General features: G+C 48.6%; 48 protein-coding genes, 1 tRNA gene, 3 rRNA genes and 2 riboswitches (2 of these 54 cut by a window edge). Of the genes, 31 read left to right on the top strand and 21 right to left on the bottom strand.

Features of this window, described 5'->3' with window-relative positions; all coding sequences use genetic code 11:
- A protein-coding gene (locus ACHZA1_RS10505) for a prolyl-tRNA synthetase associated domain-containing protein (protein WP_320051835.1) crosses the window boundary here: on the top strand, window positions 1-241 show its 3' portion. It extends 251 nt beyond the left edge of the window; only the last 241 of its 492 coding nucleotides appear in the window; its start codon lies off the left edge, out of view; its stop codon occupies window positions 239-241.
- A 46-nt stretch (window positions 242-287) separates the two neighbouring features.
- On the opposite strand, the gene ACHZA1_RS10500 is transcribed toward ACHZA1_RS10505, so the two are convergent.
- Window positions 288-491 (bottom strand): hypothetical protein, encoded by a 204-nt coding sequence (locus tag ACHZA1_RS10500; protein ID WP_320051834.1) that lies wholly within the window; start codon window positions 489-491, stop codon window positions 288-290.
- Between the two features lie 538 nt (window positions 492-1029).
- Here ACHZA1_RS10500 and ACHZA1_RS10495 point away from each other — a divergent pair.
- Complete coding sequence (locus ACHZA1_RS10495; protein ID WP_320051833.1) at window positions 1030-1947, top strand: alpha/beta fold hydrolase; 918 nt, start codon at window positions 1030-1032, stop codon at window positions 1945-1947.
- Here ACHZA1_RS10495 and cobC read toward each other — a convergent pair.
- The 18 genes from cobC to ACHZA1_RS10405 all read right to left on the bottom strand — a co-directional run bounded on the left by cobC (window position 1906) and on the right by ACHZA1_RS10405 (window position 24061).
- Entirely contained in the window at window positions 1906-2475 is a 570-nt protein-coding gene (cobC, locus tag ACHZA1_RS10490; RefSeq protein WP_320051832.1) for an alpha-ribazole phosphatase, read from the bottom strand. The genes ACHZA1_RS10495 and cobC overlap by 42 nt on opposite strands.
- A 73-nt stretch (window positions 2476-2548) precedes the next feature.
- On the bottom strand, window positions 2549-3313 hold the full coding sequence (locus ACHZA1_RS10485) for an adenosylcobinamide-GDP ribazoletransferase (RefSeq protein WP_320051831.1): 765 nt from the start codon (window positions 3311-3313) through the stop codon (window positions 2549-2551).
- A 99-nt stretch (window positions 3314-3412) separates the two neighbouring features.
- On the bottom strand, window positions 3413-4759 hold the full coding sequence (locus tag ACHZA1_RS10480) for a cobyrinate a,c-diamide synthase (RefSeq protein WP_320051830.1): 1347 nt from the start codon (window positions 4757-4759) through the stop codon (window positions 3413-3415).
- 191 nt (window positions 4760-4950) lie between these two features.
- Window positions 4951-5991: a nicotinate-nucleotide--dimethylbenzimidazole phosphoribosyltransferase gene (cobT, locus tag ACHZA1_RS10475; protein ID WP_320051829.1), complete on the bottom strand. Its 1041-nt coding sequence runs from the start codon at window positions 5989-5991 to the stop codon at window positions 4951-4953.
- Window positions 5992-6390: 399 nt separating this feature from the next.
- Entirely contained in the window at window positions 6391-6960 is a 570-nt protein-coding gene (locus tag ACHZA1_RS10470) for a cob(I)yrinic acid a,c-diamide adenosyltransferase (protein ID WP_320051828.1), read from the bottom strand.
- A 114-nt stretch (window positions 6961-7074) separates the two neighbouring features.
- A complete protein-coding gene (locus ACHZA1_RS10465) occupies window positions 7075-7587 on the bottom strand; it encodes a bifunctional adenosylcobinamide kinase/adenosylcobinamide-phosphate guanylyltransferase (protein WP_320051827.1) in 513 nt (170 codons plus the stop codon).
- Window positions 7588-7597: 10 nt separating this feature from the next.
- The gene (locus ACHZA1_RS10460) at window positions 7598-9826 is read right to left on the bottom strand and encodes a TonB-dependent receptor (protein WP_320051826.1); all 2229 of its coding nucleotides are present in this window, start codon (window positions 9824-9826) and stop codon (window positions 7598-7600) included.
- Between the two features lie 47 nt (window positions 9827-9873).
- Window positions 9874-10051: riboswitch (cobalamin riboswitch) on the bottom strand.
- A complete protein-coding gene (locus ACHZA1_RS10455; RefSeq protein ID WP_320051825.1) occupies window positions 10051-11055 on the bottom strand; it encodes an ABC transporter ATP-binding protein in 1005 nt (334 codons plus the stop codon). Its footprint overlaps the riboswitch before it by 1 nt.
- Before the next feature lie 11 nt (window positions 11056-11066).
- Window positions 11067-12107: an iron ABC transporter permease gene (locus ACHZA1_RS10450; protein WP_320051824.1), complete on the bottom strand. Its 1041-nt coding sequence runs from the start codon at window positions 12105-12107 to the stop codon at window positions 11067-11069.
- Entirely contained in the window at window positions 12107-13237 is a 1131-nt protein-coding gene (locus ACHZA1_RS10445) for an ABC transporter substrate-binding protein (protein WP_320051823.1), read from the bottom strand. The genes ACHZA1_RS10450 and ACHZA1_RS10445 overlap by 1 nt, the downstream gene beginning before the upstream one ends.
- Before the next feature lie 195 nt (window positions 13238-13432).
- Window positions 13433-13969 carry an AAA family ATPase gene (locus tag ACHZA1_RS10440; RefSeq protein ID WP_320051822.1) on the bottom strand — a complete coding sequence of 179 codons (537 nt, stop codon included), beginning with the start codon at window positions 13967-13969 and terminating at the stop codon, window positions 13433-13435.
- Window positions 13966-14901: an adenosylcobinamide-phosphate synthase CbiB gene (gene cbiB / locus ACHZA1_RS10435; protein WP_320051821.1), complete on the bottom strand. Its 936-nt coding sequence runs from the start codon at window positions 14899-14901 to the stop codon at window positions 13966-13968. Before cbiB ends, ACHZA1_RS10440 begins: the two co-directional genes overlap by 4 nt.
- Complete coding sequence (locus tag ACHZA1_RS10430) at window positions 14889-15908, bottom strand: aminotransferase class I/II-fold pyridoxal phosphate-dependent enzyme (RefSeq protein WP_320051820.1); 1020 nt, start codon at window positions 15906-15908, stop codon at window positions 14889-14891. The genes cbiB and ACHZA1_RS10430 overlap by 13 nt, the downstream gene beginning before the upstream one ends.
- A 69-nt stretch (window positions 15909-15977) precedes the next feature.
- Window positions 15978-17465 (bottom strand): cobyric acid synthase, encoded by a 1488-nt coding sequence (locus ACHZA1_RS10425; RefSeq protein ID WP_320051819.1) that lies wholly within the window; start codon window positions 17463-17465, stop codon window positions 15978-15980.
- A 114-nt stretch (window positions 17466-17579) separates the two neighbouring features.
- Window positions 17580-17764: riboswitch (cobalamin riboswitch) on the bottom strand.
- Window positions 17765-18200: 436 nt separating this feature from the next.
- Window positions 18201-18312, bottom strand: a 5S ribosomal RNA gene (gene rrf, locus ACHZA1_RS10420).
- 163 nt (window positions 18313-18475) lie between these two features.
- Window positions 18476-21353, bottom strand: a 23S ribosomal RNA gene (locus ACHZA1_RS10415).
- 198 nt (window positions 21354-21551) lie between these two features.
- A 16S ribosomal RNA gene (locus ACHZA1_RS10410) occupies window positions 21552-23071 on the bottom strand.
- Together the 16S, 23S and 5S rRNA genes form the textbook arrangement of a ribosomal RNA operon.
- Window positions 23072-23893: 822 nt before the next feature.
- Window positions 23894-24061 (bottom strand): hypothetical protein, encoded by a 168-nt coding sequence (locus tag ACHZA1_RS10405; protein WP_320051818.1) that lies wholly within the window; start codon window positions 24059-24061, stop codon window positions 23894-23896.
- Window positions 24062-24554: 493 nt separating this feature from the next.
- On the opposite strand from ACHZA1_RS10405, the gene ACHZA1_RS10400 reads away from it, so the two are divergent.
- Window positions 24555-25127 (top strand): hypothetical protein, encoded by a 573-nt coding sequence (locus ACHZA1_RS10400; RefSeq protein WP_320051817.1) that lies wholly within the window; start codon window positions 24555-24557, stop codon window positions 25125-25127.
- Between the two features lie 97 nt (window positions 25128-25224).
- On the opposite strand, the gene ACHZA1_RS10395 is transcribed toward ACHZA1_RS10400, so the two are convergent.
- Window positions 25225-25299: transfer RNA gene (locus ACHZA1_RS10395), tRNA-Ile, on the bottom strand.
- A gap of 76 nt (window positions 25300-25375) precedes the next feature.
- Between ACHZA1_RS10395 and ACHZA1_RS10390 the strand changes: the two genes are divergently transcribed.
- The 8 genes from ACHZA1_RS10390 (at window position 25376) to ACHZA1_RS10355 (ending at window position 36519) form a co-directional block, all read left to right on the top strand.
- Window positions 25376-26035 carry an HAD family phosphatase gene (locus ACHZA1_RS10390; protein ID WP_320051816.1) on the top strand — a complete coding sequence of 220 codons (660 nt, stop codon included), beginning with the start codon at window positions 25376-25378 and terminating at the stop codon, window positions 26033-26035.
- A 213-nt stretch (window positions 26036-26248) separates the two neighbouring features.
- Entirely contained in the window at window positions 26249-28141 is a 1893-nt protein-coding gene (locus tag ACHZA1_RS10385) for a DUF4114 domain-containing protein (RefSeq protein ID WP_320051815.1), read from the top strand.
- Between the two features lie 208 nt (window positions 28142-28349).
- Window positions 28350-31712 carry an isoleucine--tRNA ligase gene (gene ileS, locus ACHZA1_RS10380; protein WP_320051814.1) on the top strand — a complete coding sequence of 1121 codons (3363 nt, stop codon included), beginning with the start codon at window positions 28350-28352 and terminating at the stop codon, window positions 31710-31712.
- Window positions 31713-31749: 37 nt separating this feature from the next.
- The gene (locus tag ACHZA1_RS10375) at window positions 31750-32127 is read left to right on the top strand and encodes a TraR/DksA C4-type zinc finger protein (RefSeq protein ID WP_320051813.1); all 378 of its coding nucleotides are present in this window, start codon (window positions 31750-31752) and stop codon (window positions 32125-32127) included.
- A gap of 163 nt (window positions 32128-32290) precedes the next feature.
- Complete coding sequence (locus ACHZA1_RS10370; RefSeq protein ID WP_320051812.1) at window positions 32291-32923, top strand: hypothetical protein; 633 nt, start codon at window positions 32291-32293, stop codon at window positions 32921-32923.
- A 672-nt stretch (window positions 32924-33595) separates the two neighbouring features.
- Entirely contained in the window at window positions 33596-35020 is a 1425-nt protein-coding gene (locus tag ACHZA1_RS10365; RefSeq protein ID WP_320051811.1) for a S41 family peptidase, read from the top strand.
- Between the two features lie 137 nt (window positions 35021-35157).
- Window positions 35158-36138 carry a tetratricopeptide repeat protein gene (locus ACHZA1_RS10360; protein ID WP_320051810.1) on the top strand — a complete coding sequence of 327 codons (981 nt, stop codon included), beginning with the start codon at window positions 35158-35160 and terminating at the stop codon, window positions 36136-36138.
- A gap of 135 nt (window positions 36139-36273) precedes the next feature.
- A complete protein-coding gene (locus tag ACHZA1_RS10355) occupies window positions 36274-36519 on the top strand; it encodes a hypothetical protein (RefSeq protein WP_320051809.1) in 246 nt (81 codons plus the stop codon).
- Between the two features lie 229 nt (window positions 36520-36748).
- On the opposite strand, the gene ACHZA1_RS10350 is transcribed toward ACHZA1_RS10355, so the two are convergent.
- On the bottom strand, window positions 36749-37225 hold the full coding sequence (locus ACHZA1_RS10350) for a hypothetical protein (protein ID WP_320051808.1): 477 nt from the start codon (window positions 37223-37225) through the stop codon (window positions 36749-36751).
- A gap of 193 nt (window positions 37226-37418) precedes the next feature.
- Here ACHZA1_RS10350 and ACHZA1_RS10345 point away from each other — a divergent pair, with 193 nt between their 5' ends.
- The 20 genes from ACHZA1_RS10345 to ACHZA1_RS10250 all read left to right on the top strand — a co-directional run.
- Window positions 37419-37649, top strand: coding sequence for a hypothetical protein (locus ACHZA1_RS10345; protein ID WP_320051807.1), 231 nt, complete (start codon window positions 37419-37421; stop codon window positions 37647-37649).
- A gap of 87 nt (window positions 37650-37736) precedes the next feature.
- A complete protein-coding gene (locus ACHZA1_RS10340) occupies window positions 37737-39305 on the top strand; it encodes a vitamin K epoxide reductase family protein (protein ID WP_320051806.1) in 1569 nt (522 codons plus the stop codon).
- A gap of 182 nt (window positions 39306-39487) precedes the next feature.
- On the top strand, window positions 39488-39694 hold the full coding sequence (locus ACHZA1_RS10335; RefSeq protein WP_320051805.1) for a hypothetical protein: 207 nt from the start codon (window positions 39488-39490) through the stop codon (window positions 39692-39694).
- Between the two features lie 82 nt (window positions 39695-39776).
- Window positions 39777-40385: a thioredoxin domain-containing protein gene (locus ACHZA1_RS10330; RefSeq protein ID WP_320051804.1), complete on the top strand. Its 609-nt coding sequence runs from the start codon at window positions 39777-39779 to the stop codon at window positions 40383-40385.
- Window positions 40386-40565: 180 nt separating this feature from the next.
- Window positions 40566-40781 (top strand): hypothetical protein, encoded by a 216-nt coding sequence (locus tag ACHZA1_RS10325; protein WP_320051803.1) that lies wholly within the window; start codon window positions 40566-40568, stop codon window positions 40779-40781.
- A gap of 109 nt (window positions 40782-40890) precedes the next feature.
- Window positions 40891-41157 (top strand): hypothetical protein, encoded by a 267-nt coding sequence (locus tag ACHZA1_RS10320; RefSeq protein ID WP_320051802.1) that lies wholly within the window; start codon window positions 40891-40893, stop codon window positions 41155-41157.
- 207 nt (window positions 41158-41364) lie between these two features.
- Window positions 41365-41607 (top strand): hypothetical protein, encoded by a 243-nt coding sequence (locus tag ACHZA1_RS10315; protein WP_320051801.1) that lies wholly within the window; start codon window positions 41365-41367, stop codon window positions 41605-41607.
- Window positions 41608-41801: 194 nt separating this feature from the next.
- Complete coding sequence (locus tag ACHZA1_RS10310) at window positions 41802-43952, top strand: peptidase domain-containing ABC transporter (protein ID WP_320051800.1); 2151 nt, start codon at window positions 41802-41804, stop codon at window positions 43950-43952.
- A 6-nt stretch (window positions 43953-43958) separates the two neighbouring features.
- The gene (locus ACHZA1_RS10305) at window positions 43959-45281 is read left to right on the top strand and encodes an HlyD family efflux transporter periplasmic adaptor subunit (RefSeq protein ID WP_320051799.1); all 1323 of its coding nucleotides are present in this window, start codon (window positions 43959-43961) and stop codon (window positions 45279-45281) included.
- A 159-nt stretch (window positions 45282-45440) separates the two neighbouring features.
- Window positions 45441-46907, top strand: coding sequence for a S41 family peptidase (locus ACHZA1_RS10300; protein WP_320051798.1), 1467 nt, complete (start codon window positions 45441-45443; stop codon window positions 46905-46907).
- 93 nt (window positions 46908-47000) lie between these two features.
- On the top strand, window positions 47001-48455 hold the full coding sequence (locus ACHZA1_RS10295; RefSeq protein WP_320051797.1) for a S41 family peptidase: 1455 nt from the start codon (window positions 47001-47003) through the stop codon (window positions 48453-48455).
- A gap of 70 nt (window positions 48456-48525) precedes the next feature.
- Complete coding sequence (locus tag ACHZA1_RS10290) at window positions 48526-49998, top strand: redoxin family protein (protein ID WP_320051796.1); 1473 nt, start codon at window positions 48526-48528, stop codon at window positions 49996-49998.
- A 467-nt stretch (window positions 49999-50465) separates the two neighbouring features.
- Window positions 50466-51125 carry a hypothetical protein gene (locus ACHZA1_RS10285; protein WP_320051795.1) on the top strand — a complete coding sequence of 220 codons (660 nt, stop codon included), beginning with the start codon at window positions 50466-50468 and terminating at the stop codon, window positions 51123-51125.
- 12 nt (window positions 51126-51137) lie between these two features.
- Complete coding sequence (locus ACHZA1_RS10280; RefSeq protein ID WP_320051794.1) at window positions 51138-51791, top strand: hypothetical protein; 654 nt, start codon at window positions 51138-51140, stop codon at window positions 51789-51791.
- A 143-nt stretch (window positions 51792-51934) separates the two neighbouring features.
- Window positions 51935-53119, top strand: coding sequence for a TlpA disulfide reductase family protein (locus ACHZA1_RS10275; RefSeq protein WP_320051793.1), 1185 nt, complete (start codon window positions 51935-51937; stop codon window positions 53117-53119).
- 258 nt (window positions 53120-53377) lie between these two features.
- Entirely contained in the window at window positions 53378-53947 is a 570-nt protein-coding gene (locus ACHZA1_RS10270; protein WP_320051792.1) for a hypothetical protein, read from the top strand.
- 402 nt (window positions 53948-54349) lie between these two features.
- Complete coding sequence (locus ACHZA1_RS10265) at window positions 54350-55699, top strand: erythromycin esterase family protein (protein WP_320051791.1); 1350 nt, start codon at window positions 54350-54352, stop codon at window positions 55697-55699.
- 306 nt (window positions 55700-56005) lie between these two features.
- Window positions 56006-56620, top strand: a complete 615-nt coding sequence (locus ACHZA1_RS10260; protein ID WP_320054906.1) for a lipoprotein signal peptidase — start codon at window positions 56006-56008, stop codon at window positions 56618-56620.
- A 211-nt stretch (window positions 56621-56831) separates the two neighbouring features.
- The gene (locus ACHZA1_RS10255; RefSeq protein WP_320051790.1) at window positions 56832-57431 is read left to right on the top strand and encodes a TetR/AcrR family transcriptional regulator; all 600 of its coding nucleotides are present in this window, start codon (window positions 56832-56834) and stop codon (window positions 57429-57431) included.
- A gap of 10 nt (window positions 57432-57441) precedes the next feature.
- Window positions 57442-57671, top strand: partial view of a TolC family protein gene (locus ACHZA1_RS10250; protein WP_320051789.1) — the beginning only. It continues 1297 nt past the right edge of the window; the window shows 230 of its 1527 coding nt (coding positions 1-230); the start codon lies at window positions 57442-57444; its stop codon lies off the right edge, out of view.

The raw sequence follows: 57671 nt of genomic DNA, 5'->3' as shown, positions 1-57671 counted from the left end.
TGCCTCGCCCGAGCGGATGGAGAAGTACCTGGGCGTTAAGCCCGGCTCAGTGACGCCTTTTGCGCTGATCAACGACCTCCAGCGGCATGTCCATGTTTTTATCGACAAGAACCTGCAAGAGGCCTCGCGCCTAAGCTTCCACCCGCTTGTGAATACGGCCTCGCTAATCATCAAACAGGAAGACCTGATCCGGTTCCTCGACCATCAGGGCAACAGCTACGAGTTCATCGAGCTGTACTAGCGCCACTTTTTGGGGAGGTGCGCAGGGATTTCGCCGTTACCCCATTCTACGACAGCCCCGTTGTTGCGAGGTATTGGGCAGACCCTCGAAATCTCTGCCGCATGCCCGTACAAAGCGCCGATGGCGGTTCTCCCGCCATCGCCATTGATACAAATTCAATGGCCATTGGTGTAAATTCCTCACCGAGCTGAGCAAATTGCTCATCTCGGTGAGGAATTTGCTCACTTTCCTGACTAAATTGCTCACTCATCTGATTAAATTACTCACCTAACTGTGCAATTTGCTCACTCATCTGACGAATTTGCACAGCTTAATGAGGAATTTGCTCACTTAGCTGTGCAAATTCCTCAGCTAAGGATGCAAATTGCAGGGTCATCGACCAAATTTCGATGGTCATCGCCAAGCCCATCAGCCCAAGCCGTACGCTAAGGATGGCTGATGCGCTGCTTCGAAAGGGCGAGGATGGGCTCGGTATCGGTACATGGGTGAAGCGGGTTCTCCTTCCGCTTAGGCGGGGAAACAGGGGATTGGGCCTTTTCAGCTTTCGCCGATGAGCAGAACGATAATTGAGGGAGAATGTCGATCCTGCGCTTTTGTTCCAAATGCTTGCCAACAAACCAATAATCAACGCTCGAGAAATCCTAAATGCAAAATTACTGGCGGAGGCGCACAATAACGGCGGCATTTCGGAGTTACTATAAGGCGCAAGGATCTTTGATTATGGTATAATTCGCTTTGCAGAGAAGGCGTTGTTTAATACCTTGTCCCCGATTTTTGATTCTTTTACCATGGAACAAATCGTACGAAATCTTTCTACGCTAGCCATCATCCTAGGATTGGGATGTACCGCCGTTTTCGGCATCAAGCCCGGCGGCCGCTACGATACCCGCAGCATCACCCAGAAATACCCCAACGTTACCTTTACCCGGGTGACAACCCCCGATAGGTACCACCTGCAGCTGGCCGACATCGCCCCTACGGGCAAGGATAAGCACGTGACGGTGCTCATCTGCTACCCCGACTCGGGCAACGTTAAGGAGTGGCTCGGCTACGGAATGCTCCTAGCCGAGAGGGGCTACCGCGCCATCATGTTCGACTACCGCGGCTTTGGCGGCAGCGACAGGTTCCGCATCGAAAGGGATACGCTCTACTGCGACGAGTTCTGCACCGACGCCAGCACCGCCTACACCTACATCAAAAAGAATTACCCCAGCAGCAAGGTGGGGCTGTTCGGCCTGTCGATGGGCAGCATCATGACCACCGCGCTGGCCCTAAAACATAAGGGCGACTTCATCATCGGCGACTCGTACGTTGCCGACCTGGACAGCGCCATCGCCAAAATTGAACATATCTACGGTAAGAAGATGACCGTACCCGCCAGCTCGTACGACTACAACGGCGATCTGGCCTACGTCCGCCAGCCCATGCTGCTGCTCAACGGAAGGTACGACACCATCTGTGAGCCCAACTCAGCAGCCTTTGGCGGAAGCAAGCATGTGGAGGCTATTGTTTACAACGGGGGGCATCTGGAAGGCCCTCGGGCGCTAAAGGAAGGGTACTTTGGCAGGATTGACCGGTTTATCGGCGGCCTCGATAAGGACGATATGGATGAACGCTCATCAATCCACCCCTACGCCATTCTTTTATCAGTTATTTCGATTGGATTAATCTTCCAGGCTATTCGCCGGAGAAGATCTTTCATCTAGCACCACTTTAACAACAGCACCGTAGTTCACCTGCTGGGCAAAGGCTTCCTCGGGCGAGCGCATGCCCAGCGCCACCCACAGCGCGCGAATGAAACCAGCATGGGTAAAGAGAAGCATCCGAACATCCTCACCATCCCAACTCTGCGAATTGATAAAATCGGAAGCGCGATGGCAGACGTCGGCAAACGACTCGCCGTTGGTGGCCCGCTCGGTAGCCCAAGCATCGAACCAGCGCTGAAGGTGCGGGTCGCCGATGTCGCTCCACCGCCTATTCTCCCAATCGCCGAAGTGCATCTCCATCAGGCGAGCATCGGTGGGGCAATCGGCAAAGCCGCAGCGCTCGGCCAGCTTGGTGCAGCGGCTCAGCGGGCTGGAGTACACGGCATCGAAGGGAATTCCCTTAATCGTGTTTCGTACAACCTCGGCTTCGGCGGAAAAGGTCACGGCAAGGGCAACGTCGGTTTGCCCGTAGCAGGTTCCGGCAGGTGCGGCAACCGAGGTGTGGCGGACGAGGTAGAGATGAATCATGTTTCTGTTTAGTATCAAGATTTTGGGCTGCAAAATATCATGCGTCTTGTGTTTTGTGTCTAACATCTAAAGTCTACAATCTAATATCTTGCAGTATAATCACCGCAACGTACCAGGCAACCTCGGCGGAGGTAATCAGCATGCCGCAGCAGTCGCCGGTGTAGCCGCCAATTTTGCGCTTTAGGTAGATAACCGTAGCGGGCAGCGTGCAGGCTGCAAGGACAAGGGCCATCAGCCCCATCCATCCGAAGAAGTAGTAGCCCGTGGAGGCTGCCACCACCAGCGAAAGGATAAGCTGAATGGGCGTCATTGGAATTAAGCCAACTTGGATTTTGCTGGCTTCGATGGTACGGGCGTAGGGCAGAAAGTTGGGTAGCAGCACGCCTATAAAGCGCCCCACAACGGCTCCAGAGATCAGCAGTGCCGTTACTTTATCCGATGAAATGCTTGTGAGAGCACCAAACCGAACGATAAAAAGCAGTATCAGGCTGATAACACCGTAGGTTCCGATGTGCGAATCCTTCATGATGGCAAGGATGCGCTCCTTGTTAAGGCCGCCGCCAAAGCCATCGGCGAAATCGGCGAAGCCATCCTCGTGCAGCGCCCCGGTGAAGAGCACCATCGCTGCCATGGTGAGGATAACCGCAAAGTGGAACGGAAGCACCTTGGCAAAAGCTATCCAGCAGGCTGCCCCGAAGAGCCCCACCACCCAGCCAGCCACCACGGCGTAGGGCAGCACCCGCGAGTAGCACTCCTTGGGCGGCATCATCAGCCGGTATAGGGGCAAACGGGTGAAGAAGCTGATGGCGGCGATTAGGTTTTGTAATGTTCTTTTCATTGCTTTCGATTTAAGGTAGGATGAGTGTTTGAAAAGTTCTTAACCCACCCTGCCTCCCGTCCGAACGGGAGGATAATCTACATCTATTATAAGGCATGCTTATTCCTTTTTCTTTCCCATAGAATCAAACGCCCCGCTTCGGTAAATTTTATCAATTACCTCTAACATCGAGAATCCGCCATCTCCCCAGAAGAAGTGAAAGTAGGAGGCCAGCGTTCGCTTCTTTAGGTAGATGCCCGTGCTGCAGGGATTGTTGGTGGCGCTTAGCACCTCGGCAACCGAAGCCGGCAGTTCGCCCTCCGAGCGGCTGTAGTGGAACTCGTGACCGCGAACCTCAACGCCGCCCAGCATCGCCTTTCGGTAGCCCAGCGTGCATTTGGCATCCCTAAAGGTAGTGCCAAAATCGAAGATGCCAACCATAGGGTAGCAGGTGCCATCCTTAAGGGTAAGGTGGCTGCCGAGGTAGATCATTCCGCCACACTCGGCAAGCATGGCGCCACCGCTACTGCAGTAGCTTCGGATAGATTCCATCATCGCATGGTTGGCCGACAGCTGCTCGGCATACAGCTCGGGATATCCCCCAGGAAGGTAAACGAAGTCGGCATCGGGTAAGCGTTCATCATTTAAAGGCGAGAAGTAGGTGATAGCCCCCTGCGGCTCCAACGCCTCGATGTTTGCCGGATAGCTGAAGCTGAATGCAGCATCCCGAGCTACAGCAATCCTTATCTTTTCAGATGATGGTGCAGGCTGCTCAACAAAAGTAGGTTTAGCCGATGCTGTAACCTCCAGCAGCCGGTCGATGTTTACGCTTGTAAAGATGGAGTGGGCAGCCTTGTCGCATATCTCGTCTACCATTTTGGTATCCTCGGTTTGCAGCCCAAGGTGGCGCGACTCCAGACGGAACTCATCGTTCTTGGCAATCCATCCCAAAGGCTCTACCCCAACCTCTTCGGCTGCCATCTTCAGCAGTTGGTAGTGCGAGGCGCTTCCCACAAAGTTGAAGATAACGCCAGCCACCCGAACCTCGGGATCGTAGGTGGCGAATCCCTTTAGCAGCGGAGCCACCGAGTGCGCCATGGCCTTGGCGTTTACCACCAGCACCACAGGGATGCCGAGCGTCTTGGTCACCTCAGCGCTGCTTCCCAGCTGGCGGTCGTACCCGTCGAACATCCCCATTACCCCCTCAACAACGGCTACATCTGCCAGAGAAGCCTGACGGGCGTAACGCCCCCGTACGCCATCGGCATCGGCCATAAAGAGGTCGAGGTTGTAGCAGCGGCATCCGGCCGCCACCTCGTGCAGCTTGGTGTCGAGGTAGTCGGGCCCGCACTTGAAGGGTTGCACCTTCAACCCGCGATCTTTCAGCAGGCGAAGCAGCGCCAGCGTTACCAGCGTCTTGCCCGAGCCGCTGTGGGGCGCGGCTATGAGGAATTGGGGGATATTCATTGTTTTTCGAATGTTTGGGTAGAGACAACGCATGCCTTGTCTCTACCTCTTTGCAACTTTTTAAAATTTCGATCTTCTTTGCAACTCCGAACCCACCCCTACCCCTCCCATGGAGGGGATAAAGTGCATCTATTTACTTCCTATATTGTTAATAACGATCGGCGCAAATCTGTACAATCAGCGTACCCTCACTAGTTAAAGCTACGGGTAACCTTGGCGGCGCTGAACGAGCTCATGTTGTTGATCATGCAGACAGCCGACTCGATGATGGGGTAGGCCACCAATGCTCCTGTTCCTTCGCCCAACCTAAGTTCGAGCTGTAGCAGCGGCGTGCCGCCAAGGATGTCGAGCATCAGCTTATGCGCCCCCTCGTTGCTCTTGTGCGCGTAGATGCAGAAGTCGAGCACCTCGGGATGAAGGGCTGCGGCGGCCATCAGCGAGGCGGTAATGTTGAAGCCATCGACAACGATAACCATGCCCAGCTCAGCTGCCCGAAGCATCCCTCCGGTAATCATGGCCATCTCGTAGCCGCTGAAATGCGCGATGATGTCGAAGGCCGATCTGTCGCCCTTGTAGCTAGCCTTGGCACGGGTAAGGACATCGAACTTATGGCGAACACCCTTATCGTCGAGGCCGCTACCGGCACCTACGGTCTTATCGAGAGGAACGTTGTGCAGCATCGTCATCAGCATCGACGAGCAGGAGGTGTTGCCAATGCCCATCTCGCCAAAGCTTACCACGTTCGACCCCTCGCGGTGGATATCGTCCACCACCTCGGCGCCACGCTCTAGGGCAAGGTGCAGCTCGTCGTGGGTCATGGCTGGCTCGTGCAGGAAGTTGCGCGTGCCGAAGGCAATCTTCTTATGGACAACTTCGGGCATGCCGCCGAAGTCGTGGTCTACTCCCGCATCGACAACCTTTAGCCCAATGCCGTGCTGGCGGGCAAAGACGCTAACGCCCGCACCACCGCCGATGAAGTTGTACACCATCTGGCGGGTTACCTCCTTCTTTGTAGCGCTCACCCCCTCGTCGGCAATGCCGTGGTCGCCCGCAAACACGAGGTTGTAGGGCTTGCTAAGGGTTGGGGTTAGCGTTTGCTGGATAACGCCAATCTTTAGCGCAGTCTCCTCGAGCAGCCCAAGCGATCCCTTTGGCTTGGTGAGGTCGTCGATCTTATCCTGCAGCTGGGCTGCAATGGCCCTATCGGGTCGTTTGATGGAAAATGTCTTCATTGTCTTCTCTATTTTGTATCACGATATGCGTATCACGTATCTCGAGCGGTCGGTTACCAGGTTTACCCCGTCGGTTACCACTTTTTTGTGCCCGGTTACCAAGGTTTACCCATCGGTTACCAAGTTTTGGGCGTCGGTTACTAAGGTTTACCCGCCAGTTACCTATTTTTTGCCGTCGGTTACTAGGTTTTACCCGCCGGTTACGGTAACTGGGCACCAAATACTAGTAACCGACCGCATCAAAATGGCAACCAGAATGCCGCATAGAGCGCTTCCTCCTCTTTGAGCAACAGCAGATGCGGCAAAATTCCGCCCAGCCCTTACAGGCTTGGCTTTACGATTACGCCCTTTCAGGGCTTGTGTATCTTCCTTTAACTTCGTCTAATTTCTGAAATGACTTCATCTAGTTTCTTTACTAAATCTAAACGGCCTCACCTTCTCCTCTGGCAGGTTGGCCTTAAAGCCGTCGTAGCGAGCTAGGGTGAAGAAGAGGTCTGACAGGCGGTTAATGTAGGCGGCTATCCAAGCCTCTACACCGCCCTCTTCAACAGCAGAACAAAGCGCGCGCTCTGACCGTCGGATGGTAGCACGTACGATGTGGCAAAGGGAGCTCACCTCAGTCTGACCGGGCAGGATGAACTCCGTGCTTTCGCCCATCTCCTGGGTCATCTCCACCATCCACGCTTCGCAGAAGGCAGCACCATCCTCCACTCTAGGAGCATTCGATGGTCTTGGCGACTCGGGCAGGGTGGCAATATGCGACATGGTATGCATCAACCCCATTTGTACGGTGTACAGCCGCTCCTGCCAGGGATGATCGTCGCCCAGCTTAGTGCGTAACAAGCCGATGAACGAGTTGGCCTCGTCGATGGCGCCGTTGGCCTCTATGCGGCAGTGGTTCTTCGGTACGCGGATGCCGCCTGCCAGCGATGTGCGGCCCTTATCGCCGCCACGGGTGTATATTGGCATGTTTGTTTGCTTTAATTAGCACAGAGGCTCAGAGGTACAGAGGTACACAGAACACTACTTTCCTCTTTTCTATGAAACTCTGTGTTCTTCGTGCCTCTGTGCTGAAATCTTAAACTATTTCACCTTTACAGGAATACCCGAAACCATCAGCACCACCTCATCGGCTATTGATGCGATGTGCTGGTTGAGCCAGCCCTGCATGTCGGTAAACCTTCGCTGGATGGCATTCTCGGCATGACCTCCCATCCCGATCTCGTTGGAGATAAAGATGAAGGTAGCCGGCTGCTCCACGAGCCGCGCCAGCTCCGCCTTAAGCTCCCCAAGAGACTTCTCGATGTCCGAATCGTTATCGAAGAAGAAGTTGGTAGCCCAAAGGGTCACGCAGTCGACCACCACCACGCGGTTGGCAAGGTTGTGCCGACTAAGGGACTTCTCCTCCTCGATGTTGGTCCACATCGGACCACGATCGGCCTGGTGGCGCTCCACCCGAAGGCGAAAATCGTCGTCCCAGATGCGCGAGGTGGCGAGGTAAACGGGGTTGTCGGCTAACTCGAGCGCCAACCGCTGAGCGTAGCTGCTCTTACCCGAGCGCTGACCACCAGTAATGAGAGTAATTTTAGATGCCATCCAACAAGTATTAGAAGTTTATAGTAGCCTTCATCGAATACATTCGTCCGGGAAGGTTGTAGCCGCGCTTCTCGTAGTAGTTCTCGTCGGTCACGTTGCTCACGTAGCCCATCAGGCTTATCTTTTTGGTTACATCGTAACCAAGATATAGATCCAAAGTCATCATCTGAGGGTAGCGTACCTCCACGTACTGATCGTAAAAGCTCCAGTTGCGATCGTAGCGGTAGCCAACGTATCGTCCCTTAAAGCCTGCCGATAGCTTATGATTCTTGTAGTCGGTTCCATAGACAATATTATTATCGGCTACATTAAGCATACGGTGGCTCATCTTGCCCAAGCCGTACTCGTCGAGTTCCTCGTTAGCATTTAGGATAGAGGTCAACTTGATGTACGAGGTTAGGTCAAAACGATTCTCTGCAAGGTAGCCAAAGTTGTAGGCAACGCTAACCTCGAGACCGTCAATAGTACCGTTGCTGGCATTCTGGAAGGTGTTAAGTCCCTTAATGACGCTGCCATCGGAGTAGATGAACTTTCCATCAGCGTTGGTGGTGTACTTCACCCCAAGGTTGTTAAGGTTATCGGCAGTTACATCCACAAAAACCTGTACACCGTTATTCTTCGACTCCGTTCTAAAGTAGCCTAGTTCGGTGTTCCATCCATTCTTATCGTACGACACCCCAAGATCGAACGATTTCGACTCCAAGTTCTTCAAATCCTTATTTCCTACGGTGATGGCTACCGTCTTATTCTTGGTATCGAACACCTCGGAGTAGCCTGCCAGCTGGTAAACATCGGCATAAGAGAAACCGCTTCCAGCATTTGCCTTAATTGCAAGACCAGGAAGGACCTTGTAGGTTATACCTAAGCTAGGGCTGAATATTGTATTGTTCTCCGTATTGGCAGGATTGGTCATCTTTTCGGTTTGCTTTAGCTCATACTTATTGAAGTCGTAACGACCACCAAGACTAGCGAGCAGCTTACCCTTAAAGAATTCAAGATTACCCTGTACGTAAAGTCCAAGGTTTCCAAGGGCAAAATCTTGATTGTAGGGTTTGATTCTCTCTCCAGCATTGCTGTATCGTTCGCTGAGCGATTGCGAGCAAGCATAATCCACACCGATGGTTACATAATGCTGGTTAAAATGAACGATGCTCTGCGCTTGAACACCTTTCCACTCCAGCTCTTGCGATATGGACAGGTAAGGCTTCACAAAAGCATTCTTCTCGAAGATCACCTCGTTGTCCGACACATCTCGTCCAAAATACCCCTTAACCATGGCGGAAATATTTCTACAGATCGATCCGTTGAGCGAGATATCGCCAGAGGTGTAGGTTAAATCTTTGCGGGTTGGAGATGTTCCAACGGCAATGTCGCCGGGCGACTCCACATCGTTGGCAATAGAACGGTTTACGTAGGCATTCAGCCTCCAATCTCGGCAGATATCGTAGCCCAAGCGTAGATCCATGTTGGTTTTGGTATACTTGGTAAACGGACGGGTATCGCCATCGCCACGCTTGTCGGGATCGGTAGTTTCAGCCCCGGTCTTCTTGTAGAAGTTGGTAACCTCACCGCCATCGAGCCATCCCCTAAAGATGTTGCCCTTGCCCATCTTGTAGTCTTTGGGGTTATTCGAAATGGAAAATCCAGCATCGAAATCGAACTTCGGAGCGATAGAACCACCAACCGACACCGACGAGTTTACCTTGTCGCACGAACCGTAGCTGAATGATGCTGTGCCACCAACAGCACCCTTGCTGTTTTTGGTGATGATGTTTACAACGCCTCCCATTGCCGTTGGACCGTAAAGCGCCGATGCAGGACCTTTGAGCACTTCAACCCTTTCAACGTTCGATAGATCTATCATGCTTAGGTTAGCACTTCCCGCAGGGCGACCGTTTATTAGTATTAGCGTTTTGGAGTTCAACTTCCCATTTTCGGGGCGAAAACCACGGATGCTCACCCCCGAAAGAATTCCAGGATATTGCACCACATCGAGCCCCGCATTTTCCTTAAGAATAGAGGTCAAATCTTTTTGTGGAGCCCTTTCTATAAGAGCTGGATGAATCATCTCTATACGTTGAGAGACGTTCTCCTTCTTTACTGCCATCCGCTGTCCAACAACGACTACCTCATCTACCTTGAGGTTCATCTTTACGCTGTCCGATTCGTAGGCACTTGCAGCACCTGCTGTTCGAATTAATCCGGCAACAAGTAGTGCCGCAACTAAAACCTTTTTCATTTAATGGTTATAAAAATTAAACAATAGCCCTACTCCCACGAGGGCATCATCGTTTGCACCTACAAGGCAGGTTTCCTGGCTTCCGTCGCATCGCTGTGCCTTCCCACCGTTAGGCAGTGACCATTTATCAGGATGTTGTTGACGGTTACAGTAGCGGGTCTGCTCAGGACTTGCACCTGATTCCCTTTTAAAGGCGTCCCTTTCACCTTGCGGTAAGGAGTATATCAATTTTTCAGTTCTACTAGTAACTCATTTATTGTTTCAAATTCCATTTCCTTACAGCCAACCGAAGCCAGTTTGTACGGTCTCGTGGCATTTCTATCTACCCAAAGACGACTATCGGTTGCAGCATCTTTCTTTGCTACGGCAATTCCGTTACGATGAAGTGCTTTTTCGATCCAGAAGTGGCTTCCGGCATCGGCATCAAGTGATATTATCTTCTCGTGCTTCTCATTTAGGCGAAAGCGTCCGATGCTTCTATCGAAGATGATGCTATCGCGCTCGAAGTAGGAGTTGAACATTCCCGAAAGTACCAAGTCTTCTGGAGCTCCACAGGCAACCTCTCGCTCCTTACCCATTAGCCAAAGCTTATCGGAAAGATCGAGCGCTAGGTCCAAATCGTGGGTTGAGAGAAGTATCGCCTTCTCCATTTTATCGGTGAGCTTGCGCAGCAGCATGGTAATCTCTATACGGCTTGGAAGATCGAGGAAAGCCGTTGGTTCATCTAGGATGATTATAGGCGTTTGTTGTGCAAGAGCCTTTGCAATCATCACCTTTTGCCGCTCGCCATCGCTCAGCGAGCTGATGCGCCGGTGGGTTAACTCCTCTATTCCGACACTACGAACAACCTCCTCGATAATTGCATGGTCTGACGAAGTAAGCCTTCCAAAGAAACCCAAGTAAGGATGACGACCTAGGGCAATAACCTCGTAAACGAACAGATCGCCCATCGCCACCTGATCTGTTAGCACCACGCTTACCATCTTAGCCCTCTCGTGCTGCGAGAAGCTGTCAATAGACCTTCCATCAAGCAATATCCCTCCCGATAGCTTAGGCTGAAAGCCCGCTAAAGTTCTCAGAAGAGTTGATTTCCCAACCCCATTAACACCAAGCAGCGATGTTAGCTCGCCTTTTGCCAAGCTAAGGTTCATCTTCTGGTGCACCACCTTTTGCTCTCCACGTAGTTGGTAGCCTATATTAAGATCGTTCGTTTTAAGTAGGTCTCTCATGGCACACTTTTTTAGTTCAAACCTTGACTCTTGCTCCTGTTAAGGATTACGTAAAGCATCACAGGACCTCCAAGCATTGACGTTATCGCATTTATAGGAAGTATTGCACCCGAAGAAGGCAGCGTGGTTAGCAGGTTGCATAGAAGAGCCAGAAGCGCTCCAAGTATCAGCGTAAATGGCAGCAACGAACGATGATCAACAGAACCGAGCAGCATCCGAGCAATATGGGGAACCGCTAAGCCTAGAAAGGCAACCGGTCCACAGAATGCGGTGGTTACAGCAATCAGCAATCCGGCACTAAGAAGAATAAACAGGCGAGTCTTTGAGAGTGCTACTCCCAGATTCTCGGCATATCGTTGTCCCAACAACAGCGCATTTAGCGATTTGATAAGTAAAAGCGCAATGAGTAGCCCAACGCTTACAGCAGCCACAAAGAAAGGGATCTGCTTAAGCGATACGCTGGAGAAATCGCCCATGCCCCACATCACAAAGGCGTGTGCATTCTCGTGCGAGGCGTAAAAATTCAGTATTGATATTGCCGCCGAGGCGATATAGCCAATCATGATGCCTGCAATAAGCAATACCAAGTTGCTTTTTATGTAATTTGATAGCACTAGTATCAATCCAAGAATAGCCGATGCACCAACAAATGCCGAAACGATGATCAACAGGTGCCCACCAATCCCCAGCGAACCGTACTGCCCCATGGTTCCACCCAAAAAGAGCATAACGATAGCCACACCAAGGTTAGCCCCTGCGCTAATCCCCAAAAGTGATGGTCCTGCAAGCGGATTCTGAAACATGGTTTGCAGCATTAGCCCGCTAACGGCAAGAGCCGCACCTGCAAAAAGCGCTGTAATGGCTTGCGGTAAGCGCGTAACCAGCACTATGTTGGTCCACGAAGTGCGCTCGCCCTCTCCTCCTAGAAGAATTCGGGTTACAGCATCAATTGGGATATGGATAGAGCCGTAGGCAAGGTTTGCCACAAAGAGAATGGCAATCAGCACCACGCAGGCAACCACAACCGTCGTATTTATGGCAGGTCTTCTCATTACTTCATAACCTGTAAGTAAACCTGCTTATGCTCGGGTAGAAGCTCCGGATGAAGAATCTTTACCAAGTCTGCAAGAATAACATCAGGCTCCATAATCCCCTTCTCGTAGTACGAAATTCGATTGGTATTGCAATGAATAACCCTGTGATTCTTGTAAGCCTTAAACATCTTGTAACCATCGTACTCCTTACCAAGATCGTCGTAGGTCATATCCTGAGGCTTGTTGTACTTTACCAGCCAGTAGTCGGCATTTTCGGCACGCTGGTAAACGGCTTCGAAGGAAAGCGGAATTGCCTCGCTCTGCTTTACATCATCCCAAAGGTAGCGAGCTCCGGCATCCTTAAAGAAGCAAGCCATGTAGCTGTCACCCCCCGGCATATTCCACACCTGCCCCATCTTCTTATCGGCAAAAATGGTAGGCTTAACCTTTACATCTTTGGCAACCTCACGGATCTTATCGTATCGAGCCCTTATTGCAGAGTATATTGAATCAGCCAACTTCTCTTTTCCATAGAATGCCGCAAAAAATTTAATCCACTCGGCACGTGCCAGCGGGCTACTCTCCATGTACGAGGCAACCTCGACAATAGGAATACCAGCCTTCTCCATCTTTCCGTAACCCATGCCCTTAAAGGGCGATACTAAAACAATGTCAGGATTAGAGTCGATAAGCCCCTCCACATTTACCGCCGATGCCTCGCCAAGCAGCTTAATCTTTCCGCTGGCAATTCCTTGCTTTACCGCTTCGTTGTCGATATAGCGCTCCTCGGCAACGCTGGTTATGGTCGATACCTCGCCGAGCATATCTAGCGAGCCAACAAATACCGAGTAAAGGCATGATGTTTTTGATACAGGAACACGAACAACATCGCCTTCAGGCAGATTGTCGGGCATGGAAGCATCTCTATCTACTAAAATGTAGCGATGCAGCAGCACCGAATCCTTCCAAGGATTTACCACCTCGATAACCTTATACCCATCAAACTCAGTAATGGTAAACCCTTTTGCATCCTGCAATACTACATTCTTACCATCCTTCATTCCAGCCTTTTTGCTTCCACCGCTACTGCATGAAACCCCAACAAGGCTTACAACCAGAAGAAAGAATGCTACTAGATTCCTATTCATTGTATGTTCTTATTACTTATTTCTCAACTTTCCCCGCCTTAGGGACTTCGCTTTTAAGAGTTGTACTCCACTTCTACTAGCTGTGGGAGCTAAAATGCAACTACATTTTCCTTCCTACTGCCCGTGGAAACATAAATGCTGCTACATTCCGCTCCACTTCCGATTAACATCTTCCTAGATACAGCACATTTCCTCCTATACACGGAATTCGCACACCTCGCTAATTACAAAGTCTACGCGTTGCTCTACCGACACCTTTGGCAGCATCACTACCCGATAACCCAACTCTGTATACGCCTCCAGCAGGAGGTTATGAAGCCTCTGGCATTCCTCAAAGGATTGAGGTCGCTCGCTGTCGTTTACAAATATCTCCTTCCAAGGTGGAGCCACAAGCACCAGCTTGGCGTAGCGTTTTCCATCATTATATAGATATTGAGGAACAGGTTTACCACCATTACGCAGGTAGGCGATGATGTCCGGAATACCTCTGTCGTAAAAGCAGAGCCCCTCCACCTCCTTTTCGAGTAGCTGGGCTTTCATCCGACGGTGACACTCGGCGGCAAAAGCCTCTAGGTTGCTCCATGGCAGCAGGTCGGTTCCGTTTTGGTTCGATTCTACAATTATTTGGCGCGAAACCTCGTCAAAGCAGGGCATTCCCGCCTCGCGTAGCGCTGCAATCAGCGTCGATTTGCCCGTTCCCGGACCTCCGCTTATCACAAAATGTCCGTTCATGGCAGCAGCGTGAGGGTAATTGATATTATTATGATCGCAACCAATGTTACGGCATGGTTTACACGAGTTGCCCGCTGCATGTCTACCAAGGTTAGCACTCTGTCGGAATAGCCAATTGCAGGCTTGCGGTGAAATACACCTCCGTAAAAGCTTCCCCCACCAAATTGGCAGTTAAGAATACCTGCCAGCGCCGCCTCAGGGTAGCCCGAGTTGGGACTGGTGTGCTTAGAACCGAACCTTACTACGTACGAAAACGAGCGCCCGCTGAACGAAACTATTGTCATTAAGAGTGCAGTTAAGCGGGCCGGTATAAAGTTGGCAACGTCATCCAAACGAGCTGCGGCACGACCGAAAAAGATGAATCGATCGCTCTTGTAGCCCCACATGGAGTCGAGCGTATTAACCATCTTGTAGGTCATCATCCCCGGAATACCAAGCAGCGCATAGTAGAAGAGCGGAGCAACCACACCATCGCTCAGGTTTTCGGACAAAGTCTCCAATGCAGCCTTACGGATCTGCGCATCGGTGAGCGCAGCAGTATCTCTACCAACAATACGCCCAACGGCTGCTCTGCCGCTATCAATATTTTTCTCTAACTCCCTAAAAACATTTCGCACCTCCCAGATAAGCGTGTGATTCGCTAATCCGTAAAAGACGAAAAGAGCCATTATGGCTACCTGTGCGCCAAACGGAAGCATCGTTGCCCAATGCATCAATCCGAAGAACAGCGCAAAGGTGATGCCCACTAGCAGGAATACTCCGAAAGCACCCTTTACGATAAGAAATCCTCCACGACGCAGCAGCTTCTCGCAACGGGTAATCATCCTACCAAATAAAATGATGGGATGCGGAAACCAAGCTGGATCGCCAAGCAGCAAATCGAGGATGTACCCCAGAACTAGCCCTACTACAGCAGCGTTTACGGTTTCCATTGCTTCAGCGCGTTTACAAGTTTATGGTTGGTGGCATCGTCCTGTGGAGAGATACGAACGTAAGAGGCGTTTAGCCCACGGAAGTTGGAGGCGTTGCGGATGAGTAGCCCATGCTCCTTAATCAGGTAATGCTTTAGCTGGGCAGCATTCCCATCCTTTAGCCTTAAAAGGAAGAACGGGGTTTGCGAGGGTAGCACCTCTATCGCTTCAATTGAAGCCAGCTGCTCGCATAGCTGCTGCTTTTGGGTAAACCATCGCTCCAGTGGCAGCTGATACCTATCTCCATTTATGATAAAATGCTTGGCTACGGCAACCGCAATGGTGTTAACCGACCACGGGATGCGTACCTGAAGCAGCTGCGCCACATTTTCGTCAGCAGATATCACATAACCCACCCTAATACCTGGAATGGCGTAGCACTTGGTAAGCGAACCTATAATTATCAGGTTGCTATAGTCGAAAACATCCGTAGGATGAAGAAGTTCTTCTGTGCAAAACGTGGCATACGACTGGTCCACCACAAAAAGTTTATCGGGATTAGCTTCGAGCAGCTGCAGCAGCTGGCTCCTACCCCATACTCTCCCGGTTGGATTATTTGGATTGCATATCCAAACCAAATCGGCAACATCGGGGATGGCTCCAACAAAGTCTTCCTCGTTTAGGAATAGCAGCTCGTGATTGTGAATCCTGCAGGCATCCTCGTACTCGCTGAAGGTTGGAACAACCACCAACGATCGGCTCTTGCTCCAAGCCTGCGCTATCAGGTAGATAGCCTCTATGGCTCCGTTGCTCACCAGCACGTTCGATAATCCTACGCCGTTAACCTCAGCCAAAAGCGTACGCAAGCTGCGCGCATCAGGCTCTGGATAGCTGGTAATACCGGTTAATGCCTCCGATACCACACCCTGCAAGTCGGCAACGTACCCATCGTACCAAACGTTGGAGCTAAAGTTCCCTACAATAGGAACTCCACAAGCCTGTACATCATCTCCGTGACCAAAAAGCATAATCTCTTTTATTTAGTATCAAGACACAAGTATCAAGATATCTTTTGTCTTGCGTCTTGCGTCTAATATCTAATATCTATTTTCTAGTATCTCATAAACCTTCTTCATATCAACATGTCTTCTGATATGGTCGGCAAGCAGGTTGTACTGCTCCTCCTTAAACTCCTTGTAGTTGAAGGTTCTTGTTATGAGTTTCGATTGGAAAGGGGCTAGTAGATGATCTATCACAACGGCATTGTCGAGAATGCCGTGGATGTACGTCCCAAAGCAGCGGTTATCTACATGAACGCCATCGGCATTGCCGCCGCTAAGCGCATTTAGCGCCGATGCATTGCCCGAGAGCAGCTCCGTTTCGCCCATGTGTATCTCGTACCCCTCGCAGGTTGCAGGATTATCCAGAAAATTAAACTGTACCTGACGGGTAATTTTCTCGCCCAGCATGGTGGTTCGCACAGGTAACAAGCCCAATCCGGGCAGGGCGTCAATCGGACCCTCCACATGCTGCGGATCGCACACCTCCATGCCCAGCATTTGGTACCCACCGCAGATGCCCATCACCGTTTTGCCATCCCTATATGCCTTAACTATAGCCGTAGCAGCACCATTTTTGCGCAGCTCGTACAGATCGGCAATGGTAGATTTTGTTCCGGGGATGATGATGATATCCGCCTTCGAAATCTCATCGACGTTGTTGGAGTAGAAAAGATGCACGCGCTCGTCGCGCTCCAGCACGTCGAAATCGGTGAAGTTGGACATGTGGCGCAGCAGCACCACAACAACATTCACTTTGCCATCTACGGCGGTGCGGTTCTTTAGGTCGAGCATCACCGAATCTTCAGCCTCGATATGGATATCCTTAAAGTAGGGCACAACGCCAAGCACCGGCACCTTGCAAAGGTCCTCAATGATCTTAACGCCATCGGTAAATAGCGAAATATCGCCCCTAAACTTATTAATGATGATGCCCTTTACCAGCCTGCGCTCCTCTTCGGTGAGCAGTATCATCGTGCCGTAAACCGATGCTATTACACCGCCACGGTCGATATCGGCAACAAGAACTACAACGGCGCTGGCATGCTGCGCCATGGACATGTTAACCAGATCGCGCGAACGAAGATTTACCTCGGCAATGCTGCCGGCACCTTCCATAACAATGGGATTATAGGAGTTTTTTAGGCGATCGAAGGCAGAGTTTACCTCTGCGCGCAGCTGCTCGCGGTCGGCTCCGTTGAAGTAGTCGGCAGCGCTCTTGTTGCCCACTACCCTGCCGTTGAGTATTACTTGGCACATGCGGTCGGAGGTGGGCTTTAGCAAAAGGGGATTCATGTCGGTAGAGCAAGGTAAGCCTGCCGCCTCTGCCTGAACGGCCTGCGCACGACCAATCTCTAGCCCATCGGGAGTGGCATACGAGTTGAGCGCCATGTTCTGCGCCTTAAAGGGGGCTGGTTGGAAGCCATCCTGCAGGAATATGCGGCAGAATGCTGCAGCAATAACGCTTTTACCAACATCGCTGCCGGTGCCTGCAAACATTATCGGACGAAGGGAGTGCTTACTCATTCTCTTTTAGGATTCACGTTGCGTGATTGCTCTGCAAATAGGATAGGATGCGATTAATCCAGAGCTTAAAGAGAATCTTAAGAATCTGTATCGACCTGCTCTATTCCCGGAGCATCTGAATATGTTGATAATGGCAGGTCTTCTGGCTCATTCCCGTTTTGAAACCTTCCCAGCACCAGGTGCCAGTGGCTATTCTTCAAAACGTTTAGTGGAATTTACAGCTGCGGGTACAGCTCCGAAGTTTCATCGGATTCCCTTTTATCCTGCCCAAGCAGGATACCAATTATCGGACGCAAAGATGAGGATTTTTTATCAAAAGACGAGCTATCAGTTGAAGATATTCCAATAATAGGCAAGCACAACACCTTACCCTGCTACTTTTGCAATGACAAATTGACAGAACAACACCCTTAATTGCTCCGATAGAGACCGTAGCAGTCCGTAGGATCACCGTAGGATGTACGGAGGTCAAAATGTCATGCACAAGGTAGATTTTAGAAATCCATACCTACGACTACATACCCAATCCTCCCAAGTCGAGGTACGAGTACCAAGTCACAGAAACCGATATTGAGAAAAACATCGATAGCCAGCTGAAGCGCACCATCCTGGATCTTGTCCTATGCGCTCGCAACGAAAGCTGACCGCTGCTTTTCGAATTCCCATACTCAGCTTACAACCCCTTCCGTAAGGGCATAAAAAAAGCCCCCGACCTTTCGGTCGGGGGCTCTATAGGTTTGGCGGCCACCTACTCTCCCGCTTGGTGTAGCAGTACCATCGGCGCTGGCGGGCTTAACGGCCCTGTTCGGAATGGGAAGGGGTGGAGCCCCGCCGCCTAGCCACCTAAGTCTTCTTTTAGATCCTAGTATTTAGCACCTAGATCTTAGACTTCATAGCATATGCCATTCAATCCTCATATAGCGTCTAATATCTAGCGTCTAAAATCTTATATCTTTTAGATTTTGACATTCTTCGGACGAAGCGGCGTCTGCCCGCTAAGGGCGCGGCCCTCTCGGAGCTCGTTCGGGCAATTAGTACCGCTCGGCTAAGCGCATTGCTGCGCGTACACCTGCGGCCTATCAACGTGGTAGTCTCCCACGGCCCTTAAGGGAAGTCTCATCTTGAGGCAGGCTTCGCGCTTAGATGCTTTCAGCGCTTATCCCAACCGAGCGCGGCTACCCAGCGGTGCTCCTGGCGGAACAACTGGTACACCGGAGGCTCGTCCAACCCGGTCCTCTCGTACTAGGGTCAGACCCCCTCAAACTTCCTACGCCCGCAACAGATAGGGACCGAACTGTCTCACGACGTTCTGAACCCAGCTCGCGTGCCACTTTAATCGGCGAACAGCCGAACCCTTGGGACCTTCTCCAGCCCCAGGATGTGACGAGCCGACATCGAGGTGCCAAACCGCCGCGTCGATGTGAGCTCTTGGCGGCGATCAGCCTGTTATCCCCGGCGTACCTTTTATCCTTTGAGCGATGGCCCTCCCATGCGGAACCACCGGATCACTATGCCCTGCTTTCGCACCTGCTCGGCTTGTCGGCCTCACAGTCAAGCGCCCTTGTGCCATTGCACTCCACGCGCGGTTGCCATTCGCGCTGAGGGCACCTTGGGAAGCCTCCGTTACTCTTTTGGAGGCGACCACCCCAGTCAAACTACCCGCCAAGCGGTGTCTCCCTATCAGGGATTAGGCCCCGAAGTGGCGAAGGGCTGTATTTCAACGTCGGCTCCAACGATACTAGCGTACCGCCTTCACAGCCTCCAGCCTATCCTACACATCGCCACCCCAGAACCAGCGCTAAGCTGCAGTGAAGGTGCACGGGGTCTTTCCGTCCCGTTGCGGGTAATCGGCATCTTCACCGATACTACAATTTCACCGAGCTCACGGCTGAGACAGCGTCCAGATCGTTACACCATTCGTGCAGGTCGGAACTTACCCGACAAGGAATTTCGCTACCTTAGGACCGTTATAGTTACGGCCGCCGTTTACCGGGGCTTCGATTCAAAGCTTCTCTTACGATGACCTCTCCTCTTAACCTTCCGGCACCGGGCAGGTGTCAGGCCCTATACTTCACCTTTCGGTTTCGCAGAGCCCTGTGTTTTTGGTAAACAGTCGCCTGGACCTCTTCGCTGCGCCCCACGTCACCGTGGGGGCCCCTTATCCCGAAGTTACGGGGCTAGTTTGCCGAGTTCCTTAGCCGTGATTCACTCGAGCACCTCAGGATTCTCTCCTTGACCACCTGTGTCGGTTTGCGGTACGGGTGCCCAGCGCCTGATGCTTAGGGGGTTTTCTTGGAAGTCGGATTAGGGACGCTATCCGCTTGCCCGTGGGCTCGCGGTACTATCAGGTTCGGCAGGATCCGGCTATTAACCTACACCCTATACCTACACCCTTCAACCCGGCATTCCGTCGCCGGGCGGTCCTTTCACTCCTTCGTCGCCCCATCGCAGCGCTGGCCAGGGACGGAATATTAACCGTCTGTCCATCGGCATCCCCCTTCGGGTTAGCCTTAGGCCCCGCCTTACCCTGATCCGATTAGCGTTGATCAGGAAACCTTGGTCTATCGGTGGGCGGGTTTCGCACCCGCCTTGTCGTTACTCATGCCTACATTTGCTTTTCCACCAGCTCCACCAGACCTTACGGCCCAGCTTCACCGCCGGTGGAATGCTCCCCTACCATAATTTCTTATCCGCAGCTTCGGCGGACGGCTTGATGCCCGATTATTATCCACGCGCAGCCGCTCGACTAGTGAGCTGTTACGCACTCTTTAAATGAATAGCTGCTTCCAAGCTAACATCCTAGCTGTCGCTGCAGCCGCACATCGTTTCATCAACTTAGCCGCCTCTTGGGGGCCTTAGCTGGCGGTCAGGGTTCTTTCCCTCTCGTCGACGGACATTAGCACCCGCCGGCTCACTCCTGGATATCGCACCACGGCATTCGGAGTTCGTCAGGATTTGATAGGCGGTGAGGCCCTCGCATCCAATCGGTAGCTCTACCTCCATGGTGGTAAGTCCAAGGCTGCCCCTAAAGGCATTTCGGGGAGTACGAGCTATTTCCCAGCTTGATTAGCCTTTCACCCCTACCCACAGCTCATCCAGAAGCTTTTCAACGCTTATTGGTTCGGACCTCCATTCCGTATTACCGGAACTTCATCCTGGCCATGGGTAGATCGCAAGGTTTCGCGTCTGCCCCGTCCGACTTATTCGCCCTATTCAGGCTCGCTTTCGCTTCGGCTCCGTACGTAACCGCACTTAACCTTGCCGGACAGGAGCAACTCGTAGGCTCATTATGCAAAAGGCACGCCGTCACCCCACTAAAGGGCTCCGACCGCTTGTAGGCGCACGGTTTCAGGGTCTTTTTCACCCCCCTATTCGGGGTACTTTTCACCTTTCCCTCACGGTACTGGTTCACTATCGGTGTCCTATGAGTATTTAGCCTTGGCAGATGGTCCTGCCAGATTCAGACGGGGTTTCTCGTGCCCCGCCCTACTCAGGGTTCCTCCCCCGCCCACTCGCCTACGCCTACGGGGCTGTCACCCGCTATGGCACCGCTTTCCAGCGGCTTCAGCTTCGCTCGTGGTTGGTAATGGAGGCCCTACAACCCCCACCCGGCCGTAACCGGATGGGTTTGGGCTAATCCCCTTTCGCTCGCCGCTACTCGGGGAATCACTATTGTTTTCTTCTCCTGGGGGTACTTAGATGTTTCAGTTCTCCCCGTTCGCCTCCGGATTGCTCCGGATACCTGGCCTTCAGCCAGGTGGGTTGCCCCATTCGGGTATCCGCGGATCGATTCGTGCTTGCCGATCCCCGCGGCTTTTCGCAGCTTGCCACGCCCTTCGTCGCCTATAGGACCCAAGGCATCCCCCGTGCGCCCTTTTCTTACTCCTTTCCGCGCACCCGCCGGAGATCAACTCCGTCGCATGCGCCGCTTCGTCCTCAAACGTCAAAGATCTTCTGGTGCCTCCGGGTTTTAAAGCCGGATTTACCGTTTGCGCGCCACCCGCATCCGATGCGGCCGTCTGCCTCGTGGCGCTCAATATCTTTTGGGAAGTGCAGCTCTCAGATTTCGCCCTGATGGCGCTCCAGAAAGGAGGTGTTCCAGCCGCACCTTCCGGTACGGCTACCTTGTTACGACTTAACCCCAGTCACCGGTTTTACCCTAGGGCGCTCCTTGCGGTCACGCACTTCAGGTCCCCCCAGCTCCCATGGTTTGACGGGCGGTGTGTACAAGGCCCGGGAACGTATTCACCGCGCCATGGCTGATGCGCGATTACTAGCGAATCCAGCTTCACGGAGGCGGGTTGCAGCCTCCGATCCGAACTACGACCGGCTTTCGAGATTCGCGCCCCATCGCTGGGTGGCTGCCCTCTGTACCGGCCATTGTAACACGTGTGTCGCCCCAGACGTAAGGGCCGTGCTGATTTGACGTCATCCCCGCCTTCCTCGCAGCTTGCGCTGGCAGTCTCGGTAGAGTTCCCGGCTTAACCCGCTGGCAACTACCGATAGGGGTTGCGCTCGTTATGGCACTTAAGCCGACACCTCACGGCACGAGCTGACGACAACCATGCAGCACCTCGCCGACCGCCATTGCTGGCTATGAAGTTTCCCCCATATTCGTTCGGCGTTCGAGCCTGGGTAAGGTTCCTCGCGTATCATCGAATTAAACCACATGTTCCTCCGCTTGTGCGGGCCCCCGTCAATTCCTTTGAGTTTCACCGTTGCCGGCGTACTCCCCAGGTGGATGGCTTAACGCTTTCGCTAAGCCCCTGACCCTTGCAGGCCAAGAGCGAGCCATCATCGTTTACGGCGTGGACTACCAGGGTATCTAATCCTGTTTGATCCCCACGCTTTCGTGCCTCAGCGTCAATACTCAGCTGGCGAGCTGGCTCCCCAATCGGCGTTCTGCGCGATATCTATGCATTTCACCGCTACACCGCGCATTCCGCCCGCCTCGCTAAGATTCTAGCCCAGCAGTATCAACGGCAGCTCTCCTGTGGAGCAGGAGCCTTTCACCGCTGACTGACCGGGCCGCCTACGCACCCTTTAAACCCAATGAATCCGGATAACGCTCGGGTCCTCCGTATTACCGCGGCTGCTGGCACGGAGTTAGCCGACCCTTATTCGTCTGGTACTTGCAGGCAGGGACACGTCCCTGCGGTTACCCCCAGACAAAAGCGGTTTACGACGCGTAGCGCCTTCTTCCCGCACGCGGCATGGCTGGTTCAGGCTTGCGCCCATTGACCAATATTCCTCACTGCTGCCTCCCGTAGGAGTCTGGGCCGTGTCTCAGTCCCAGTGTGGGGGGCCTTCCTCTCAGAACCCCTAGCCATCGTAGCCATGGTAGGCCGTTACCCTACCATCAAGCTAATGGCACGCATGCCCATCCTTTACCGATAAATCTTTACCCCAAATCCGATGCCGGACCTGGGAGCCATGGGGCATTAATCCGCCTTTCGACGGGCTATTCCCCTGTAAAGGGTAGGTTGCATACGCGTTACGCACCCGTGCGCCGCTCTCAAGGACCCGAAGGTCCTCTACCGCTCGACTTGCATGTGTTAGGCCTGCCGCTAGCGTTCATCCTGAGCCAGGATCAAACTCTCCATAGTAGAAGATGTTGATTTCGGGGAATTGCTTCCCCTGTTGTTTCCTTAGCCCATCAGGATTACGTTAGTCTAATAAATCATCCTAATCGTTTTCTATCTTTTCACTGCACTTCCTCAAAGAACCTATTTACTTTTTGCCGCTTCGCAGCGACCCGCTCCCTCATTTGCGGGCTGCAAAGGTAGGCTTTATTTCGAAACTTCCAAGCGGTTGGCCAACTTTTTTTTCGGTTGCCCCTTCGCGGCTTTCCGTCCTAAAACCCTTCTGGGCGGCCGGTGCTCTCGCTACTCCCTCGTCCGTTCCGGCTTACCTCCTAAGCCGCTTATGTTAAAGAGCCTCGCTCCCGTTCCCGCTAGCCCTCCCTGCGAAGGCGCCGTTGTTCCCGATTGCGGATGCAAAAGTACGCCTATTTTCCGATTCCGCAACCCCTACACCATACCTTAACGCGTTAACGAACGTTGCTCGCCTTTGTAAGAGACCATTGAGGTGGGCGTTTTTTTCGAAAAAGGGAATGTGGAACTGAGAATCTGCGATGAATTGCAAAAAACAGGCAGTTCTCCTATTCTTATCCATCTTAACTTAACATGAAAATGGTGGCACACTCGAAGATTATACCTTTATCAAATATCAAACACCTTTAATAACCAACTTTTCAGTAAACAAATATGGACAGTAATAAAAACACACCTCTCCATTTTATCATATGTAAATGAAAGTAGCCCCCTTTCTAATTCGCTTTTGAAGTTTTTACATCTAGGGTCATACGTCCTTTAGGAGAGGGAGAGGTTCCGCTAAGCGATATCCCAGCACCCTTAATTTCTGCCTTATTAATATAAGGAGGCTGCTTCTGCGTTAATCGATTTTGATTCAACAGCCTGAAAAGTAAGCGTTACCTCACCTGCTTTGCTGGTATAAAGCGTTCCATCAGCATCTAGGACTTTTGCGTAAACGGTAAGATCATCCATCACTGCTGCCCCCTTCTTTGAACAGTTCAAACTTAACGGTCTGTGGCTTACTGGGCGTTTTTACAGTTTGCTCGTTCACCTTTAGACCTTCTGATATAGCCAATGACCTTTGCAGAATCTTCATTCTATTAAATGTTGTTGAGCGCGAATGGCGAATGAGTAAGATTTTCGCAGTTCCCAACGGGTACCCCCTTTTTCATCCACAGAATAATACGCTGACAATATCCGATCTACCCCCGGTAGATTGCAACTTTTGCACTAGCAGAAATCCAGCCGTTGCAAAACCAGCAGGACTTGACCTCCCCGCGAAGCAGCGCTCTTGCGATGCCAATATGTCATGCAAAATAAAGGGTTTCTCGAACGAAGTCCGAACGGAGTCCGAACACACCCCGAACACACCTCGCTGTCAAATTGACAGATCCTCCTTCTTTCCCCGGAAAAGAATCGCTGTGATGCCATGATTTTTACTACCTTTAGGCGGCATACATTTTCGTATGCTCTCATTGTACCCAATAGTAGCTACATGGCAAAGGTTGCAGATAACATCATCGTAAAAGGAATAAGGGGGATGCTGGGCGATATGCTCGTGTTCCGCCAGCTGAACGGGCAAACCATCGTATCGGCAAAGCCAAAGAAACCTGCTACCCGTACGGCAAAGCAGCAGGAAGGCCAAGAGCGGTTTCGGCTAGCCGTAGCCTACGCTAAGGCCTCGATGGGCAATCCGCAGCTAAAGGAACTTTATGCATCAAGAATAAGCGCACGCTGTACGTCTGCCCATCAGGTTGCCATTGCCGACTACCTTAATGCCCCTCGCATCGACGCCATTGACGCAAGCCTCTATAAGGGACTAGCCGGCGGCACCATTACCGTAAGTGCTTCCGACAACTTCATGGTGGCCTCGGTTCAAGTAGCCATTCATACCGCAGACGGAGAGGTTATAGAATCAGGTTCTGCAGCAAAGGGTACGGATGATCGCTGGATTTACGCTACCATCCAGCAGCACCACGGCTACGCCAGCTGCCAAATAACCGCAACCGCCTCCGACCTTCCGGGGAACACCGCCGAAAAGACTATTCACCTGCAAACCGTAGATTAACAGGACTGGCATTTTAGGGTGAAAATGCAGCATGACTATTCGCGCTACGGCATAAAAAAAGCGCCTACAACTACTTGTAAGCGCTTCGTTTTGCTCGTGGGCCCAGCAGGGCTTGAACCTGCGACCCCCTGATTATGAGTCAGGTGCTACTAACCAACTGAGCTATAGGCCCCGATAATCTTTTTTTGATTTCGTTGTGCAAACTTACATCTTTGCAGAGAATTTACAAAACGAATTCTGCAATTTTTATGGATTTTTCAGCAGCAAAGCCTGTAAATACTAAGGCTATCAGGAATATCATCTTCGATTTTGGCGGTGTAATCATCAATATCGACTACCACTTAACCGCAAAGGCATTTGAAGGGTTGGGAGTTACGAATTTCAAGAATCTCTTCAGCCAAGCGTCCCAATCGAACCTCTTCGATAACCTCGAAATCGGTGCTATATCCCCTTCCGAGTTCAGAAATGAGCTTCGCCGCATCATCAATCTCGATATTACCGACGAACAGCTAGACAACGCCTGGAATGCCATGCTACTCGACTACCCCAAGCACCGGCTCGCCTTCCTGTCAATGATAAAGGATCGCTACCGAACGTTCCTGCTAAGCAACACCAACCAGATACACATGGATTGCTACTACGCCTCGCTCCTCAAGGAGCATGGCATCAACGGACTCGATAGCCTCTTCGAGAAGCTTTACTTCTCGCACGAGGTAGGCCTGCGTAAGCCCGATCCGGCAATCTACCAGCTGGTGCTCGACCAAAACAAGCTAAAAGCCGAGGAAACGCTTTTTATTGACGATAGCGCTCAGAACCTTTCTACACCCAATTCGCTCGGCATACAGGTGTACCACCTCACTAATGGCGAAGACGTGGTAGACTTTGCCCAAAAGTATTTGAGCTGTTAGGTGCATATTCCGGCAACTCATCAGCGGCCCTGCAGTACCAATAATGCTGCAGGGCTTCTTTTACCTGCAAATCTAAATGCCTCCCTTCTACTCCATCAATCTGACGAGTACAAATAGTAATGATAAAAAAACATTACGCGGTAAACTCTTGTTATTAAGTATGCCTATAAGCAATAGTGCTTAACAAATCAGCTCAAATAACTAAACCAACAAATGATTAGAAGGGAGTTTGTAGTAGTCCTTGCGGTACTAGGTATAGCAGCTACGTCTTGCAAAAATGACACCGAATACGTCGAACCGCCTATTCCGAAAACCATCAGCAACTTTGTAGTTACCAATAATGCTCAAGAATTAAGCTCTCGGATTCAAAGAGCCAACACGCTTATTCCAATTGAAGATGCCTCCACAAGCACGCTAAAAAGCGCCATAAAACTACCTTCTGTTGATATTTCGAAGAACTACGCCTTTACGCTCTGTGCTGAGGTTCCTTCCCCCCTTGTTGACGGAATGCAGATCCAAGCAACACACGTAAGCATTAACTACCCCTACGCCATTGTCTCGTACAACACCCAAGGAAGCGACTACCGAGGGGGCATAGAGGTATTCAACGTTAGCAATACTAGCCATCCAACCATTGTATCACAAGCGCTCTTCCCCAATGCGGATATCAATGCCGTAGACTACTACAATGGCAAGATCTACCTTGTTGGAGCAGCCGAACCAGCACCGCTAAAGCTGACAAGTGCAGCCTTCCTAGAGGTACTCAACACCAATGGATCGGGACAAATCGTTAGCGCAGATACGATCATCAGCATTGGGTCGTATGCGGGAACCGATATTCGTGTTACCGCAGAAAACATCTGTGTTTCATCGGGCAGCGGAACCGATGGAAATGGTGGCGTGAAGGTGTTCGACCACAAGTACAAGCTGCTTTACGAAAAACCGATGGACCATGCCCGATCTATTCAGGTAAAAGATGGAAAACTATTCGCGATGCAGTCGGAACCTGCTCGAATCACTTCATTCGAGGCAAGCGGGCTATCTTTGGTGAATACGTTCAGCCTGCAGGGCGCTACAACCCCAAACTCAAAGTCAGAGATCGATGTTAACGAGAAGTACATTTACGCCGCGCTAAACGAAGGAGGCCTCCGGGTGATCAACAAAAACAGCGGCGTACTGAAGCAGCATATACCAAGACCAGCCACCATACCTGGAGGTAAGGATGAAAACTTTGTAACCAATAGCGTATCGGTTTATGGAGACCTCGTGCTTACTGCAAATGGGCAGGCTGGCATATCAGTCGGCGGCATTATTCCTTCAAAGCAGGACAGCATACAAACAATCGGCAGATTCTCCTTCAAGGATGGGGAGTCGTCAAACTACGTAGAACAAAAAGATAGCATCATCTTTGTAGCAACCGGAATAGGAGGCCTTAAAATTATCCACATGTCCATTGACGACGGGCTTCCCGAAAATCCTATTGACACGAAACCTTGCCCATCGCTAGCTACGGAAATATACAAGATCTTTCCAAGAGGAGAGAACAACATTGAAGCAAGACCTTCCTTCTTTGCCTCAAACGCACCTCAAAATGTGCTAGTAACCAAAAGCACCAAGGTGTATGTAACCTTTATTGATGAAAACTCCGGTTACAAGAATTCGTTTGGGTACTACGCCTATCCAGCAGATAACCCTCCAAAATCCGTCAGTGAACTAAAGAAATACATTGTATTCCCCAACGTATCGAAAGTGAAACTAGGTGGTACCCTAAAACCTGGTTGCACCGTACAATTAGGAAAGTCTGAATTCCCACCCAATACGGTAATCGGATTCTTCATCACCACCAAAAGCTGGCTGGGTGGCTGTATTACCGATGGACTCTACACGCTTTACACCAATAACGAGTTCAACCCATTCTACTTTAGGCAGCATACGCTATTTGTCGAAAAAGGGTGCTCCGATCTGGTGCTAACCTTCGAAGAAGTTCTTCAGCACATCTCCAACAAAGATTACAACGACATCATAATGGTGATTTCTGATGACACCAATCCGGCTACAGCAAACTCCCGAATAAAAATGGACGGATACCCCGAATGGCCGCTATAAAGAACTAGTATAGTTAAAAGTAGAGACCTATTTTCTTCATGAAAATAGGCTCTACTTTTTTGCTACCAATACATGTATATAGCCAGTATTTCACATAATAAGCGCCATTTACCAATTAGCACTATATAACCCCCATTTGTTCCTTATAGTTGCATTTTAAAAAAGCGAGTTCTATTTTTGGGGGATTTTGAAAAAAGAGGTATAACAAATGAGTTCTAAATTTCCTGAATATAAAGGCTTAGACCTTTCGCAAGTCAACAAGACCGTTCTAAAAACGTGGGAACAAGACGATACTTTCAAGCAAAGTATCGAAACCAGAGCAGGTCATCCATCATTCGTATTTTACGAGGGGCCACCATCTGCTAACGGAATGCCCGGCATTCACCACGTAATGGCACGTACCATTAAGGACTCATTTTGCCGTTACAAAACTCAAAAGGGATACCTTGTTCACCGTAAGGCAGGATGGGATACCCACGGTCTACCAGTAGAACTTGGCGTAGAGAAGATGCTTGGCATAACCAAGGACGATATAGGTAAATCTATTACCGTAGAGGAATACAACAACACCTGCCGTAAGGAGGTAATGAAGTACACTGGCGCTTGGCAAGACCTTACCCACAAGATGGGCTACTGGGTGAATATGGAAGAACCATACATCACCTACGACAACCGCTACATCGAAACCCTGTGGTACCTGCTTAAGGAACTGCACAAAAAGGGACTTCTATACAAGGGCTACACCATTCAGCCCTACTCGCCAGCTGCAGGTACCGGCCTTAGCACCCACGAGCTTAACCAGCCCGGCTGCTACCGCGATGTAAAGGATACCACCATCGTAGCTCAATTCAAAGTCGCAAACAACGATAAATCAGCCTTCCTTTTCGAGGGTGTTGATACCGATGTTTACTTCATGGCTTGGACCACCACCCCATGGACTTTACCATCGAATACCGCATTGGCTGTAGGTGAGAAAATTGACTACGTGTCGGTTCGTACCTTTAACCCATACACTGGCATCCCTGTAGTATTGGTACTTGCGAAACCACTATTCAGCAAGTTCTTCTCCGAAAAGAATAAAGATCTCGCCTTATCCGACTACAAGGCTGGCGATAAGAATATCCCTTACGTAATTCTAAAGGAATTCAAGGGAAAAGATATTGAAGGCCTGCGCTACGAACAGCTAATGCCCTACCACCAGCCAGAGGATGGCGATGCGTTCCGCGTACTTTGCGGTGACTTCGTATCTACCGAAGATGGTACAGGTATCGTGCATATTGCGCCTAGCTTTGGTGCCGACGACTTCCGTGTGGCCAAGCAAAACGGCATTGGCTCGCTTACCTTGGTTGACAAATCGGGTAAGTTTGTTGATGACTGCGGCGAGTTCAGCGGTCGCTTTGTGAAGAACGAGTACGACCCCAACTACGTGGAGGGTACCGACTCGGTTGACGTTGATATTGCCGTTAAGCTAAAGGCTGAGAACAAGGCGTTCAAGATTGAGAAGTACGAGCACAGCTACCCACACTGCTGGCGTACCGATAAGCCCGTGCTTTACTATCCGCTTGACTCTTGGTTCATCAAGACTACCGCCATCCGCGAAAAGATGCTGGAACTGAACGACACCATCAACTGGAAGCCTGCATCGACAGGTACAGGTCGTTTTGGCAAGTGGCTGGAAAATCTTGTAGACTGGAACCTATCGCGCTCGCGCTACTGGGGGACTCCGCTACCCGTTTGGGCTAACGAGGACTACAGCGAAATCAAGTGCATCGGTTCAGTTGCCGAACTAAAGGCTGAAATCGAGAAGTCGATAGCCGCTGGCTTCATGACCGAGAATCCATTTAAGAACTATAAGGAAGGTGATGTAACGAAGGAGAACTACAACTCGTTCGACCTACACCGTCCCCACGTAGATAACATCGTGCTTGTGTCGAGCAAGGGCGAGAAGATGGCCCGCGAAACTGATCTTATCGACGTTTGGTTCGATTCGGGTGCTATGCCATACGCACAGGTTCACTACCCATTTGCCATCAGCAAGGAGGAGTTCGAGAAGGTATACCCTGCCGACTTCATCGCCGAGGGGGTAGACCAAACCCGCGGATGGTTCTTTACCCTTCACGCCATCGCCTCGATGCTATTCGACAGCGTATCGTTCAAGAACGTTATCTCTAATGGTCTCGTTCTCGACAAGAACGGTAATAAGATGAGTAAGCGCTTGGGCAACGCCGTTGAGCCATTCCAGGTAATCGAGGACTTTGGTTCCGACCCACTACGCTGGTACATGGTTACCAACTCGTCGCCATGGGATAACCTGAAGTTCGACATCGCTGGGGTTGAAGAGGTGAAGCGTAAGTTCTTCGGAACGCTTTACAACACCTACTCATTCTTCTCTCTATACGCCAACGTCGATGGATTTACCTTTAGAGAGGCCGAAATTCCTGTAGAAGAGCGTCCAGAGATTGATCGCTGGATTATCTCGCTGCTCAACTCGCTCATTAAGGAGTGCGAGGATGCCTACGACAGCTACGAGGCAACTCGTGCCGGACGTGCCATCCAGAACTTCGTTACCGAGAACCTTTCGAACTGGTACGTTCGCCTAAACCGTAAGCGTTTCTGGGGTGGAGAATACTCTAAGGATAAAATTGCCGCCTACCAGACCCTATACACCTGCTTGGAGACCGTTGCCCAACTGGGTGCACCAATCGCCCCATTCTTTATGGATAGGCTATTCATGGACCTTAACGGAATCACCAAGCGATTTGCAGAGAAGAGCGTTCACCTAGCGCTATTCCCAAAAGCCAACGAGCAGCATATCGACAAGAACCTAGAGGAGCAAATGGACCTAGCACAGCTAGCCTCGTCGATGGTACTAGCGCTACGCCGCAAGGTGAACATCAAGGTACGCCAGCCGCTTACCAAGATTATGATACCTGTACTCGATGCGACGCTTGAGGCTCAGCTTAAGGCTGTAGAGGGACTTCTCCTGAACGAGGTAAACGTAAAGGAACTGGAATACCTACACGAGACTACCGGAATCCTAGTTAAGAAGATTAAGCCAAACTTCAAGACCCTCGGTCCTAAGTACGGCAAGCAGATGAAGGAGATATCGGCTGCAGTTGGCGCATTTACCCAGGAGGATATCGCCCAAATGGAGCGCGAGCAAAAGTACACCCTCAACCTTGCATCGGGCGTGGTAGATATGGCTATGGAAGATGTAGAGATCACCTCGGAGGATATCCCCGGATGGTTGGTAGCCAGCGAAGGTAAACTTACCGTGGCGCTCGACATCACCATTACCGACGACCTTCGCCAGGAAGGTATTGCCCGCGAGTTAATCAACCGCATCCAGAACATCCGTAAGGATAGCGATTTCGACGTTACCGACAAGGTGGAAATCACCCTTGAGCGTCATGCCGAAATTGATACAGCGGTGGAGAACTTTAAGGAGTACATAGCTGGACAAACCCTTGCCAACAGCATCACCTTGGTTAACGAGGTAGCTAATGGAGTAGAGCTAGACCTCGACAACGATGTTGTTGTAAAAATTGCTGTGAAAAAGACTACCGCATAAACAAATTTATCACTAACTTTAGCTAAAACTTTAAAGCATGTCAGAAGCTGAAAGAACCCGCTACTCGGATGAGGAGCTTGCCGAATTTAAGGCGCTAATCCTAGAAAAACTCGAAAAGGCTAAGAAGGATTACGAGCTGCTTAAGTCGGCAATCAACTACAGCGAAAGCAACGATACGCAAGATACATCGCCTACCTTCAAAACACTGGAGGAAGGGGCAGCCACTCTATCGAAGGAAGAATCGGGACGCTTGGCACAACGCCAGCAGAAGTTCATCCAGCACCTAGAGGCTGCGCTGATCCGTATTGAGAACAAGACCTACGGTATTTGCCGCGAAACCGGCAAACTCATTCCGAAGGAGCGCCTAAAGGCTGTTCCACACGCTACGCTTAGTATCGAGGCAAAAGGAAAGTAACATATTGCCATCCGAAAAGAAAAGGGCTACCCAATGGGTGGCCCTTTTTTTATCCCATCCTGCATCACCGTAAATTATCTTACAATAGGCAAAATGCGCCAACTTATCCCACTTAAATCCGTTGTAAAGCATACCGTACGTATTCAACTTAAACCATATAGAGATGAAACGCTACCTACTTTACCTGCTCCTTACCGCCTTACTAGCGCTGGGCGGCTGCAGCAGCACGACGGTGGTTTCGTCGTGGAGGGCGCCGGAGGTGTACAAGCAGGATTTGGAGAAGATGCTCGTGCTGGGGATGATGGGCAACCGTAACCGTGAGCTTCGCGAGAACCTGGAGCAGGCAATCGTACAGGAGCTGCAAACGAAGGGCTTAAACGCCACCCCGGCTTCGAAGGTATTTGGGCCAAACGTATTTAAAGGGCTAACCGAGGAGCAAGTTACCCAAAAGGTAAAGACAGGAGGTTATACCTCGGTAATGATTGTGAGCCTGGTGGACCGGGAGAAGGATAGGGTTTACACCGAAGGCATTGTATATGCCCGGCCTATTATTGTTGGGTACTCGCTCTTCTACCGCCGCTACATGTACGTATACGGGCAGGTTTACGCCCCTGGCTACTACACCACCACTACGAACTTCGTGCTACAGGCCGAGATCTACTCGGTAGCGGGCAACGAGCTGGTGTACTCCGGCCAAACCAAAAGCTACAACCCCGGCAGCGCCGCCGCACTGGCCGATGAGTTCTCCAAAACCATCGTTAAGGACATGGCCGAAAAGGGGCTGGTAAGCAGGTAGCACACCCTTCATGCTAGATTCTAATAGACCGCTAGGCAGGGTAACCGCATTTGTGATTTCCTTTAAAAACACAGAAACACAGAGTAACACAGAGCAAATTCAGAATTTGTCTATCATAAGCTGGTCGCTAGATAAAAAATTGCTGATGTAGCACGGTGCCTTGCCTGTTATCTATGCAGCGTAAGCCGTAAAAGGCACAGAGTAAAGGGATAAAAGTGCTTTGCACTTTTATCCCTCGCAGCCATCGGCTGCACCCTGTGCCCTATGATTGTAAAGGATCAAAGCTAGAAAAGAATATACTCTGTGACCTCTGAGTCTCAGTGACTCGGTGTTTTGTTATTTTTAAATGCGTCTGCCATGGAACGCAAAGGCCATCTTGAAAGGGGTATCAAGTATCACGACAAGCTAAGCCATGTTGCAGTCGGCAGCGGTAGCATTTCGTGATACGTAATACTTGTGCCGTGATTCTTTTTAGTCAGCCCTTACTGCTTACCTATCGGTAGGTAAAATTCGCATTGCCTACGCCTATCGCCTATACCGACAAACCCATAACCGTCGGATGGACAGAGGGCTTGTACCAGCAACTAAAAAGAGGAGATCACTCTAGGTGGGGCTACCTTTTTCGCTACCTTTTCGGCCGAAACCTAGCATAATTATTTAACCTACCATAGCATGAAAATTTCACTAAAGCGCCTAACCGTGCTCGCGCTGATGCTTGCACTTGCCAGCTGCGCACCCAAGAATAGCGAGCTAACCAAAGCTCAGATGAGGGAGGACGTTTCCTACTTCTTTACCAGCTTCCTTAACACCCATCCCAACCCCTACTGCCGGGCAACACCCCGCCAGGTGGACTCCATTAAGACTTCACTACTTCATAAGATTGATGATGGTTTAACGAAAGATGAATTCCTCAACGAGCTGGGCAAGCTCAACGGGCTGCTCGATGGGCACTCGCATATAGATTCACCCTCATTGAAATTCACCCAAAAGGATACCCTTGTTCTTCCTCCTGTAGTCCAAATTAACAGCGATCTTTCGCTAAGCTTAGACGACACACAGCTACCTGTCAGGAATACAATAACCAGCATAAACGGAATTCCCAGCAGCAAGCTCCTAGATGTGATGAGTAGAATGATAAGCTCCGATCCTGGTGTTTGTGGAAAAGTGGAAATTGAAAAGGATTTCTCTGTATTGCTTAAACGATGTGGCCTACTATCTCCCTACCATGTAAAGGTTCGCACCCCAAGCGGCGACACTTCTCTTACCATAAAAGGTACATACCCCTCGAGCAACTCTATATTCCATCGCAGCTCAGGAGAGCTACCCCGTAAGGAATTCGGCTGCACTATTTACCCCAAATCGAGCATAGGAATAATCTACTTCAACACCTGCAAACCTGCAAATGCGGAAATTTTCAAGAGACAAATCGAAAGCAGCTTCATCGAACTGAAACGAAAAAATATAAAGCACCTCATTATCGACAACTCTCGGAACGAAGGGGGTGATGACAACTTTGGGGCTTACCTCATCAGCAAAGTAAACCATGGGCCGTATAGGAAGACCGTCTTCGTTAACGGAAGAATGTCAAAAGAAGAGTATAGTGATATCCAACGAAAAATAAGGCAAGTGCTCAAATCCGATTCGGCGAATCACCTGTCGAGCAAAACGCGAAACGCTATTAAAAAGTGCACGAAAATACCTGCTGGCGGTCACCTTACCGACACCATCTTCCAGCATACCCCTGCCGTAACCGACGGCTACAGCGGCAAGGTGTACATGCTGGTAAGCAATAGAACCTTCTCGTCAGGCTCTAATACTGCGTGGTTCTTCCGCCTTGCCAAGGCGGGCAAGATACTTGGCGAGAAAAGTGGCTCCGCCAACCCCAAGTACGTTTACCCCGCCAAGTTTACCCTCCCCAACAGCAAGGTTAAGTTCGGGATATCGGTAAGGCAGGGAGGCTATGTGACCTTCGAAGGTAAAAAGATGGTATACCTCAAGGAGCCCGATCCCGACGTACCCTTCAACATCAACCCCTTTAAGACATCATACAGCGAGCAGGAGCTGCTGGAGTTGCTGAGGATGGCCAATAAAAAGTAAATACCTACTCACATCCCTTACAGGGTTTGCCCCCCCTGTCAGGGATAACCACACCAACGAATTCGCCGAGATGGCAGGGGCAGCACCCAAAGGCCTGTCCCATTTTCCATACCTTCGCCCCATCAAAAAAATTTAACATGAGAAAAATTATTTTACTACTGCTGACGCTATACCTAGCGCAACCAGCCTTTACGCAAAGCTATCTCCCCTACTACCAGCTGGTAAATAGAGCCGAGCTGCTTACATTTAAGGGACAGTACAAAAAGGCCGACAAGCTGTACCAGCAGGCATTTAAGATGGTGGAAACACCTCAGGGTTGGAACTTACGGGAGGCCGCCCGTAACGCTGCAAAGATGAAGGACACCAGCCTTGCCCAGCACTACTACCAGCAGGCCGCAACGCTAGGCTTCGATCTCGATGATCTCCTTCAGAAGGAAGATAGCCTTGCCCTAGGCAGGCGTATAACCGAGATTAAGCCACACAAGTACAGCTCGCCGCTGTGCGCCACCGTCGACTCCCTCTGCAGGCAAGACCAGCTATACCGCAAAAAAGACTACGACAGCAACAGGAATAAGCAGGCTGCAATCGACTCCACCAACATTGTCAGGATTCTCGAAATTCGAAAAGTTCTTGGCAAGATTCCTGGCATAAAGGAATTAGGGTATAGCAGGACTGACCATTTTACCACTATATTCTGTCATACACAAGCTAGTCAACTCTTCGACTCGCTAGCGAACATCCTGCTAAAACAGGTTATACAAGGCGACTTTAAACCTAATATGATTACAAGAGCAATAGATAAAATTGCTCTTGGAGATGCAGACCGCCCCTATGCTTTTACTCGAATAATTTTTGGTTCAACCAAATCTTATAGCAGAAAGGATAGCCTATACTACATACACCCCGTACGCAACTACCCTTGCCTAAACAAACTTCGCCAATCGATTGGGCTGCCAACGCTGGAGCAGCAGCTGCTGCTAAGCGAGGATAAAACCGTGTACGATGAGGAGCTGGTGCGCCGTAGCTACCCCAAAATGTTTATGGAAACCCCACCCCGCAGGCCATTTGTCGACTGCGAGGGTAAATGGATGGAGCTGTCGCCCAGCAGGAGTAGGTAGTGCCGTTGCGCTAGCCACCTGCCACACCTTCTACACCTCCCCACCACCGAATTCGCCCAGATGGCAGGGCAACACCCAAAGGTTCTGCCCCATTTTTGCTACATTAGCCCCGTAACTATACCAAAAACCTAACCTATGGATATCCTCAAGCTGGCTCACCGCCTGGTGGGCGCCCACCACTTCATCGGCAGCGCCACCACCGGCACTCCAGCAGAGTTTGCCCGCAAGCTCGACATCTCGGAGAGCCACCTCTACGAGCTGCTCGACGTGCTGAAGCGCCTAGATGGCCCCATCGCCTACTCGCGCAGCCGCAGAACCTACTACTACACCCGCCCCATTGCCTTTAAGCTGGGCTACGAGGAGGAGGAGGAGACCCAGTAACCACCTCAGAGATGGTTATTACCCCCTTGGAGGGGGCAATTACCCCCTTCGACCTGGTTATTGCCCCCCATCGAGGGGGTTACCACCCCCCTCCGAGCAGCTTATTGCCCCCCTCGTAGGGGGTAACAACCACCTTCGAGGGGGTAATTGCCACCCTGCCCATACCCGCTGGGCATAAAAAATCCCGTCTTAGCGGGTAAGGCGGGATTCGAGAGCAAGCGGAAGGACGCTACTTCGTAGGAGTAGTCTTCTTCGCTGGAGCGCCAGGGAACTGCTGCTTCAGATCGTTGTAGATCGGAGCCGCGCCAGGGGCGTTGCCAGCAGCCACCTTTACCGAGCGGTAGAAGCTCATGCAGGAGTTGTAGATATCGGCGCCCAAAAGCGAGTTGGTATCCACCATCCCCTGAAGGATGCCCGAAAGCCTATCGATACGGGGGTTAAGGATAGCGTGAGCGGCCATGTCGACCTTCAGCTCGGCCGCATTTACGTACGCAGGCACCAGCGGTGCGTTGTTGTAAATGTAGCTCGACGTCTTATTCACCCAAACCTCCATGTCGTACTTCACCCTACCGTACTGCATGCGCTGCTCCTTGGTTAGGTTGATCACCTTCCCGCTGAGCACCTTCTCCAGCACCGCTAGGGCATCGTCCAGCTCCTTGAGCTCGGCCTCCGTAAAGGTTACCGAAATTAGGTTGTCTAGTGCCATAGTGAGACTAGTTTTTTTTGTTAGGTATTTTGTTTCGTAAGGGCTCGTTCCCCTACCCGATTTCGAATGTATAAAAAATATTCCAAACTTTTAGCTTAAACAGATGGCAGTTTAACAAAAAAGACTCAAACTCTAGTAATAGTAGAGTGAATGATTGTAAGTTTGCACCATCGAATAACTAAACAATCCTAAAATGAGCTTAGCAAAATACCTCAACCGATTTACCACCATCCACCACAAAATTAGAACCCAATCTACTGGAACGCCCAAGCAGCTGGCCGCGGAACTCCACATCTCGGAGAGCCGGCTGCTCGACAACCTTGCCGACCTAAAGGCTATGGGCGCACCTATAGAGTATGACAGCATTCGCAAGACCTATTTCTACTCGCACGAGGTAAACTTCGATATAAAGTTTGACGAATAACAAGTAACTCGCGTATTACAGGAGCGGGGGAACCTATACTTGTAGCAAACAATTTTATTTTAACACTTAGCATGACAATACCCCTATATGAAAAATAATGTAGAAACCGTAATGGCCAAGCTGCTGCAAACGCTAAGCGTGCCACATACCACTAAAAATCTTAGAAGGCAACTTCTCACACATCCCGACTACCCCAGCCTACAGGGCATAACGGGAGTGCTCGACGAATATCGGATAAGCAACGTAGCCTTTAGGGCAACCATCGAACAGCTACGACAGGTGGAGTACCCCGTTCTCCTATATATGAAGGAGCGCAATGGAACCTTTGGACTGCTGCATGACATAGATCAGCAGCAGGCTATACTCTCCACCGAAACCTACGAGCGGAAGAGTTACCCCCTACACCAGTTTCAGGAGATATGGAGCGGTATTGCCGTGCTAGCCGAGCCCAACGAGCAGTCGGGCGAACCAACCGCAAGCGAGAAGTCGAGCACCTCCATTAACAGGATCGCATATTGGGCAGTAGCCGCAGGCCTATTACTGCTACTAGCAGCAGCCGGTTGGCAATCGCAAAGTATCCCCTTTGCATCGCTACTGGTGGTAAAGCTTATTGGCATTTCCCTTGTAGCGCTACTCGCAGCACACGAATTAGGTATCGACAGTTCACTTACCGATAAGCTCTGCACCCTAACCAAGAGTACCGGATGTAACGAGGTGCTTACATCGAAAGCCTCCGCACTTTTCGGAGTACTAAAGCTAGCCGATATCGGAATCGTTTACTTTTTCAGCACCACCATTGCCTTAGTCCTATCGGCAATAGTAGGTATGTTTGCCGATATGCTGCTGCTACTGGCATGGCTATCGGTGCTAACTCTCCCCTTTATACTATTCTCTGTGACCTACCAGCTGGCGGTGGTAAAAAAGTGGTGCCCCTTCTGCATGGGCGTAGCGGCTACATTAACAGTCGAAACTGTACTGGCAGCAGCAACCGGGAGCATTCGTTTTAGCATCCCTACGCTACCATCTGTTGGGCTAGCAGCATTTGGCGTGCTATCCGTATCGCTGCTATGGATAGCGATAAAACCCGTACTAAAGGAGAAGATGCGGCTGGAGCGCTTCGAGTTCCTCTACACCCGCCTCAAGCGCAAGCCCGAGGTGATAAAGGGAATACTTGCTGAAAGCGACTATACCGAAATACCAACATTGGAAGGAGAAATAGTTCTTGGCAATCCCAATGCCCCCTTTACCATAACCGAAGTAGTAGCTCCCTACTGCAGCCCATGCGCCAGATCGTTCGATAAGCTAAACGAGCTACTAAAGGAGGCTGGCAATAGCGTTAAGGTACAATTCCGTTTTCTTGTAAAAAGTAATAGGGAGGATAAATCGACAAAGGTTGCCGCCCACATGTTTGCCCTAGCCGATAAGCTATCGCCCGAAGAGCTACGATGTGCATTCGAGGCTTGGTTTAAGGAGCGCGATTACGAGAAGTGGATAAAAGCATATGCAGCCAACGTAGATGAGCATATTTACCTAAGGCTGGAAACCCAACAGGAATGGGCAAAAGGCTTAGGTATTAATGCCACACCAACCATATACGTTAACGGCTACAGCTGGAAACTGGATATGGACCTCTACGACTTAAAGTATAGCCTATAGCATATAGGAAAAATGTTTAACTAAAACCTAAAGTCAAGACCTAACCTAAAACAAAAAGGTTGCAGCAGCACTAGGTGCCGCCACAACCGGGATGCCCTGCCAGCCTAAGTGGCAGAACAAACAAAAATCAAACAAATCTAAAGTTTTTGCTGCTTTTTGAATTATAAAAAGCAGGCACGATTATGAAAAAATTAAGGATTGCCGATATTAAGGCTTCAGAAGTTTTAAGTAAAAAAGAGAGAAAAAACACTGTAGGAGGTACTGTAAAACGATCTGACTGTTTTTTTTGTTTTAACAAACTCATTGGAGATATGGTTCAGTGCTGCGAGTCTAGCTCCTCTTTTCAATGTAATCCTAATTATTTAACAAGTTGTTCTGGTTCTATTTAGTCGGAGCTGTACTGGCAGCAGCAACCAGGAGCATTCGTTTTAGCATCCCTACGTTACCATCTGTTGGGCTAGCAGCATTAGCGTGCTATCCGGATCGCTGCAATGGTTAGCGATAAAACCCGTACTAAAGGAGAAGATGCCGCTGGAGCGCTTCGAGTTTCTATATACACGCCTCAAGCGCAAGCCCGAGGTGATAAAAGGGATACTCGCCGAAAGCGACCACCCCGAAATACCTATGATGGAAGGCGAGTTAATCTTGGGCAACCCTTATGCACCCTTTATCATAACAGAAGTGGTTAATCCCTACTGTGGTCCATGCGCCAAGTCGTTCGACACGCTAAACGAGCTGCTAAAGGAGGCTGGCAATAGTATTAAAGTCCAATTCCGCTTTCTTGCAAAAAGAAATAGGGAGGACAAATCGACAAAAGTTGCAGCCCATATGCTTGCCCTTGCATCGAAGCTATCGCCCGAAGAGTTACGATGTGCACTCGAGGCTTGGTTTAAGGAGCACAACTACGAGAATTGGATAAAAGAATACCCATCCAACGTAGATGAGCATATTTACCAACGGCTGGAAGCCCAGCAGGAATGGGCAAAAGGCTTAGGTATTAATGCCACACCAACCATATACGTTAACGGCTACCGCTGGAAGCTGGATATGGATCTCTACGACTTAAAGTATAGCCTATAGCATATAGGAAAAATGTTTAACTAAAACCTAAAGTCAAGACCTAGCCTAAAAAAAGGTTGTAGCAGCACCAGGTGCCGCCACAACCGGGATGCCCTGCCAGCCTAAGTGGCAGAACAAACAAAATTCAAAACAAAACTAAAGTTTTTGCTGCTTTTTGAATTATAAAAAGCAGGCACGATTATGAAAAAATTAAGTATTGCCGATATTAAGGCCTCAGAGATTTTAAGTAAGGACGAGAGACTAATTGTTGTTGGTGGATATGATAATCACTATGATGGATTAGGAGGTGTTAGATGCTTTGCAGGTGGGATAGAGGTTTCTGGATGCAGTAATAAGGAACTCTCAGAAGCAGGGCTTGATCACGGTGTAATGTGTCGCTGTTCACTAGTAGACTAATTGTCATGTCAATTATAGAAACAACTACTAACCAAATAGGTAGAACAAACAAAAATCGAACAAATCTAAATTTTTTGCTGCTTTTTGATCTACAAAAGCAGAGATTCCTATGAAAAAGTTAACAATTGCAGATATCAAGTCTTCAGAAGTTCTAGGTAAAGAGTCGAAGAGAAATGTTGTGGGAGGTGTTAGCACAAACAACACACAATGTGGAGGATTCTTAAGAAACTGTGCTTGCGATATTAATACTGGACATTCATATATGCAGGCTAATACATGTGCTCTATCAGAAACTGATGCTGCTGAAAAGATTCGATCTCGCATAAAATTCAATATAGACACTATTGTTTGCTATTGCGAAATTGAAGAACTATAAGAATTACTACAAATACAATAAATTGTGAATTTGATAAATAATTCCATTTAATAAGTAGTACCAAAACCAAGCAAAAAAAAGATTGCAGCAGCACTAGGTGCCGCCACAACCGGGATGCCCTGCCAGCCGAAGTGGCAGAACAAACAAAAATCGAACAAATCTAAAGTTTTTGCTGCTTTTTGAAAACCATAAAAAGTAGATAGTACTATGAAGAAGTTAAGTATTGCTGATGTTATGGCATCGGAGATTTTAAGTAAGAAGGAGAAGAAAAATGTTATAGGCGGAGGCGGAAAAGTAGTTGGTCCTAGTGTACCAACTGATGGGGAATGTCATGTATACAACGGAAGTGGTCAACTTTGTCCTACCCTAACATGTAGTTATTGTAGAGGAGGGGAGGCCTATGGTAGGTGTGCGGAGAACATAATGGAAAAGGTTTATTGTACTAATTAATAATAAGAGATAGGGTAAGGCATATTCACTCTCTTTATAAAGTTAAAATGCAAGAAATTCCATTTTAGCAAGATGAATTTCAGATAAGCTAACCATCATGTAGGGCTGTCTCTACAATGAGACAGCCTCTTTTTAGCTTTATCATCAAACCTTAAAAAATATTGGATTCCCCCTTCTTTAAACAGTACGACGCCATGGATTGCGGCCCCACCTGCCTGCGCATGGTTGCCAAACACCATGGCCGCAGCTACAGCTTAGAGAGCCTGCGTAGGCGCTCGGGCATTACCCGCCTAGGGGTGTCGCTGCTAGGCATTGGCGAGGCCGCCGAGAGCATTGGCTTCCGTACGGTAGGCGTTAAGATTTCGTACGAGCGGTTGCGCGACGAGATGCCCCTACCCTGCATTGTGCACTGGCAGCAGAACCACTTTGTGGTGGTGTACAAGATTGCAAAGGATAGGGTTTACGTGGCCGACCCCGGCAAGGGGCTAATAAAGTACACCAAGGAGGAGTTTATAGAGGGGTGGCAGAACAGCAGCAAAACGTCCAATATGGGCATTGCGCTGCTGCTGGAGCCTACGCCTCGCTTTTACGAGGAGGAGGGGGAAGAGAATAAGGGCATTAGCTTCGGGCTACTCTTCCGCTACCTTGGCTCGCACCACAAGCTTATTGCACAGCTAATGCTAGGGCTGCTGGCGGGTAGCATACTGCAGCTGGTGCTGCCGTTCCTTACGCAGTCGGTGGTGGATATTGGCATCAACACCAACAACCTCAGCTTCGTTTACCTGGTGCTTATAGCCCAAGTTATGCTACTATTTGGCAGGATTACGGTAGATTTTATCCGCAGCTGGATTATGCTGCATATGAGCACCCGCATCAGCATCTCCATTCTGTCAGACTTCCTGATTAAGCTTATGCGCCTGCCCATCTCGTACTTCGATACCAAGATGTTTGGCGATATCATGCAGCGCATCGGCGATCAGGGGCGCATACAGTCGTTCCTAACAGGTAGCTCGCTTAGCACGCTATTTTCCATGTTCAACCTGGTGGTGTTTAGCGTGGTGCTGGCCAGCTTTAACCTTACCATATTTGGGGTATTCGTACTGGCAAGCATACTCTACATTAGCTGGATTGTGCTCTTCCTAAAGAAAAGGCGCGACCTCGACTTTAAGCGTTTCGATATAGCCTCGCAAAACCAGAGCACGCTGGTGCAGCTTATTGGTGGCATGCAGGAGATAAAGATGAACAACTGCGAGAAACAGCGCCGCTGGGAGTGGGAGCATATCCAGGCAAAGTCGTTCCGGCAAAACATGAAGAGCCTTACGCTAAGCCAGTACCAGCAGGTGGGAACCTTTTTCATCAACGAGGGGAAAAACATATTCATCACCTTCTTGGCAGCCCAAGCCGTAATAAACGGTCAGCTTACCCTTGGGGGTATGATGGCCATGCAGTATATCGTGGGTCAGCTAAACAGCCCCATAGAGCAGATTCTTGGCTTTGTGCAATCGCTGCAGGATGCAAAGATAAGCCTCGAGCGCCTCAACGAGATACATGCGCAGGAAGATGAAGAGCCTGCCGAGGTGCAGCTGCTGCAGGAGGTTCCACCTAAGGCTGATATTGCAATTAACAACCTATCCTTTACCTACCCTGGTGCCGGAGAGGAGCCTGTGCTGAAAAATCTCAACCTCAACATTCCATATGGCAAAACAACCGCCATTGTAGGGATGAGCGGTAGCGGAAAGACTACTTTACTTAAGCTGCTACTTAAGTTCTACAAACCCACATCAGGCGAAATTCGAGTAGGGAAATCGTCGCTTTGGAATATCAGCCACAGCCTATGGCGCAGCCGCTGCGGTGTTGTTATGCAGGAGGGGTATATCTTTTCGGATACCATTGCCAACAATATAACCATTGCCGATGAGCACCCCGATATAGAAAGACTCAACTACGCCATAGAGATGGCAAACCTTACCGACTTTATAGAGAGTCTTCCGCTAAGAGCCTCTACCAAGATTGGGGCCGAAGGGAACGGCATAAGCCAAGGGCAAAAGCAACGAATACTAATTGCACGAGCCATCTACAAAAATCCTGATGTAATATTTTTTGATGAGGCTACCAATTCACTCGATGCCAACAACGAGAAGGTGATTATGGAAAATCTTGAGCAATTCTTTAAAGGAAAAACGGTAATCGTAGTGGCTCACCGCCTAAGCACCGTAAAGAATGCCGACCAGATTGTTGTCCTCGAAAAAGGCGAAATCGTAGAGCAGAATACCCACAGCAAACTGGTGGAACAAAAGGGAAAATACTTCGAGTTGGTACGAAACCAGCTTGAGCTAGCAAACTAGGAAACCATGCCGGAAATTATAGACCAAAAGGAGAACGAGGCTGTCAGCAAGTCGTTCCTCATTCAGGAAGCACGAAGCGAAGAGATACAAGAAATAATATCCAAAACGCCCAGATGGATACTCCGATGGGGAATCACCGTATTTTTGCTAATTCTACTTCTTCTGCTTGTTGTATCGTGGCTGGTAAAATACCCCGAAACGGTAACCGCCAGGCTAAGCCTTACCACCGTAAGCTATCCCAAAGCAGTAGTAGTAAAAACATCAGGTAAGCTGATGAGCCTACAGGTAAACGACCAGCAGGAGGTGCAAAAAGGCGCAACGATTGGAGTAATGGAAAGCATAGCCAACTATAAGGATGTTGCCAGATTGGATTCTTCGCTAAGTATTGTGCATCATCTTGTATCGGAAAGAATGTATGACAAGTTGGTGCAACTTAGGCAACCTACCTATCAATACCTCGGCGAGCTGCAAGCATCCTACCAGACCTTCGAGAACAGCTTTATCGACCTACAAAACTACCTTTCGACAGGTATCTATCTCAAAAAGTACGGACTACTAAAAAACGAGCTGCAGCTATCGGAGAAAATGCTGAGCAATACGCTCGACCAAAAAGACCTTCAGGCAAAAGATCTTGAGATCGCAGCGCGTGAATATAACGTAAATAAGATGCTATACGACCAAAAGGTTATTGCGTTATTGGAGCTTAAGAATATTGAGAGTAAATACCTCGCCAAGCGGGGAACCGTAAAGCAGATGGAGTCTACAGTAATAGGCCAACAGAGTAGCATCATCGCAAAGAAGAAAGAAATTATGGAGCTTGAAAACCAAATAGCCATCAAAAAGGCAACCTTCTTACAAGAACTCAATACGCTTAAAGCCGAATTAGAAAAATGGAAGAACAGCTACCTACTTACCGCTCCTATCAATGGGATGGTCACCTATTCGAAACTAATCCAAGAAGGTATAAATCTAAAAGCGGGTGATGAACTTTGTTATGTTGTACCAAGCAGCAACAGGTACAACGGCGAAATTCGATTCTCTCAGTACGCACTGGGTAAGGTAGCCGTTGGCCAAAAGGTAAAGGTTAAATTCACCGCCTACCCCTATCAGGAGTTTGGCATTGTAGAAGGTAGAGTATCTTACGTATCTAAAATTCCTGTTAACGATAGCCTATTTGTGGGTAGGGTTTCGTTCGACAAGGGGCTGGTAACCAACTATCGAAAAACGCTATCCAGCAAGGTAGGCATGACCGCTAATGCTGAAATTATCACCAAAGACAGGAGATTGATTGAGCGATTTTTTAATAATCTTAGGGGGGCTATACAATAATATAACCCTTTCCACTAGAAACCAATTCTAGCGATATTATATAGATTTCTATCTTTTAACCAACCAAAAATTTATTTTTAACAAAAAAGTTGTAGACTCCAGAAATAGCAGAGGGAAGGATGGTAAGTTTACCCCATCGAAAAAAAAATTGAACCAACAATGAATACCATTACACATTACAAACGAAAAGCCCCCGTAGCCGTAGCCCTGCTCCTTGCCATATTCTGCATGGCGGGAGCTAGCGCATCAGCCCAGGTAAACAAGCGGCTGAGCAAGGCAGAGATGAAAACCGACATCGACTACTTCTTCAACACCCTTAGGCAGCACCACCCCAACCCCTACTTCTTCTGCTCGAAGGATTCGGTCGAACGCGAGAAGAGCAAGCTCGAAAGCAGCCTCCCCGATTCGCTGTGCACCTACGACTTTGCCAAGCGGATCGGCACCCTCAACCATCTTTTCGACAGCCATACTACTATCCTTTTCAATTTTTTTTACCAGGATACCACCATTCGGGTACTGCCTAAAATCATTGAGTTAAATTCTAACGACGAGGTCTACATAAGAAATAAGTTCACAAGTTCGTCAACTAGGGTAACAGCCATAAACGGATATCCCACCAAGGAAGTAATGACACGCCTCAACAGCTACTTTACAAATGAGAAAATAATTCCCTTCCAAAGTGTCAAGAAATCCTACCTAAGACGATACATCAATCTCCTAAATATTAATCCACCATTTACCTTTACCATCGCCTACAAAGACACCTCGGCAACCGTCAACATAACGGACCAGCACCTATTCGAGGACAAGCGGGTAGGCTACAAGCTCGATTTCACCCAATGCTTCAAGCACAATAAGGATCTCGACGAGATTGATGATGCCGTTATGAAAATTAATACAAAATTATCAACCGCAACTATTTACTACTTCAGCTGCAACATCAACAACAACGAAGCGGTCCAGAAAAAGATGAAAACCTTCTTCGATACGCTAAACACCCTACATATAAAAAACCTAATAATAGATATTCGTAACAACACAGGAGGAGGAGATGAGAGCAACGATATTATTACCAATTACATCAAGCACTCCAACTTTCATATCAAGCAAAATTACGAGGGAATAGTCGACCCAGAAGCAAAAAAAGAGGCGATAGAATATGTAGATACGTATAGAGCAGAGAATCTATTTAACAGGGTCTTTTACCATTTGTTGATCCCCAATCATATTCTACTCCTAAAGGAGCTCCCCGTTGGAGATAAGTACAGATGCAAAGTCTCCGATGAGGTTGAAAGATGCTCCAAAGGCTATTCGGGAAATATCTTCATCGTGCAGGGAGCCTCCACCTGCTCAGCTGCCGCCGATTTCTCCTACTGGTTTAAAAAGTCGAAGCGAGGAGTACTCGTTGGCGAAGAAACAGGTGAGGCTACCGACTGCTTTAGTAATGCATTAGAAAATGCGCTGCCCAATAGCCAACTCAGCTTCATGGTTGCACAAGGTAGGTACACCTTGCCCAATGGCTCTGTAGCAAAAGGGGTAGAACCCGATTTCTACTTTAAAACAGACCGATACGACATATTTTTAAGTGAGAGTGAAATTAGGGCGATAATCAGCTTCAAAAAGTAATTAGGATTCCTGATTAGCGCTAATGACTCGTTTATACCTACACTATGATTTCAGATGCCAGAATAGGCACAATATTAAATTAAAATAGATTTCATGCTATTTACAAAATATCAAAATGAAATAAGAGTACTAATGATTGCCATGCTATGTATGGCTAGTTTAGACTCTGTATCACAAAAAGCGCCAAAGCTGAGCAAGGCAGAGATGAAAGCCGACATCGTCTACTTCTTCAACACCCTTAGGCAGCACCACCCCACCCCCTACTTCTTCTGCTCGAAGGATTCGGTCGAACGCGAGAAGAGCAAGCTCGAAAGCAGCCTCCCCGATTCGCTGTGCACCTACGACTTTGCCAAGCGGATCGGCACCCTCAACCATCTTTTCGACAGCCATACTGCTATCCTCTTCAGTTTTCTCGATCAGGATACAACCTTTCAGGCACTACCAAAGATCGTACACGTAGATGCCAACGGCGAAATATTTATCCGGGATAAATATGCTAATGCAACAACCAAGGTAACCGCCATAAACGGATGCCCAACTAAGGAGGTAATAGCAAAACTTAACCGCTACCTTATAAATGAAAGAATTAAACCTGCCCATAAAACCAATGAGGACTACCTAACAAGCTACGTTAACCTGTTGGGCATAAGCGCACCATTTACGTTCACCATCGCGTATAAGGACACCTCAGCAACAGTCAATATAACAGAACAGCACGTATTCGAAGATAAACGGGTAGGCTATAAACTCGATTTCACCGAAAGATTCAAGTACAATAAGGATTTCGACGAGATCGATGATGCAGTTATGAAAATTAATCAAAAACTATCAACCGCCATTATCTACTACTTCAACTGCAATATCAACAACAACGAAGTAGTCCAAAAAAAGATGAAAACCTTCTTCGATACGCTAAGCACGCTAGGCATAAAGAATCTGATTGTTGATATCCGCAACAACTCCGGTGGCAGCGACTACAGCAACGATACCATCACCAGCTACATTAAGCACCCCAGCTTTCACATCACTCAAGATTATGAGGGAAAAGTTGGTGATGCCTCGAAGAAAAAGGCAACGGAATATGTTGATAGGTATAGGGCCGAGAACCTGTTTAACCGAGTATTCTACCGTTTGCTAGTACCCAACAGCATCCTTTTTTTAAGGGATACACCAATTGGAGAAACATACAAAATCAGAGATAACTCTAAGGTAGAATGCAACCCCAAAGGCTATTCGGGAAATATCTTCATTTTGCAGGGTGCCTACACCTGCTCAGCTGCCGCCGATTTCTCCTACTGGTTTAAAAGATCGAAGCGGGGAATACTAGTTGGCGAAGAAACAGGAGAGGCAACCGACTGCTTTAGTAGAGCGCTAACGGATAAACTACCCAATAGCCAACTCGACTTAATGGTTGCACAAGGAAGGTATACGCTACCCAACGGTTCTGTTGCAAAAGGGGTAGAACCCGATTTCTACTTTAAAATAGATCCCGACAACATATTCCTAAGCGATAATGAAGTTGAAAAAATAATTTGCCTAAAGAGGTAGCACAAGCATAAAATACAACCAAGCAGACATAACAGCATACAAGCCATTACCCACTAAAACATATCACCTAATGAAAAACACCAAGCACCTCATCGCGCTGATCGGCCTGCTGGCCTTCGGCGCCTTCGGCACCAAAGCTCAAACCCGGATAAGCATCAGCTTCCCGGAGGCACAGCAGGAAACCGACGTTCGCGTCTACCGCCCCATAAACGGCCTCTACAACACCAGCTATGCCGGGCGAAAAGACCGGTATATGACCCAGAACAAGCAGGTAACCGCCAGCTTTAAGGTTAACGAAGCTGGGTTTGTTGGCCTAACGGGCAAGCTGATTGAGAAAAATTTCCGATTAATCCTTACCGATGGCGACTCGGTAGCCGCACGCTTCTATAAGGATAGCGTCCGCTTCGGAGGCTCAAACGCCAAAGGGCATGCCTACTACCGCAAGCATCAGTACGACTTCTTTCACATTGTTGCAAAACATAAAGACCACATAGTACCAATCGCAGAGGTACTCTCAAGAAGCAACGACACCATACAGAAGCAGGCTCAAACCTACCGCCAGATGCTCGAAAACAGAGAAATATCCAACAATTTCTACCAGGTTGCAATGGCCGACCTTTACTGCAACTACTACAACTACATCTTTTCTCAGGATATAGAACCAAAAGCCTATTACCCACAATTCTGCTATACGAAGGAGGAATGCCAGCTGGCGCTAGACGCCATCGAGAAATCGTACAATCCCTATCAAGAGAGCAATCGAGCAGCAGCATGGTTTCATGATAACATAAAAGACAGAGTTATTTACATACGAAAGGTTGGGCTAAAAGCCGACACATCGGCAACCAACGAGGTGCTCACATCATCCAAGTATATCGAACAGGGATTAAACAGGCTACCTAATAATCTTGTAGAAGATGCCTTAGGAATGAATCTCCTAACCCAACAAAAATCTGGGCTACCGCTAGAAAAGGATTACTTGGTAACACTTCAGGAGAAGTTCCCCCAAAGTCAGTACCTTAAGTACCTCGAAGAGATGAAGGCCATACAACGTGAGGGAATAGTCGTACCCGAAAAGGTATCGGCGTTTATTAGCTGCAGAACCGAGCAGGAAAAGCTTATTATCGAGAACGAAAAGGCATCGCAACCCAATACGCTAAAGGAGCTCGTAGCATGGCTAAACGGGCGTAAGGCATTCGTCGATGTTTGGGCTCCTTGGTGTAGTCCCTGCGTGCAGGAGTTTAAGCAACACGCACAAACCAGCTTTGCGCTACGGATGCTAGGCTACACCCCTGTATTTATTTCATTAAACACCAACGATAAGATGAAATCGATGTGGCAGCAGCGGATTATAGACGACAGGCTTACCGGCTACCACATATCGGCCAGCAAGGAGCTGATTAAAGAGCTAGAGGAGCTAGTAGGAAAAGCGATTCCAAGGTACGTTGTTATTGGCTCGAATGGAGATATTCTAAGCAAGGATGCACCTCGTCCAAGCAATCGCGATTTTATGAAATTCCTTTCTGGGTTAGGTAAACAGTAGCTAATAAAAGGGGCTGCCCTATACTTTTGGGGCTGCCCCTTTTCTGCCTTTTTTATCCCTGCCGAAGTCTAGATTCAAATATTCGATTCTCCAGAACATACGTGGACTTTTTTGGGACTGTTCTAACGACAGAAATTGTAGATACCGCCGCCATTGTAATATGGTTAGCTATTTCGGATACTTTTTAGCAAAAAAACTGCAAACTCCAGAAATAGCGGAGTGAACGAAAATGTTGACCTGAAACTAACCCGCATTTGACCGTAAAGCTATACCAGCAGCCACCTTTAAGCTCGTAAGTTTACTCGCGAAACTTCGAAATGAAGAAAAGATGCCAGCAAATGCCGAATGTAAATTTTAGGTAAATTGGCATCGCCGCTAGATTTAGCTTGTAGGTACCGCTACGTTGCAACCTAACCGCCAAATCTACGCTAGTAGAATAACCGCATACCAACCAAAAACAATACAAGATGAAGAATATTGCCCTAGCAGCGCTGCTCATCTTCGGCGCATCGGCGTTGCCTGCACAAAAAACGTTTACCGGCAGCGTCAAATTTAAGGTATCCTCAAGCAAGCCAGCCCACGCGGGATACACGTTCGACACCATCACCTACTCGTACTACAGCAACGGAGCCTTTGTCGACCACAGAACCAGCTCCTGCGCCAACTTCTCCTACCCCGAAATCACGGTGGAAACCGACTCGGCCTACTTCATAAAGTACAATGGATCGCAGAATCAGATTTCTCGGCAAGAGAGGCTCAACAACATGGTTCGGCGTGCAACCGCAACCAACGAATACCAAACCATCCTAAACCACCGCTGCCAGAAGTACGTGGTTAAGCAAACCATTAAAGATGGCGTAACCCTAACCGCCTACTGGTGGATCGCACAAGATCTGGTTCTAAAAGGTAGCTACAGCCAAATGCTGGCGGAGAATAAGGGATGCCCGCTAAAGTACGAGCTGCTTAGGGAGAATGATGACCCTGCCAAATCCTACATAGAGGTTCGAGAAGCCGTAGAGATCAGGGAGACAACCCAGCCATTCGATCTTGCCGGCTTCCTAAAGGGCAAGCCCGTATCGCCCTACAGCCTCGAAACGGCAAAAAGAGGGCTACAGGTAAACCAATAACGAAGTGAAGTCATGAAGCATTTGAAATTTATCCTAGTTGCGGTAGCCATAGCAACGGCCGTAACCATTTCGTGGGGTCAAGGAAGCTTCCATGGAAGCATTAAGTTCAAAATATACGCTGTAGGTAAACCTGTACTTCCGCTATTCGACAGCGCTATGTATACGTACTGTAGCAATGGATTTTTTATTGAGCATGTTTTTGACTCAGATCCCTCACATTTTCAGTTTGAGAAAATGATTACAGATGATTCAACCAACTATACGCAGTTTAAAGGAGAGAGTAATACGATTCTAATCTCAAAAGCTAGTCAGAGTGTAGCCAGAAAAGTTGAGACGACTGATGAATTTCAAACCATATTGAATCATCGTTGCCAAAAATACATTGTAAAGAGGCTTGTTGACGATAGCACAACCATTACAGAGAATTGGTGGATTGCCTCTGATTTAAAGTTAGCAGGAAACTATCCCCGTAAGCTCGAAGAAAATCCGGGTTGCCCTTTAAAGTATGAGCTGCTTCGTGAACGAAGGGATGGTAAAAAGGGTTATATCGAGGTGTTTGAAGCAGTAGAGATCAGACCTTCTGACGTTCATTTTGATTTGGAATCTTTTCTAAAGGGGAAGAATGTAACAACAAAGAATCCCCTCGAACCCTTTTTTAGACATTGAATCAATAGCGCCCTAAGCATACGGTGGTTTTCAAAGTAACAAAAGAGGCGTATTCTACCAGCCGAAGCGGCAGAAACAAGAATCAAAAACAAGACTAAAGGTTTTACTGCTTTTTAATACCATAAAAAGCAGACGTTACTATTATGAAAAAGCGAACAATACTCCCTTTACTTTTACTCCTTTCACTAGTCTCCGCCAAAGCACCTTGTGCTGGGCATAGCACTGTTATAGTAGGAACTTTAAAGAATAGTCCACCACAAAAGGTGCTACTTCATACCTTCATCAACAATAAAAGCTTCGTTGTCGACAGCACCGTCACCGACTCGCTAACCGGCAAGTTTATGTTTCACCTCAACATCTCTCGCCAGACAAGATTCTCTTTTCAGCTAACAAAAAAGTATATCCGCTTTCTAACCTACAGTATCTCGCCAGGCGACTCGCTTATATTCACCGCCAACTGCAACGATCGATTAGATATAAACGATATAAGCATCGAAGGTTCGAAGTGTGGAATAGAAAGGCTGTGGTACGCGAAGAATAGGTTCCCTCTAGTCGATAAGAAAGCACAACTGGAGAAAATGCTTGCCAACAGCAAGGGGAACAGCAAGGAGCTTGCCGATTCCATTGCCTCCATTAAGCGCATGCTGCACAAAATTGATTTAACCTACTCCCATACTACCAATGAAGTTAACATGCTAGACTATATTGGTACAATAAGTAGGGAAATCAGTGAGGATTCCTGCATTATTATCATTCGTAACGCCCTAAAAAGAATCCCCGATTCGAAGATACTTGCGGAACGATACAATACCCTTGTCGAAAAGCAAAAGGACAATGCGCTTAGAGGCAAGATGCTAAATAAGAAGATGCCAATATTTAGGTTAGAAGACACAAATGGAATACTAGTAAAAAACAATCGATTCAATGGAGAATACCAGCTGTACGACTTTTGGGCTAGCTGGTGCACTCCCTGCCGTAACGAAACGCCCATCATAAAAAAGGCTGTTGAACTCTCGAATGGGAAGCTTAGGGTAGTTGCCGTTTCGATAGATGAAGATAGAGATAAGTGGCTTAGAGCAATTCAAGAAGATGCTACAGGTGCCTACACCCATCTTATTTTTCCCAAAGATGGATGGAAAAGCATAAAAAGCGCCCTCCACATCGTGGGAATCCCCTGTATATTCCTTGTAGATCCCAACGGAACTATAATCGATATTAACCTCAGGGGAGAACATCTTATTGACAGGATAAAAAAATTATACGATACGCCAGTAACATCCCATGAAAGAATTCAAGCAACACCAGCCTCCTTAAATAGAGCGCTCTAACAAATGTACGAGAAGCCGTAGAGATCAGGAAGGCTCCACAGCCATTCGATCTTGCCGGCTTCCTAAAGGTTAAGCCCGTATCGCCCTACAGCCTCGAAGCGGCAAAAAGAGGGTTACAGGTAAACCTATAACAAAGTTCTTTTGACGAATCAAACCAATAACTTTACGCTGTTTTGTATGGTCACTTTTAAAACGGCTACTACCTCCAAATAAAGCAGAACCTATACCATACGAAATCCATCAAATCCTACATAAGCTATGAGAATGTTCCTACATATTAAGCACTGGCAAGTTTTTACGCTAACCTTTGTAGTGCCCGCGCTGCTCTTCTTGGTTGAAATATCGCTTGCAAGCCACTCGTACTCGCATTATTCCAACAGCCTCCAAGCGGTCAACGAAAATCTTGGAGTGAAGCTGCTAACCTTGCTTCTTCACACGGCCTGCTATGCTATGGTTACCGTATGGTACTGGGTTGTTGGTTGCAACCTGCATGCCATTAGCCCGAAGAAGACAAGACCGAGCATATCCCGATTTAAGCTGTGCATCATGCTATCTCTTGCAGTTGCTATAGCTGCAGATGCAGCGCCCCTATTGGGGCTCCACAACGTCAAAGGCTATGCGGCATTTATTACACTCGTTACGGGTATATACGCTTATATTTACTGCACGCTATTTATTCAGAAACTGGTAAGAGCCATCGAGTCGAATGATACCCCCGAAGAGGATGATAAAGCCATCTTCTTTATTCTTTGGCTCATCTTTCCGCTGGGTATTTGGTTTATACAGCCACGAATCAATAGTATTTTCAAAAGGCAAAAGTGTGCATAAAAAAATCGGCAAAGTGGCTATCGTAAATAAACAGCTGCGTCCCCTCTTTATAATGCACAGCACAACAATCTTTCACCTCCTCCTACTATGAAAAATGGAATAGCCCTAGCAACATTTCTTTGCTGTCTTGCCACACTTCCAAATATATCACTATGCGCCAATCCAAATAGGCAAAGATCATTCTTCGACTTTCCTTCAGCAAAATCGCCTCTAAGTAGGTGGTCTATACAGAACCATTTTACAACTTTAATCCATCGTAACGCGGATACAACCCTTTTTATTCCCTTCAATTCTGACAAACCTCGTTTCATCGAATTCTACTGCAGAATCCCATTGCCATCGGATGCCAAAAACCTTGCCATCAAATTCTCCTATCGGTCAATACAATGCAAAAACTATAGGATGATTATAAGCGGCAACCACAATAGCTTAGACGACACGCTAAAATTAGAAGATACTAAAAACAGGTGGCAGCAAAGAGCGCATAACTACAAAATTCCTCCAAAAACTACCGATCTGCTTCTCCGATTTGAGGCGGAAAATTATAACTCCTTCGTTTGGTTAACAAAACCTAGCGTAAAAATCGATGGGAAGGAATATCTTTCCGAACCTGTTTCTATACCCAATACCGTACAGGAGGAGAATCAAGCGGCAAATAATCCTCTACTAAATACCACTTTTGCAGCTCATAGCAGCACCAAAATTGTAGCATTTGGTGAGACTATACATTACACTAACGAGCTTATAGCAAAGATTCTAGCATCAATGTGGTCGATGGTAAAATCTGGCAACACCAAATTGCTACTATTCGAGTTGTCTCCCGCAGAATGTTACCTTGCCAATCTTTACGTTAATGGCACTATAGATAAGAACGAATATGATCGGCAAACATATATCGCTAAACATGCAGATTATCATACAAGTCACCTCTTACTATCAAAAAATGGCTTTCTTGATTCTATTCGCTACTATAACTCCAAGAATATAGATAGCAGTATTACCATTGCTGGTATTGATCTTGACATGCCAGACAAAGAACTATTACAAAATATTTTCAATAGTTTCCCTGACACCTGCCTTACAACGCTAAAAGCAAAGATTAACTCCTGTCAAAAAACATCCATATTCGATACTTTAAATCCCCAAAAAGCGATAATAACCGCTTTAAATAGGATCAATATCAACAATTGTTCTAGCTTTTGGTCTTCCTACCTAGTAAGTACCTCTAGGAACATTTATAATCTTGGAACTGATCTAGACGATCGAGATTACAAGATGTTTGCAAATGCAAAGCTGCTTATAGAACGATTCAGTAGGGGAAAACAGGTAGCCATTTATGCCCATTGGTGTCATGCTACAACAAAAAAGAATACAGCGCCTTGGGTAGCAGTAAGAACGCCCTTGGGCTACCATTTGTCCAAAGAGTTCGGTAGTGCCTATCGCACAATTGCCCTTTGCGGTGGTTCTGGGATTGGTGTTTCAATGAACAGTAATGGCAATCCTTACAATTACAAAATAGAAAAACCAGAAAAAGGTAGCCTAGAAAATTACCTATACCAATACAAGAGCCCCGAATGCTATATCGATTTTACAACAGCGAGCATTCCGTCTTCGGTAAAATATATTCGTATATTGGGCAATACCAGCCGCATTGGGCAGTTCATTCCAATAGAAGAAGCTGGAATTCCAAATGCCGTAATTTTTGTAAGAGATATTACACCTATTAAAACATACGAATATATTGATAACTAGAAACCAGCCCTGTGTTTTTTGCTGCTTCTACGCGCATTGTTCCGCACAATCCGCTCACACAGTTCTCTACTCAAAGTCATAATGAGAAATAAGGATGTGGATTCTTGCGCTGTTGTTCTGAGTCTTATCCACAACCAAGAGAGAATGGGTTGTAAAAGCAAAGGAGTAAAGCTGTAGCGTTCATTCAAAATATGGAGAAGTTCCACGCTCTCTTTTTTCATGCTAGTCAGCAGATGTAACCGCTACAGGTTTCATATTCAGAGAATGAATTATATCTTTGCCCCTCAAACTATAAGATACCAGCTAATGAAGCTCACCTTAGGCCAAAAGGCAGCCCTTATTGTTGTTGCCATCCTAATTGTCGATCAAATTATTAAAATATGGATTAAGACCCACATGATGCTGGGCGACTCGTACTCCATCTTCGGGAATTGGTCGTACATCCACTTTACCGAAAACTACGGAATGGCATTTGGCCTAGAGTTCTGGGGTAAGTTTGGCAAAATTCTCCTTAGCCTTTTCCGTATTGCAGCGGTAGTGGCCATTGGGTACTACATGCGCCACCTTATCCGCACCAGTAAGGCAACCACCGGATCGATCGTTGGCTTGGCGCTTATCATGGCTGGGGCACTAGGCAATATTCTCGATAGCGCCTTCTACGGACTTATCTTCAACGACTCGTGGGGACAGGTAGCCCAATTCCTCCCCGATGGTGGCGGATACGCCAGCTTCCTTCACGGTAGGGTGGTAGATATGTTTTACTTCCCGCTCGTCGAGGGGCACTTCCCCAGCTGGATTCCTGTTTGGGGTGGCGAGGATTTCATCTTCTTCCGCCCTGTATTTAACTTTGCCGATGCCTCAATCTCAATTGGCGTAGTTTACATCCTACTGTTTCAGCGAAAGCTCTTTTCTCAGGATTAAGGAAATAGCATCACATAAAACAACAAGGCCTCCAGGGATCAACCCTTTGGAGGCCTTTCTTTTTGCCGCAATGCCATTTATCATCTTTCCACAGGCCATCTCAAAGCGCTTAGCCTCTCGATAAACCTCCAACATTTAAGCTTATTTAGAATTCTAGGAATCAATATTTACCCTACTTTTGAACGATTTAAATTTTTGTTCAAATCATCAGATGAGAGAAGTAGCAACAGCGGCAAAAGACGACCAAAGGGAGATCATTATAAAAGCTGCAACGGATGTATTTGCAAAATACGGCTACAAGAAGGCAACGCTCGAATCCATCGGCCAGTCGATAGGCAAGGTGAAGAGCTTCGTTTACTACTACTTCAGGAATAAGGAGGAGCTGTTTGAGGCGGTTATCGACAACGAGGTCGACCAGCTTCGCAGCAGGTTTGAGCAGATACACACCTCCGATGCACCTGCCTGCCAAAAGATGGAGGAGTACGCCAAAAGGCGCATGTCGCTCATTTTTCAGCTGGCCAACTACTTCAGCCTAATCAGCAATGGGGTGCTAATAAACCCCTCGCTTACCGATAAGCTGCGCCGGAAGTACGACGAAAAGGAGGTTGGGCACATCAAGATGATTCTGGGGCAGGGGATGGAGGCCGGTGAGTTTCGCATCAAGGATGTGGAGCTAGCATCGCTGGCCCTTTTCACCGTGCTTAAGGGGCTCGAGATTCCGCTGTTTACGAGCAACGAGAGCCAAACGAACATCGACAAGCGCATTGACGATTTACTTGCGATAATTTTTAACGGAATACGATCAAAATAGAGGTACAACTATGAGGAAGACCGCAGTCTTTTGGGTACTTGCAGTAAGCAGCTGGGCTGCTACGGCGCAGACACCAGCCACACCACTAACCTTAGAGCAATGCCGCAAGATGGCATTGGAGCACAACAAAAAGGCGCAAATATCGGGGGCAAAGGTAGAGGCTGCCGATGCCCTTAGCAAAGCCGCTAGGACGCAGTACCTGCCCAACATCAGCTTTACCGGATCGTACCTGCGAACCAA

This window comes from uncultured Acetobacteroides sp. (assembly GCF_963667355.2).
GTDB lineage: Bacteria > Bacteroidota > Bacteroidia > Bacteroidales > ZOR0009 > Acetobacteroides.
The sequence above is the reverse complement of the archived record's forward strand: the minus strand, read 5'-3'. Positions and strand labels throughout refer to the sequence as shown.

Coding starts and splice junctions, on each gene's coding strand:
- ACHZA1_RS10500 (WP_320051834.1), bottom strand. CDS start 491: ATGAGTGAGCAATTTAGTCAGGAAAGTGAGCAAATTCCTCACCGAGAT.
- ACHZA1_RS10495 (WP_320051833.1), top strand. CDS start 1,030: ATGGAACAAATCGTACGAAATCTTTCTACGCTAGCCATCATCCTAGGA.
- cobC (WP_320051832.1), bottom strand. CDS start 2,475: ATGATTCATCTCTACCTCGTCCGCCACACCTCGGTTGCCGCACCTGCC.
- ACHZA1_RS10485 (WP_320051831.1), bottom strand. CDS start 3,313: ATGAAAAGAACATTACAAAACCTAATCGCCGCCATCAGCTTCTTCACC.
- ACHZA1_RS10480 (WP_320051830.1), bottom strand. CDS start 4,759: ATGAATATCCCCCAATTCCTCATAGCCGCGCCCCACAGCGGCTCGGGC.
- cobT (WP_320051829.1), bottom strand. CDS start 5,991: ATGAAGACATTTTCCATCAAACGACCCGATAGGGCCATTGCAGCCCAG.
- ACHZA1_RS10470 (WP_320051828.1), bottom strand. CDS start 6,960: ATGCCAATATACACCCGTGGCGGCGATAAGGGCCGCACATCGCTGGCA.
- ACHZA1_RS10465 (WP_320051827.1), bottom strand. CDS start 7,587: ATGGCATCTAAAATTACTCTCATTACTGGTGGTCAGCGCTCGGGTAAG.
- ACHZA1_RS10460 (WP_320051826.1), bottom strand. CDS start 9,826: ATGAAAAAGGTTTTAGTTGCGGCACTACTTGTTGCCGGATTAATTCGA.
- ACHZA1_RS10455 (WP_320051825.1), bottom strand. CDS start 11,055: ATGAGAGACCTACTTAAAACGAACGATCTTAATATAGGCTACCAACTA.
- ACHZA1_RS10450 (WP_320051824.1), bottom strand. CDS start 12,107: ATGAGAAGACCTGCCATAAATACGACGGTTGTGGTTGCCTGCGTGGTG.
- ACHZA1_RS10445 (WP_320051823.1), bottom strand. CDS start 13,237: ATGAATAGGAATCTAGTAGCATTCTTTCTTCTGGTTGTAAGCCTTGTT.
- ACHZA1_RS10440 (WP_320051822.1), bottom strand. CDS start 13,969: ATGAACGGACATTTTGTGATAAGCGGAGGTCCGGGAACGGGCAAATCG.
- cbiB (WP_320051821.1), bottom strand. CDS start 14,901: ATGGAAACCGTAAACGCTGCTGTAGTAGGGCTAGTTCTGGGGTACATC.
- ACHZA1_RS10430 (WP_320051820.1), bottom strand. CDS start 15,908: ATGCTTTTTGGTCACGGAGATGATGTACAGGCTTGTGGAGTTCCTATT.
- ACHZA1_RS10425 (WP_320051819.1), bottom strand. CDS start 17,465: ATGAGTAAGCACTCCCTTCGTCCGATAATGTTTGCAGGCACCGGCAGC.
- ACHZA1_RS10400 (WP_320051817.1), top strand. CDS start 24,555: ATGGCAAAGGTTGCAGATAACATCATCGTAAAAGGAATAAGGGGGATG.
- ACHZA1_RS10390 (WP_320051816.1), top strand. CDS start 25,376: ATGGATTTTTCAGCAGCAAAGCCTGTAAATACTAAGGCTATCAGGAAT.
- ACHZA1_RS10385 (WP_320051815.1), top strand. CDS start 26,249: ATGATTAGAAGGGAGTTTGTAGTAGTCCTTGCGGTACTAGGTATAGCA.
- ileS (WP_320051814.1), top strand. CDS start 28,350: ATGAGTTCTAAATTTCCTGAATATAAAGGCTTAGACCTTTCGCAAGTC.
- ACHZA1_RS10375 (WP_320051813.1), top strand. CDS start 31,750: ATGTCAGAAGCTGAAAGAACCCGCTACTCGGATGAGGAGCTTGCCGAA.
- ACHZA1_RS10370 (WP_320051812.1), top strand. CDS start 32,291: ATGAAACGCTACCTACTTTACCTGCTCCTTACCGCCTTACTAGCGCTG.
- ACHZA1_RS10365 (WP_320051811.1), top strand. CDS start 33,596: ATGAAAATTTCACTAAAGCGCCTAACCGTGCTCGCGCTGATGCTTGCA.
- ACHZA1_RS10360 (WP_320051810.1), top strand. CDS start 35,158: ATGAGAAAAATTATTTTACTACTGCTGACGCTATACCTAGCGCAACCA.
- ACHZA1_RS10355 (WP_320051809.1), top strand. CDS start 36,274: ATGGATATCCTCAAGCTGGCTCACCGCCTGGTGGGCGCCCACCACTTC.
- ACHZA1_RS10350 (WP_320051808.1), bottom strand. CDS start 37,225: ATGGCACTAGACAACCTAATTTCGGTAACCTTTACGGAGGCCGAGCTC.
- ACHZA1_RS10345 (WP_320051807.1), top strand. CDS start 37,419: ATGAGCTTAGCAAAATACCTCAACCGATTTACCACCATCCACCACAAA.
- ACHZA1_RS10340 (WP_320051806.1), top strand. CDS start 37,737: ATGAAAAATAATGTAGAAACCGTAATGGCCAAGCTGCTGCAAACGCTA.
- ACHZA1_RS10335 (WP_320051805.1), top strand. CDS start 39,488: ATGAAAAAATTAAGGATTGCCGATATTAAGGCTTCAGAAGTTTTAAGT.
- ACHZA1_RS10325 (WP_320051803.1), top strand. CDS start 40,566: ATGAAAAAATTAAGTATTGCCGATATTAAGGCCTCAGAGATTTTAAGT.
- ACHZA1_RS10320 (WP_320051802.1), top strand. CDS start 40,891: ATGAAAAAGTTAACAATTGCAGATATCAAGTCTTCAGAAGTTCTAGGT.
- ACHZA1_RS10315 (WP_320051801.1), top strand. CDS start 41,365: ATGAAGAAGTTAAGTATTGCTGATGTTATGGCATCGGAGATTTTAAGT.
- ACHZA1_RS10310 (WP_320051800.1), top strand. CDS start 41,802: ATGGATTGCGGCCCCACCTGCCTGCGCATGGTTGCCAAACACCATGGC.
- ACHZA1_RS10305 (WP_320051799.1), top strand. CDS start 43,959: ATGCCGGAAATTATAGACCAAAAGGAGAACGAGGCTGTCAGCAAGTCG.
- ACHZA1_RS10300 (WP_320051798.1), top strand. CDS start 45,441: ATGAATACCATTACACATTACAAACGAAAAGCCCCCGTAGCCGTAGCC.
- ACHZA1_RS10295 (WP_320051797.1), top strand. CDS start 47,001: ATGCTATTTACAAAATATCAAAATGAAATAAGAGTACTAATGATTGCC.
- ACHZA1_RS10290 (WP_320051796.1), top strand. CDS start 48,526: ATGAAAAACACCAAGCACCTCATCGCGCTGATCGGCCTGCTGGCCTTC.
- ACHZA1_RS10285 (WP_320051795.1), top strand. CDS start 50,466: ATGAAGAATATTGCCCTAGCAGCGCTGCTCATCTTCGGCGCATCGGCG.
- ACHZA1_RS10280 (WP_320051794.1), top strand. CDS start 51,138: ATGAAGCATTTGAAATTTATCCTAGTTGCGGTAGCCATAGCAACGGCC.
- ACHZA1_RS10275 (WP_320051793.1), top strand. CDS start 51,935: ATGAAAAAGCGAACAATACTCCCTTTACTTTTACTCCTTTCACTAGTC.
- ACHZA1_RS10270 (WP_320051792.1), top strand. CDS start 53,378: ATGAGAATGTTCCTACATATTAAGCACTGGCAAGTTTTTACGCTAACC.
- ACHZA1_RS10265 (WP_320051791.1), top strand. CDS start 54,350: ATGATTATAAGCGGCAACCACAATAGCTTAGACGACACGCTAAAATTA.
- ACHZA1_RS10260 (WP_320054906.1), top strand. CDS start 56,006: ATGAAGCTCACCTTAGGCCAAAAGGCAGCCCTTATTGTTGTTGCCATC.
- ACHZA1_RS10255 (WP_320051790.1), top strand. CDS start 56,832: ATGAGAGAAGTAGCAACAGCGGCAAAAGACGACCAAAGGGAGATCATT.